Below are 44,685 nucleotides of genomic sequence, written 5' to 3'. Positions count from 1 at the left end.
TACAGGCCTGACGGATGCTCATGTCTTTTTGCTCAATGTTTTTGATAACTTGTGCTCGAAAATCTGCTGAGTAGGTCATCTTTTATATTTCTCTTTGCTTGGTTTAAAAGCATTGTACCTTTTCTATTTTGGACTGACTATAGAGCATTCTCATTATTAGGAATAGAGTTCAAAACTAGTCAACGTTGTTCTTGGGAAAATTACTTTGTTTATTTGCAACTTATTAGCGCTATCAAAATAATGCTAATTGAAGAACTCAAAAATGAGGTTAGTTTGTTAGATGCTCATTCGTTTGCTTGGATGCTTTCTGCACAAATGGAAAGAGAAGATAAGCTTGCTGATGTTAGTGAGTATTTAAGTCGTAGTAGTACAGAAAGAGACTCAATTGTAAAATCACGTATTGGTCAAGGTCAGTTTAGACAAAGTCTTATCGAATATTGGTCTGCTTGTGCTGTCACTGGATGTAAGGAACTAAAACTATTAAGAGCATCTCATATCAAACCTTGGTCTGAATGCGGAGACATAGAACGTCTTAGCCTTTACAACGGCTTACTTCTATCACCAAATTTGGATGTGTGTTTTGATGCAGGTTTTATAAGTTTCGATGATTTAGGTCACATACTAATCTCAAATAAAATCAGTGCCAATGACCTTCAGGCCTTATCTATCAACAAAGAAATGAAACTATCAAATATTTCTTCTGAGCATAAGAAGTATTTACAATATCATAGGAAACATATTTATAAACAAAGCTGAAAACATCAAATCCTTTATAAAAAGCTCAGTATTTTACTGGGCTTTTTTGTTTTCTATAACATCAAGCCAAGCAATACAAACTATTCAAAACCCATCTAAAATTTGCTACACTACGCGCGCATTAATCAATTCCACAATTGAGATAATGTTATATACCTATCTACTTTTTTATTATCATTGCACTAGGTTTGCGACCTAGCCAGCAGGAGAAAAACATGAGCATCAACAAAGAAACCGCGATAACTGACAACAATTCAGCCCCTGTATACGATAGTGTAACTAACAATATCGTCGTTGCCGCACTATATAAGTTCACACGTTTTGCTGATTTTGAGCAATATCGTGAGCCTATCTTAAACACTATGCTCGATCACGATGTAAAAGGCACGTTGTTACTTGCAAGCGAAGGCATTAATGGTACGATTTCTGGTACGCGTCAAGGTATTGATACCGTACTTGACTACCTGCGTAGTATTGAGGCGATTGGTACGTTTACCTTTAAAGAATCATATACTGACGCACAACCTTTTTATCGCACTAAGGTAAAGCTAAAAAAAGAAATCGTCACTATGGGTGTCGAGAATATCGATCCATTGGAATCCGTTGGTCGCTATGTAAAACCAAGCGAGTGGAATGCGTTAATTTCAGATCCTGAAGTCACCTTGATCGACACGCGTAACGACTATGAAGTGCAAATTGGTACTTTCCAAAATGCAGTCAACCCAAACACTGAAACGTTCCGCGAATTTCCAGAATACGTTTCAAAAGAGCTCGATCCAGCCAAGCATAAAAAAGTGGCGATGTTCTGTACAGGTGGCATCCGCTGCGAGAAGTCGACTGCCTATTTACGCGAGCAAGGGTTTGAAGAGGTCTATCATTTAGAAGGCGGTATCCTAAAATACCTTGAAGAAGTCCCTGCCAGTGACTCTATGTGGCAAGGCGACTGCTTTGTTTTTGACAACCGTGTGTCAGTAAACCACAACTTAGAAAAAGGCAGCTACGAGCAGTGTTTTGCATGCCGTATGCCGATTACCGCTGAGGAGATGCAAAGCCCTGCTTATATCAAAGGTGAATCATGCCCACACTGTATCGACAAGGCAACCGATGAGCAAAAAGCCCGTTTCCGTGAGCGTGAGCACCAAATGCAGCTAGCCAAAAAGCGCGGTGAAGCCCATATCGGTAGTGACGTGATGGACGTAATCGAAAAACGTAAAGCTGCTAAGACGGAAGCGCGTCTACAGGCAGAAGCTGCAAACAATATTAAAGCCAATTAAACTTAGCATTAGTACAATAAAAAAGAAGTGAAATAAAAAAGAGAGGCTCTAATCAATAGAGCCTCTCTTTTTTTATGACAAATCTTCAATGTGTATCAAAACTATTAGCACTGATGTAGTTAATCCAATTTTATAATGGATTGACTACATTAGAATAAGATACGTACGCGGATAGTCTCTTCTACATCTTTTAACTGGTCTAGTGCAGCGGTCGAATCGTTATAATCGACATCCATCACTAGATAACCAACATCACCTTCTGTCATCAGGCTCTGCGCTAGGATGTTAATGCCAGCTTCAGCAAATAGGCGGTTGATCTGAGACAGTACGCCTGGCACGTTTTTGTGAATGTGTAGTAGACGATGCGAGTTTTCTTTGAACGGAATAGAGACTTCTGGGAAGTTCACAGCCGTCGCCGTATCACCTTGGTCAGAGTATCTAACAAACTTATCTGCTACTTCCAGTCCGATGTTGGCCTGTGCTTCTTGTGTTGAACCACCGATATGCGGCGTCAAAATCACATTATCAAACTTACGTAGTGGTGACTCAAACTCTTCGTCAGCTGACTTTGGCTCTTTTGGGAACACATCGATAGCCGCGCCCAAGATTTTACCAGACTCAAGCGCATCTGCCAGATCATCAATCTCGACGCACGTACCGCGAGCCGCATTGATAAAGTAGCTGCCTTCTTTCATCTGAGCGAACTGCTCAGCTTTCATCATATAGCGAGTGCTTGGTACATCAGGTACATGCAATGTCACGATATCAGCCGTTGATAGTAGCTCTTCTAGGCTACCAACTTGTACCGCGTTGCCTAGTGGCAACTTGGTCACGGCATCATGATAGATGACTTTCATACCAAAGCTTTCTGCCAAGACAGACAGCTGTGAGCCGATAGAGCCATAACCGACGATACCGATAGTCTTGCCACGCACTTCGTGTGAGTTAGTCGCAGACTTACCCCAGCCGCCGCGATGTACGGTTGCATTCTTTTCAGGAATACCACGGTACAGCATAATGGCTTCTGCCAATACTAGCTCAGCTACCGAACGAGTGTTCGAGAATGGCGCGTTAAAGACAGGGATACCAAGATCACGAGCGGCGTCTAGATCTACTTGGTTGGTACCAATACAAAAGCAACCAATGCCGATAAGCTTGTGTGCGTGCTCAAGTACTTCACGCGTCAACTGAGTGCGTGAACGAATACCGATAAAGTGAGCATCTTTGATCTTTTCGATCAGCTCGTCTTGATCTAAAGCGTGACTGATATTCTCGATGTTGTGGTAACCAGCTCCTTCCAATACTTTTAGGGCATTGTCATGTAGACCTTCAAGCAATAAAAACCGGATTTTGTCTTTTTGTAGTGATAACGCCATATGAGAACTGTCCTATAATTGTTTTATAAGATTACCTGTTGGATAATCTATGATGGATGAAACGAAAACAGTCCCGATATCTTACACAAAATTTGAGGTCGATGTTAGCAGATTAGATGAATTATTGGTTATCAAGCCTGAAAAATTTTTATGCTATAGTGAATTATTCTGTTTGAAACCGATCGAATCAACTATTTATTACTTACCTCTTCTTAATAGGTAAAAATTATCATCCACTTATTACCTCTACGAGCTGACTCACCACTGAATTTATAGTTATTTCGCTATATAATAAGCAGTCCCAGCATCGTGCTTACGCCAATATTGAGATTTGACCATGACGCCAACTACCGCTCAGCCTACATCTGAAACCAATGCCGTGCAAACCATCTTGAGCACGCTTACTGATACCCATGATTTCGAACCGACCCAAATCAAAACCGACCCTGAGAGTTTAGAACATTGGGGCAAAGATTGGACTAAGCATTTTGCGCCTGCTGCTGCTGCCATCGTCTTTCCGAAGACTACTGAGCAAGTACAAGCCATCGTATTGCTTGCCAATGAGCATAATGTGGTGCTAACGCCAAGTGGCGGTCGTACTGGTCTATCTGCTGGCGCCGTCGCCGCCAATGGCGAGATTGTCGTCAGTATGGATAAGATGAACCGTATCGGACAGTTTTATCCAGCCGATCGAATAGTTGAAGTCGAAGCCGGTGTTATCACGCAGCAGTTGCAACAATTCGCAGAATCGAAAGACCTTTATTATCCTGTTGACTTTGCCTCAGCTGGCTCAAGTCAAATAGGTGGCAATATCGGCACCAATGCGGGCGGTATCAAAGTCATACGCTACGGCATGACTCGTCAATGGATTATGGGGCTAACAGTGGTCACTGGTAAAGGCGATATCTTGCAGCTTAACCGCGGTATGGTGAAAAATGCCACCGGTTATGATTTGCGTCAATTGTTTATCGGTAGCGAAGGCACGCTTGGGCTTGTCACCCATGCGCAAATCAAGCTTGAGCGTCAGCCACAAGACTTAAATGTCATGGTACTTGGCATGGATAGCTTTAATGATGTGATGAATGTGCTATCAGCCTTCCAAGCGAAGATTGATTTGACCGCTTTTGAGTTCTTTGATGATGTGGCGATTGATAAATTGATGGCACATGGTCAAGTACAAGAGCCATTTGAATCGCGCACCAAATTTTATACGCTATTAGAGTTCGAAGCGCCATACGAGCCGATCATGGATAAAGCCATGGCGATATTTGAAGAATGCATGGAGCAAGGTTGGGTCGTCGATGGTGTCATGAGCCAGAGCTTGGCACAGGCTGAAGAGCTGTGGAAGCTGCGTGAATACATCTCTGAGACCATCTCAGTATTTACGCCTTATAAGAACGATGTATCCGTACTAATAAGCTATGTCCCTGAGTTTATCACCGAGATTGATCACATCGTCAGCAGCAACTACCCTGACTTTGAAGTCTGCTGGTTCGGTCATATTGGCGATGGCAACTTGCATCTTAATATTCTAAAGCCTGAAGACATGAGCAAAGATGATTTCTTTGCTGAGTGTCAGGTCGTCAATAAATATGTGTTTGAGACAGTACAGAAATATGGCGGTTCGGTGTCTGCTGAGCATGGGGTTGGTATGACAAAGAAGCCGTACTTGCACTATAGCCGCAGCGAGACAGAGATTGAGTATTTACGAGAGGTAAAAAAAGTATTTGATCCTAACAATATCATGAACCGAGGTAAAATTTTTGATATGTGATTAGCACTCTAAACGCTTATCGCAAATAAAAAGACGCTAACCCGAGAGGCTAGCGTCTTTTTTTGAATTTATAATTCGCAAAAACTACGATTTATAAATATAACAGTATCAATGCGACAACCAGTAATATGCTCAAAAACCCTTGAATAATCAGAAATGCCTGATGCGGTGCCGCGATATGACGCACCATATTACCCAATGCATTATAAGTAATACCTGCCGCCTTAATATGAGGTGGACTATCGAAAGTTTTGATAATTTGCAAAAACTGTTCGGTCCGATCAGATGACCAACCGTGCGGCGCAAATGGTAAAAATGGAGATAATTGTACGGCCTGTTTCTTGGTCGCGGGTGACCATAACCAACGCTCCAAAAACAGCAAGCGCATACGCCAGTCGGCAAAGCTGCGATGATTGATGACTTGTAACAGCAACACTTCTACGTTTTTATGACGACTATCGACAAAGATACGCTCTTGCAGATTAAATACATCTGATTTTTTGCCTTCAATACATTGCAGGAAGTGACCATTGCCGTAGCATAGCGTGCCTGTGATGTTATGCTGCTGATTGTAGTTGCGTGCGTGGCCTTCTACTTCATCAAAAATAGAGGTGCTCAAACGCGAGCCAAGAGTCAGTGTACTGACATAAACCAACTGAACCAAAGCGGAGTCATCTATGTCATCCCACTTCATGATTCTATTGGTATGATTTAAGGGCATAATAAAATAATCCTAAGAAGCCGATGAGATACGGCTAAACGAAACAAGCAACACAATACTATGCCTGAGTTGAACCAAAAAATTGACTCACAAAAACGTAGCAAATATTTACTACGTGAGACTGTTATTACCGTTACAGCTTGCTATGATAACAAGCAAAACAAAAGGTGCTGATTAGATATTATTTAGATTCTATATTGAGATAATAAATAACAAGAAAGTCGCAGGTACAATGATAATGCAGAGTTGTGCGCTTATCGATGTTTACTAACCCTATAGGTATAGAGTGATGTAGATTGTGGCAGTCGCTATCCTTTAGCCCTCTACGTTAATCGAAACAAGCACCAAACATAATGAGTAAAACAGTCTAAGATATCAACATAACCTATTGTAAATACGGCAATAAATTATTGTAACGACAATATCTTCCTATTGGAATGTTTTTATTACTTTTTTGCACAAAAATCGGCACACCAATGTGCTATGACACCATTATTTGATACCACTACATTCAATAGCTATTTAAAACAGGAAACTTATGAGTAAGATGGAAAAACTAGATGACTTTCACCTCACGATTGCTGAGATCAAGAAAAAAGATTATCCACAATTAAAAGCCTTAATGGATCGTGTCTATGTAAACTTGGGTGGCGCGTGGTCAAAGACAACCATTCATACTTTAATCGATGCTTTTCCAGAAGGTCAGATTGCTTTGTTTGATCATGATCAGCTGATTGGTATCGTGCTCTCTATGCGCGTTGACTATGCCAAGTTTTCAAATCCGCACACCTATGACGATTTAATTGGGCAAAAAGAAATCATCAGAGACAACCCAGAAGGTGATGCAATCTATGGTTTAGATGCGCTCATCGACCCTGATTATCGTGGCTATCGCCTCGGTCGTCGTCTGTATGATGCACGCAAGGAGCTATGCCGACAGTTGAACTTCCGCGCTATTTTAGCTGGCGGACGTATACCTAACTATCATAATCACAAAGATCTGACTCCAGGCGAATATATTGATGCCGTTGAAAGCCGTGAAATTCACGATTCAGCTTTGTCGTTCCAGTTGTCTAATGGCTTTATCGTTAAGCGTATCTTGACCGCTTATCTGCCAGATGATAAACAATCAAAGGGCTTTGCTACCTTGCTTGAGTGGGCAAATATTTACTATGAGCCTAAAGACTATAAGCCTAATACTCGCAAGTCTGAGGTGCGTATTGGTGGTATTCAGTGGCAAATGCGTGAAGTCGAATCACCTGAGGAGCTATTGCAACAGGTTGAGTTCTTTGTCGATATCATGGCTGACTACAACTCAGACTTTGCTTGCTTACCTGAATTTTTCAACGCGCCATTGATGGGCCTATGCGAGGAAACCGATCAAAATATTGCCATTCGATTTTTGGCGGGCTATACCGAGTGGTTCAAAAATGAAATCTCGCATTTAGCCGTCAGTTATAACGTCAACGTCATTACCGGTTCGATGCCGTTACTGGACGAAGACGATACCTTATACAACGTCAGCTATCTGTGCCGCCGTGATGGCACGGTTGAAGAGCAACGCAAAATTCATATTACACCGCATGAGCGCAGCGCTTGGGTCATTGAAGGTGGCGATGAAGTCAAAGTATTCGACACGGATGCAGGCCGTATCGGTATCTTGGTCTGCTACGATGTTGAGTTCCCTGAGCTTGCACGTTTGATGGCACTTGATGACATGGATATCTTGTTTGTGCCCTTCTGGACTGATACCAAGAACGGCTATCTACGTGTTCGCCACTGCGCGCAAGCCCGTGCTATCGAAAACGAATGCTATGTGATGATTTGTGGTTCAGTCGGTAACTTACCGCAAGTTGAGAGTTTAGATATTCAGTACGCTCAGTCGTCGATTTTTTCACCGTCAGACTTTGCGTTCCCGCATGATGCGATTATGGCAGAGACCACTGCCAACACGGAGATGGTGTTCTTCTCTGATGTAAACTTAGACAAGCTGACTCACGTTCGTCATGAAGGCTCAGTACATAACTTAATCGACCGCCGTGATGATTTGTTCAGCTTAAAATGGAAGCGCAAAGCCAAAGTGCCAGCGAGCAAGTTGAGTGATGAGCAGCGCCGTGAAAATTCAGGTAGCGTACTGATTGGTGACCCATTACAAAACCGAGCACAAAAGCCATAATAGGTTGACGTCGCACACTTATAGTAGACTTTATAAATAATACGGCTGATTTTCAGCCGTTTATTTTTATCTACTGTCGATTCTTTGTGCAATGATCATTTTGTGCAATGACCATATAGGCAATCACGATAAGATAGGCAGTGACAATAGGCCATCATTTGAAAATAACTGAAAACAATATGCAAACTAAAAAGCGGATGTCATGACGACTGATATTGAACAAACAGAAGTAAAGCCAAAGAAGCAGCCGAAGCGAAAGATCATTTCGATACTTAAAACGATAATGTTATATGGTCTCATGTTTGTCGTGATCTATAGCGTGGTCAATTGGTGGCGAAAGCCTATTATGCCTGCCAACCCTCAATTGCAACTGACCGATTACCAAGGGCAAACTATCGACCTAGCAGCGATGAGTCATGAGCAGCCTACATTGGTATATTTCTGGGGTACGTGGTGTTCAGTCTGCAGCTTTACTTCGCCCACCATTAATAAGTTAGCAGCAGATAATTATCCCGTGGTCACTGTTGCAGTACAGTCAGGCTCAAACCAAGAGCTACGCAGCTACCTCGATCAACATCAGTTTGATTTCACCACCATAAATGACCAACAAGGCAATATCTTTGCAGATTGGCAAGGACAAGTCACACCGTCCTATGTGGTATTAGAGAATGGTAAGATGACACAAGGACTAACAGGGATTCAGCCATTATGGTCATTGAAACTGCGCTTGTGGTTAGCGTCTGTTTTTTAGCACTTGAGTCGTACTTTATGTTTCAATAAATCATTATGTAAGGAGATTATAGCTACGTCTTCGCTGAGGATATATGACGTAGATAAACGATTGATATTGGACAAAATTGGGCTGACCTCGCACAGCTCTTTTTACCCTACCCTTTTTGTCATATAATAGCTGCCGATCTAAATATTTTTTTGAATTATTTTTACTAGCATATTTTATGTTGCAATCGTCTCGTTACCATTTATTATTGACGTAACTATTTACCGACTAATGAGCGACAATTGGTGTTTATTGACATGATGGTTGATAAACCGACTATGATGAGCAATATACCTACTATTAGTAATTGAATAATATCGACACAGCATTAACCTCAGCACTATATTGAAATACATTGAACATCGAGCCTTGTATCCGGTTTTGAACCGACACACAAACCTACCTTTTAAAAAGATACCTTCTATGACTGATAAAAGCACTGACACACCAAGCCAAGATTACAAAGACACGCTGAACCTTGCGGATACGCCATTTGCGATGCGCGCAAACCTTGCCAAGCGCGAGCCAGATTGGCTTGCTGCTTGGGAAGCAGATGACGTGTACGGTAAAATTCGTCAGGCGCGTGCTGGTGCGACCAAATATATTTTGCACGATGGCCCTCCATACGCCAACGGTCAGATTCACCTGGGTCACGCAGTCAATAAAGTACTAAAAGACATTATTGTAAAATCAAAAACATTGTCAGGATTTGATGCACCTTATGTCCCTGGTTGGGATTGTCATGGTCTGCCAATCGAACAAAAAGTCGAAGCCAAGGTTGGTAAAGTCGGTCAAAAAGTGTCTGCGACCGAATTCCGTGGTCTATGCCGCGAATATGCGAGTACTCAAATTGAATTGCAAAAAGCAGACTTCAAGCGTCTAGGTGTATTCGGTGATTGGGACAATCCTTATCTGACCATGAACTTCCATCAAGAAGCCAACATCGTGCGTGCGCTTGCCAAGATCTATGACAATGGTCATGTGACTCGCGGTATGAAGCCGGTCAACTGGTGCTTGGACTGTAGCTCTGCCTTAGCAGAAGCTGAAGTAGAATATCAAGATAAAGTCTCTGATGCGATTTATGTCAGCTTTGATGTACTCGGTACAGATAAAGTAGCCGCATTGGCAGATATCGCAGATAACATCGCTGCTGTTATTTGGACAACTACGCCATGGACACTACCTGCCAACCAAGCTATCTCAGTACATCCTGAACATAACTATAGCGTGGTCGCTACTGAAAAAGGCAACCTACTACTCGCAGCGGATCTTGTCGAAACTGCATTGAGTGAGCTAAAACTAGAAAATAACGGCATCCTAGCAACTGTATCAGGCAGCGAGCTTGAAGGCCTACATGCCCAGCATCCACTGATTGTAGACCGTCAAGTGCCGCTCATCTTGGGCGACCATGTGACTACTGATAGTGGTACTGGTCTGGTACATACCGCACCTGGTCACGGTTTAGACGATTATATCGTTGGTCTAAAATACAACTTACCAGTGGAAAACCCAGTAAGCGGTACAGGCGTTTATTTAGATAGCGCTGCTGTATTTGCAGGCGAGCACATCTATAAAGCCAATCCAAAAATCATCGCTGCACTACATGACAATGGTCATTTAATCAGCCATACTAAAATTGAGCATAGCTATCCGCATTGCTGGCGTCATAAGTCGCCAATTATTTTCCGTGCTACGCCTCAGTGGTTTATCAACATGGAAACCAAAGGCTTACGTGCTCGCGCGCTTGCTGACATTCCATCAGTAAGTTGGACGCCAGCGTGGGGACAAAATCGTATCGAATCAATGATGACGGGTCGTCCTGATTGGTGTATTTCGCGTCAGCGTACGTGGGGCGTGCCGATTACTTTCTTTACGCATAAGGAAACAGGCGAGCTGCATCCAAACACCCTTGAGCTAATGGAAACTGCGGCGCAAAAAATCAATGAAGGCGGCGTAGAAGCGTGGTTTGATGCTAGCTGTGAAGATTTCTTAGGCAGTGAAGCCGCTGACTATGACAAAGCTACCGATACACTAGACGTTTGGTTTGACTCAGGCACAACGCATTTTGCGGTACTTGATCAACGTGATGAGTTGACCAATCCAGCTGATATGTATCTAGAAGGCTCTGACCAGCATCGCGGCTGGTTCCAGACGTCACTACTGACGTCAGAAGCGATGTATGAGCGCCCACCGTTTAAGCAAGTACTGACCCATGGTTTTGTGGTCGATGAAAACGGTCGCAAGATGAGTAAGTCACTTGGCAATATCATCACCCCGCAAGAAGAAATCAATAAAACAGGTGCGGATATGCTGCGTCTGTGGATTGCCTCAAGTGACTATCGTTATGAGATGAGCGCAGGTAAGACGGTCTTTAAAGGTGCGATCGATATGTATCGCCGTATCCGTAATACCCTGCGTTTCTTGCTTGCCAATACTGATGACTTCAATCCAGCGACCGACAGCATTGATATCAATGAATTGGTTAGCCTTGATAAATTCATCATTGAACGCGCACAAACCGTACAAGCGCAAATCATTAGTGCTTACGATGCGATGGATTTTCACCAAGTCACTCAGCACGTGACAGCGTTTTGCTCGCAAGACTTGGGTAGTTTCTATCTAGATATTATCAAGGATCGCCAGTACACTACTCAGGCAGATGGACAGCCTCGTCGTTCTGCACAGACGGCTATCTACCATATCACTCATGCGCTGATTCGCTGGATTACCCCAATCTTGTCATTCACGGCGCAAGAGGCTTGGGAAGTACTGAACCAACGTGATGCGGATAAAGGTGGCTATGTATTCACTCAAGAGTGGTACGAGTTCCCAGCATTTGAGCTAAGCGCCATCAGCAATGACGACTGGCAGCGTATTATGTTTGCCAAAGACATGGTAAACAAACATATCGAAACTGCACGTGGCGAAAAAATCATTAATGCCAACTTGTCTGCCGACGTGAGTCTATATGCTGACGGTGCTATGTATGAGAGCTTAGCCAAGCTTGATGAAGAGCTACGCTTTGTATTGATTACTAGTAACGCTGCACTAAAGCCAATGAGCGAAGCGCCTGCTGATAGCATCGCACAGACAGAAGAAGCGACCGACACTAATACCGAAGAAGCTGTAGATTTAGTAGTCCAAGTAAGCGCGGCTACTGGTACTAAGTGCGTACGCTGCTGGCACATTCGTGATGACATCGGCACAGATAACGCACACCCTGAACTATGCGCGCGCTGCGTGACCAATGTCAGTGGCGATGGCGAGGTACGTCACTATGCCTAACCCAACAGACTCACCTGAAAGCCAGCATGACCAGCCGCCGCAGGTTGAGGTTGACCATTCACCTAAGCCTGCTCATGCAACCACAGGTAGCTCAACTACGCCTAGAAGTCGTCTGACCAAGACCCCGAAAATGGTGGCAAATGGTAGTCGTGCTTTTGTATGGTATATATTGGCATTGGTTATTGTCGTTATCGATCAGTGGACCAAGTGGTTGGCAGAAACCAAACTGACCTTTCATGATCCAGTGCCAGTAATCGAGCCATTCCTCAATTGGACACTCGCTTATAACTATGGCGCGGCATTTAGCTTTTTGGCAGATGCTGGCGGTTGGCAGAAGTGGTTTTTTTCAGGATTGGCACTCGTCATGTCGCTATTTTTAATCATCTATCTGATTAAAGCACCGCGCAAAGCCACGCTGTTATCTTTTGGTCTAGCCTTAGTGTTGGGCGGTGCAGTTGGTAATTTAATCGACCGCTTACTACATGGTCATGTTATTGATTTTATCCATGTGCATTATGCTGATGTCTGGCATTATCCGATTTTTAATATCGCGGATATCGGTATATCCATCGGTGTTGTACTGATTGTCATCGATATGCTGTTTTTGGAAAAGAAGCGTGAAATGCCGCAGTAATAATTCTAAATACTATTATTAATATCGTTCAGCTTATAAATAAAAAGGTGGGTTACGCAGTCGTAATCCACCTTTTTTATTTACTATTTCTGACGATTGAATATGTATGCTAATTTGACCTATCTGCACAATTTCTATTCATGCACCCAAATACCAGCCTCACCGACAAAGTAAGTATGAGTATCTGCTACCTCAATGTTATATACCGTCATAGTAAGAGAACCTTCGCCCTCTTCCCAATCTATAGTATCAGGATCTTTCCATTCGCCTTGGCGGAAGCCAAAGAACTCAGCATGTTCACGTTCGTCTTCAGGTGTTTGTTCTAATAGGCGTTGCTCCCACTCCTCATCATGCTCATATAACTTGTCTGTCACTGCTTGATAAGTGACGCTATTCTGAAGCTCCTCGCCTGTTGTTAAATCAATTAGACTGCCATATTGAGCAGGAACGTCTTCATCGAATTTTGGTACGAAACCAATATTTGATCTATCCGTTCTATAAATTTGTCTTAATGATGTAGTGTCATAGGGATTATTGCCAGACTCAGCCGAATATTTAATCAAGTCTTTGTTAATTAAAATATCTTGAGATTTTACCTCCTTCGCTTGAGTCCACTTTGAGCCTTCAGTCCATAGCGGGTGGTTTTTTGTTATCAATAATCGAGTTGAAGGTTGATCATTGACTAACCTCTGAAGTTCAATTTGTTCCTTCATTGGTAATGAAGAATCAATTGCAATCGATAATTCTAACAAATTCACCAACACGCTTTGAGTAACCATAGTATTCGTTACTGCTTTATAAACTAGCTCACCTAAGCCATCAGCTGCCTTAGACAACACTTTATCGCCAATTTTTAGTTGTTCTATTGGTACTAAACCTTTTTCAGTATGTACTAATGTGCCACCAACGAAGCCTGACGTATTCATAATCACATTATCCATATGTGTGTCTTAGTTCTCATTTATAGCAACTCTGATAGTAAATCAGTGACAGTCTCTAACCCACCACCTGCCAATAAAAACAGTAATCCTGCCATGTTCACAACGACGGTCAAATAATAAGTCACTCGAAACTCAGGCTTTTGTGATTTGTGACGCAGATACGTTTGAGCCAATAGCGCGCCTACCCAACCGCCAAGCGCACTTAGTATATGCAGTGTAGACTCAGGCGTACGCCAGTCGCCACTTTGCGCAGCAGCTTTATCTTTGGCATACATACCATAAGTAATAATCCCTAGCACGACGTACCAGCCGACCACTAGCCAGCTTAGTTTATCTGTCGCTGCTAATAAAGCTAAAACACCATAAAAAGCCAGTCCAAGAAACGAGCGTTTTTTTTGTCCTGCCTCAAACTCCGCTTGCGCGCTACGTTTGGCATTACGTTGACGGATCTGTTTATTTTTTTGTGCCATTTTTTGCTGTACAAACCCAAGCTCTTGTACTTGCGTGGCTCGCTTGCGTCCCTCCGCATCTTGTCCAATGCTAAAGACCACTGCCTCACCGATGTTAGGACGGCGCTGAGCCTTAAACTCACTCACATGAAAGAAGACAGACTCGCCCGCTTCAGTTTCAATAAAGCCAAACCCTTTATCGTCCTGCCATTTTTTGACAGTGCCTTGTTGTTTATTCACTACCGACACCTCATATCTTTTAGAATTGCCAATTATAGTACACCATCTGCGTTACATTATTGACGCTTACATCTGGTCTTAGATGGCTTATTATTTCTTACACTATAATACTGCAATTAAAAACACTTTAATCAAACTCATTATTTTCTATTCTAGCAACCGATGGCTTTTTATTATGACTCAATCTCAATTTATTAACCCAAACGAAGACACTCGTATCGCTTACGGCAGCCTCGTTAAGCTGCACTTTGAAGTTTCACTAGAGAACGGCACCATCATCGACTCAACCTTTAATCGTGATGCACCTGTGTCTTTGACCATTGGTGATGAGAGCTTGTTACCTGGTTTTGAGCAAGTACTGATGAATCTACGCGCCGGTGACACTCGTACCGCACACCTTGAGCCAGAGCAAGCATTTGGTGAGTGGAATCCTGAAAACATCCAACATTTTAGCCGTACTCAATTTGCGCTAGTCGCTGACAATCCAGAAATTGGCATGATGGTTGAGTTCGAAGACAAAGGGAAAAACACGCTGCCCGGTACGATCAGTGCCATCGATGATGATCAAGTCGAAGTCGACTTTAATCATCCGCTTGCTGGACAAGACGTGTTGTTCAAAGTAAAAATCTTCAAAGTCACACCACCCGGTGTCACTGGTATACAACTTATGTAGTTGCCCAAACGCACAATCCACAATAAAAAAACGAGAAAGGACAATCGAATGCAATATACAACGCTACCGCAGCTCGATGAAAAAGTATCTAAGATCTGTCTAGGTACGATGACTTGGGGACAGCAAAATAATAAAGCTCAAGCACATGAGCAAATGGACATGGCACTCTCTGAGGGTGTGAACTTTTGGGATACTGCCGAGATGTACCCATCACCACCAGACAAAGACAAACAGGGTGATACCGAACGATTCATGGGTACTTGGTTTGATAAAACCAAACAGCGTGACAAAGTCATCCTTGCCAGCAAAATATCACCAATGGATTTTTTGCGCGATGGTCAAACACGCTTTAACGCGCAGCATATCAGCAGCGCTATTGACGGCAATCTTGAGCGCTTGCAAAGCGATTATATCGATATTTATCAGCTGCATTGGCCTGAACGTAAAACAAACTTTTTCGGTCAGCGCGGCTATGATGAAGAGATGTCAGCACAGTCATTAGATGATTTAACGCCATTTTTAGAGACTATTCAAGCGTTGAACGATGAAATCAAAAAAGGTCGTATTCGTGCTTATGGTTTATCGAATGATACCGCGTGGGGACTCATGCGCTACCTGTGGGAAGCAGATAAAAACGGTCTAATTCCACCACTTACCGTGCAGAACCCATATAGCCTATTGAACCGTTTATACGAAGTTGGTATGGCTGAGATTGCCCATCGTGAAAACGTTGGTCTACTGGCGTATTCTCCGCTTGGTTTTGGTGTATTGTCTGGTAAATATCTTGATGGTAAACGTCCAACTGGTGCACGTCTGACTATGTATGATCGTTTCGGTCGTTATGTGAATGAGCAAGCCAAATCAGCCACTGAGCAATATGCCAAGATAGCTGCTGATGCAGGTCTGGACATGGCGCAGATGTCATTGGCTTTCGTAAACTCTCGTCACTTTGTCACCAGTAACATCATTGGGGCAACCACGACCGAGCAACTCAAATCAAACATCGATAGTGTCAATGTGGAGCTAACAGCAGATGTCTTAGAAGCGATTGAAGCGGTGCACACACAGCAGCCTAATCCATCGCCATAGTTGGTCTTTTATAAAGACTGGATGTTAATAGAGCCTGCTGAATAAATGACATTATGCTCGCTCTATTAATTTTCCTATAAAAAAGGGCGCAAATCGTTTCGATTTGCGCCCTTTTATTGACTGGCTGAGATTAGCTACACTAGCTCAACTCTAACTAGCTCAACTGTAAGTAATCAGTCTTCAACTGGTGTGCTAAGGACTCTTGAGTGCAACTCAGCCAACCCTTCGTTCATGCGTGCTTGTAATAAATTGGTAAGCTCGCTTTTGTTACGACCTTCTGGATCTATAGGTGCAAGTGGCAATACATAAGCGGTCACGTTTTTGCTATCGAGCACTTTTTTCATGCTTTCTTTCATCGTCAGCTTACCATAGTATGGCAATGCGTCGCTTAGTGTGCCGTCTTTGTTGACATAAGCGATGATGATCGGTCTGATAGGCACATCAGCATCAATGGCTGCTTGCAGTAATGTTCCATGGATGCGCTTTACTTTTTTACCACTAGTGGTCGTCGCCTCAGGGAAGAAAATAATCGAAAAACCTTTGGCTAAAAAGTCAGCAATCTGCGCCGATACTGAGCTTGCATCACCGGAGCCGCGCTCAATGAAAAGCGTCCCTGCGGCATGAGCAAGTTTACCAAATACAGGCCATTCACCAATCTCAGCCTTGGATAAAAAGAACGCTGGGCTCACAGTACCAACGACAGGGATATCCATCCATGACACGTGATTCGATACCCACAAGCCATGGAACTGCTCTACAGGTTCCACTTCTACTACTTTTACACCAAAAGAGCCTGCCATCTTGCGGCAGAATGTCTGGATATAGCGTGGTAGGGTTTCGCGTGGTGGCTGCTTAAAGGCACCGATACGCTTCGCCGCGCGTATGCCGCCGACCATAGTCGTGGTCATACCAGCAACCTGTCTGCCTCGGCTCAACTGTCGTCTGAGTGAAAAGCTTGATTTAGCTTGGCTCATCTTCGCCCTCATGATTAAATAACGGGTGTTTAATAGTCAAAAAACGAGCCCAGTATAACAAAGTTCGCACACTCAGTGATAGCTTGTTCACTCAGTGAGTGCTGACTTTTATACAAACGGGTAATAAAGCAGATTTATAAAAAATTATCCGCAGCAAACGCTGTAACATAAAACCATCGCTAATTATGCTAATACGCTTTAATATCAAGTGATAAGACCATATATAGATAATCATATGAACGCTACGTTGAAGCTTATTGAGCTGATTATAGCGAGACATTTACTTTATTAAATAGGTGATACTCTTTGGATTATTTTGAAAGACATGAAGGTGGCGAACGCGCCATTTTAGTACATTTAGACATCCGCCAAATTCAAGATCCTGATGATCTTAGTGAATTTGAGCTGTTGGCTGATTCAGCAGGTGCCGATCGTTTGGCACTAGTCACTGGATCACGCTCGCGTCCTGACGCCAAATACTTTGTTGGTAGCGGAAAAGCAGAAGAAATCGCAGAGTTGGTACGCGAACACGAAGCCGATATCGTACTGTTTAACCACAGCCTGTCGCCATCACAAGAGCGTAATATCGAAGCGCTAGTGAAGTGCCGCGTGTTGGATCGTACTGGTTTAATTTTGGATATTTTTGCGCAGCGTGCCCGTACCTATGAAGGTAAGCTGCAGGTAGAGCTGGCTCAGCTTAACCATCTATCGACGCGTCTGGTACGTGGTTGGACGCATTTGGAACGTCAAAAAGGTGGTATTGGTCTACGTGGACCGGGTGAGACTCAGCTTGAGACCGATCGCCGTCTACTACAGACGCGCGTCAATCAGCTAAAGAGCAAACTAGAAAAAGTCCGTCAGACCCGTGCGCAAGGTCGTGCCCGTCGCCAAAAATCTGACGTACCGACCATTTCACTGGTCGGCTATACCAATGCGGGCAAATCTACTTTGTTCAATCGTTTGGTTGATGAAAACATCTATGCTGCTGATAAATTGTTTGCGACGCTAGATCCTACTCTGCGTCGTTTAGACTGGCAGGGAGTTGGTCGTGTCGTCTTAGTCGATACGGTTGGTTTTGTCCGTCATCTGCCGCATGAGCTGGTTGAGTCTTTTCATGCAACCTTAGAGGAAACACTAGAAGCAGACTTGTTATTGCACGTCATCGACTCCTCTAGCGAAGATATGCACGAGCAGATTCAGGCGGTCAAAGAGGTATTGGCAGAAATCGATAACGACGTACCTGTGCTCAATGTCTACAACAAGATTGATTTGACTGATGAACCTGCACATATCGGCTATGCTAGCGAAGGTCAGCCAAACCGCGTCTATGTTTCTTCTAGACAGAACCTAGGCATGGAAGAGCTAACGCTTGCCGTACAGCAACTGCTGACAGGTAAACTGACGACGTTTGATCTGACCTTGCCGTATGATGCTGGACAGTTCAAAAACACCTTATATGAACTGGGTGTTATTGAAGAAGAAAGCTATGACGATACGGGTCGTGAATGTCTGACGATTCGGTTGCCAAGTGACCGTCTAAGACAGTTACTGGGTCAAGCCAACTTGAAACCTATCGATGTGTTGCCGCTTGCACAAGCAACACTACTGATGCCGGTACTTGAAGAGTTTGAAAAGGTTGATGACGTTGAAGAGCCAACCATGACAGAGGCTGAAGAAAAAGCGTTTGACGAGTTTGATGCATTAAACTCAGAAGCAGCTGATTCAGAAAAATAATAGTTGTTTCTGTAAAATAAGAACTATGGTTAAAGTGAGTCATTTGCGGCAGTAACTGAATGAACGTTTGATTCATACTGTTAGACCATAGGCCCTTATATATTACGTTAAAATAGAATAGACGATATCCATTGATATCGTCTATTTTTTTTGGATATGACGAGTCACAGTGCATAGGCTTTATTAGTTGCCCCACTCTCTATATAATCGCCTGTTATATATTCAACAAATATTGATAGATAGCGTTAATACTTTAAAAGTGAATCATTGCTACTATCAGTATTTATAGCATCATTTTCTACGTTGCGTTCTTGGTGTGATCACATACTTTGCTTGGTACACCATCCATTTATATCTGACTTGGCCAGAATTGCTTATGAAGCCTGCTCACTCTCCCCATCTCCCACTATGGCTTGCGTTAATTCTAACGTTGACCATGGTTATCGTTGTCCGAGAAACGGCGGTTGTTCTCTGTCAAATGGCAGGCATCGAAAAAGCGGCCAATATTGTCGGTTTGGTTGCGATGTTTGTTATTTTGATGGCGTGGCGATTGCTTAAGGGATTACCGAGCTGGCTCACACAGGCCAGTAATACTTTACTAGTCGATAGTGGTTTTGCCTTCTTACCAGTTTCTGCTGGTGCAGGCCTGTTGCTATTTGCTCTAGGAGATGAGCTATTGGGTGTGATGATAACGATGATTGTTAGTACGCTCATCCCATTGTGGGGACTGGCATTACTGGCCAATCGCTGGCTCAACCACGCTGCAAACATTGATAGTACGACTACCACTGAGCAAAAGGGACAGCCGTGAGCTGCGGAGAGATATTATGACTTTTGACAGCGTATTTATGGCAACCCTAGCCGCAATATTATTGACATTAGCAGCACACGTAACTGCACGTGTATTGGCACGTAAGTTGTCATGGCTACCGATGGTCATTACCGCACTTGTCCTAGTACTTGTTTTCCTATTTTTACTGCAGTGGGATTACAACAACTATTACAGCGCGGCGAAACCTGTATTTGACCATCTGTTGGGATATGTCACTGTACTTCTGGCTGTGCCATTGGCGGCGATGAATTTCAAAGGCTTACCAGTCAAAAAACTCACTCTAATTGTCGCTATTGCTAGTGTCGTTGGTGCATTACTGCCTATGTCGTTGGCTTACTTATTTTCACTCAGCCATGAAACCCTATTGGCTTTCGCTACCCGCTCTGTGACGACGCCGATTGGCCTGAGTGTCGCAGATTTAATCAAAGCACCATTAGCAATGGCTAACCTAATTATCATCGTCTCAGGTCTGATAGGTGGTACGGTCGCGCGATTTTTGTTCCGCGGTATCAATGATGACCGTGCTAAAGGTCTAGCACTGGGGCTAGCGGCTCACGCGTTTGGTACTGTAGAAGCATGGCAAATCAGTCATACGGCAGGACGTTATGCAGCATTTGGCTTGGCAGTGAACGGGTTAGTTACCGCGGTTTGGGTGCCTATCTTTATCAGCGCTATTGGTATCTAGTCATCACTAAAACCCTACCTAAACTATTCTTATATTTTTAAAAATTTAACCATTAATAGGCTTATTTACTGTTGATTTCAGATTAAAGATTACCTCAACTATTCAAATGTCATCATTATTTCTTAAAAAATTGAGACACTTTATTTATATGAATTCATAAGCGCAAAAAGCCCACTACAAATGGCTCATTAATTAACTTAGAAAAGTTAATATATTGATTTATCTAAGGTTATTTAATAATAGAAATCTGATTTTACAACTTAGTTTGTCAATCTGATGCGCCAAAAAGTTATTATATGTTATAGTAAGCAACTATTATTTTTTGTATCTATTGCAAGTGGTTCCTTATTGAAAGTGATAATTGCTAAGCTGCTGTCCTCACAGTGGGCTAAATAATTCTGCAAAATCAGTAACCGCTTAAGCGCCTAAATCAATGCATATGTAGGCAAAACAATTTGCTGTTATTCGATAAAAAGTGATTTTACTATGATAAATACGGCTACTTTGATGACTCGCTGCTTATCTCCCCTTTTACTAAGTGCCATTGCTCTTTCGAGCTTTTCTGTCGCTGCCAATGCAGGCAATATGTATATTTACAAAGACAAAGGTGGACAAGTACTGTTGACCAACGTCAATCCTAGTGGAAATTTTGATAAGTTTACCAAAAAAGTAAAAGTAACTTATTATAAAGACTCTAAGATGTATGACGGAAGTAGCGATAGCTATGGTAGCAGTGCCGCTAGCAACAGCGGAAGTCGCAACTCTTACGACAGCTACATTCGTGCGTCCGCTGAGCGCAACGGTGTGGACCCTGCCCTAATGAAAGCGATGATGCACACTGAATCAGCTTTCAATCCAAACGCACGCTCACCAGTGGGGGCGCAAGGCCTGATGCAGTTAATGCCAGCGACTGCGCGCCGTTTCAATGTCAGCAATCCTTGGAACCCTGCAGATAATATCGAAGGATCAGCCAAATATATCGCGTGGCTTATGCGCCGCTTCAATAATAATGTCGAACATGCTGTCGCAGGTTACAATGCAGGTGAAGGCAATGTCGATAAATACGGTGGCATCCCTCCGTTCAAAGAAACACGTAACTATGTTCAAAGAGTGATGAGCCGTTATCATAGCCTGTATAAAAACGATGCCGGACTGTTTGGTGCAAGTATCAGTGCTAACAATCAAACCAGTAGCACCAGTACAAGTAATGGCTTACAAAATGTCAGTTATGCTACTAGCAGCAATGTGAATAGTGCTAGCTATGCCAACTCAGCCTACGCGGCTTTACGCTAAGCCAGTTATCTAAAAGCCAGACATAAAAAAGCCCATTAACGAATTAATGGGCCTTTTTATGTCTGGACGCTTTATGTCATGATGCTTTATATCTTGATACATTAAGAGTGATAAAGCCAAACTGTAAGCCACAATTAAGGACTCACAGCCTGATCCAATACTATTTGGTGCTTACTTGTTAGCAGCCTGAGTTGCAGCAACTTCAGCAGCGAAGTCTTCTTGCTTCTTCTCGATGCCTTCACCAACTTCTAGACGTTTAAAGCCAAGTACTTTTACGCCTTCAGCTTTTAGGACTTCGCCAACTTTCTTGTCGTTGTCCATAACGTATGGCTGACGTAGTAAAGTTACTTCGTCTAGGTACTTACGTAGGCCACCTTCGATCATTTTTTCAACGATGTTGTCAGGCTTGCCAGACTCACGAGCTTTCGCTTCGATGATGTCTTTTTCGCGTGCCAATACGTCAGCAGCAACATCTTCGTCATCTACAGCAACAGGGTTGAATGCAGCGATATGCATAGCAAGGTTTTTACCAGTGTCAGCGTCGCCACCTTCATAAGATACCACTACACCGATACGCAGACCATGACGGTATGCAGCGATGTTAGCACCTTCAAGTGTTTCAACGCGGCGAATCTGGATGTTTTCACCGATTTTCTGTACTAGAGATACACGTGCTTCTTCAACAGTCTGACCTTCGCCATAAGACAATTCAGAGATAGCAGCAACGTCAGTTACGTTGTTTTCTAATGCAAGGTTAGCAACTTTTTCTGCAAATGCAGTGAAGCTGTCATCTTTTGCAACGAAATCAGTCTGGCAGTTAACTTCTAGCAAGAATGCTTTGTTCTCGCCTTGAGCGATGATGATAGCGCCGTCAGCTGCGATGTTACCCGCTTTTTTAGCTGCTTTAGCTTGACCAGATTTACGTAGGTTATCAATGGCAACTTCAACATCACCGTTTGATTCTTCTAACGCTTTTTTACATTCCATCATGCCAAGACCAGTACGGTCACGCAATTCTTTTACCATTTTGGCAGATACTTTTACTTCTGTCATAAGAGTCACCTTAGTATAGTTATGTATAGGAGTGCTGTATTTCTAAATGCTGTATTTCTATTCGATATTTTGGTATTACTTAAAGTCTAGCAGACAGCTCGTCTTGAACGATTACTAATATAGCCATAAATGATGTCAAACAAATAACATCTCTACAATATAGCGATATAACCAGTAGGAGCGATAATACTCGCTCAACAGCTGCTAGCTTATATGCATGGCGTTATTAATAAGGCTTTATTCAATAACAAGGCATGACGAGTAAAACTACATCATGCCTATTATGAGCTTATACGCTGTTCAAAACATTATATGGATGCTGATAGATACACTATCAAGGCATCCTTACAAAGTTAAACTTTTTAAGTCAGCTACTTATTCTGCTGGAGTTGCAGCAGCTTCTTCTGCAGCTGGCGCTTCTTCAGTTGCAGCAGGTGCTTGCTCAGCTTTACCACCAGCTTGAGTTTGTGCGTATTCTTTACCAGCGATGATAGCATCAGCCATAGAAGTTACGTACAAAGTCACAGCACGGATAGCATCATCGTTAGCTGGGATGATGTAATCAACGTTGTCTGGGCTAGAGTTAGTATCAACGATACCGATAACTGGGATACCCAAGTTCTTGGCTTCTTTAATAGCGATCGCTTCGTGATCTACGTCTACTACGAAGATAGCGTCAGGTAGGCCGCCCATGTCTTTGATACCACCTAGTGAACGCTCAAGTTTTTCCATATCGCGAGTACGCTCTAGCGCTTCACGCTTAGTTAGCTTAGCGAAAGTACCGTCTTCTGCTTGCTTTTCTAGCTCTTTTAGACGGTTGATTGACTGGCGTAGAGTTTTCCAGTTAGTCAACATACCACCTAACCAGCGATGGTCAACGTATGGCATACCAGCGCGAGCTGCTTGCTCACGTACGATACCGCTTGCAGCGCGTTTAGTACCAACAAATAATACTTTGTTTTTCTTAGCAGCTAGGCCGTTTACGTAAGTCAACGCTTCGTTGAACGCTTTTACGGTGTGCTCTAGGTTGATGATATGGATCTTGTTACGTGCGCCAAAGATGTATGGACCCATTTTTGGGTTCCAAAAACGTGTTTGGTGACCAAAGTGAGCGCCTGCTTGTAGTAAGTCGCGCATTTCGATTTTGGTTGGATTCTTTGTAGCCATGAGAATATATCCTATTGGTTGGGTTATGCCTCCACATCACAAAAACAGCCTATTTAGCGACACGCATCTGCTACCAGTTAGTTTTCATTAGTAATGCACTAACAGATCACAAATTAATCAAGTCGCCAAACACCCAGCAATTTTTTGCCATGATGTGTGTGTCATTGGTTGGTTTAAAAAAGAAGCTATCGCTAGATTAAAGCAAATGCCCAAATCTAAACTATAAAGTGAATTATAAAAAATAGCTGCGCTGTATTTTATCACATAACGTCTTAGAATCTCCAGCAGTTTATTCGTAGCGTATCAATAAGATAAAAACAAACTATGGCGATAATAAAACAAAAAAAGCGACACATTTGCATCGCTTTTTTCATGATTGTCTTTTTAATAGCTGTTTTTCAAGCAAGGTCAACACTGTCACTCTTTTATAGTTATCACTCGTTTACAGAGTGATTGACTATAACTTATGCAATGCAAATACCAATGACCGCCTTGTAACCACGCCACGTAAATGGTGTGATGTAGCTTTGACGGTCTTTAGGTAAATAAGACACGCTTGGCGCACTCTCTACAATGTGCGGCGGAGAGATAATAAACTCTGAACCAAACTCTGTACGAGCGTTACCTGAGATTGTATTGGCCATTTCACCCAACAAATCTTTCATCATCGTGATTGAAGAGTCAGGCTCGCCCATCACTTTGATGACTTCTCGCAACATCGCGCTTGGTGCACTGACATAGACGCAACCTTCTAAAGGCCCTGATATCTTAATGACACCGCTATAATCAAAGCCAATCGCGCTTTTGTTGTTATTCAAGTAAGGGGTATCAATTGACACTTCCGAGCCATCGATTTGCGCAAAAAACGCATTGATCGAGCTTAGAAACACACCCAATTTTTCTACTTTAACCATAATATATTAATATCCATCTGTATTACGTGGCAGCATTAATCTTGCAAGCAAACCACAATCTCGCCTACTTGAGAATGCCAAGTGATGGGGATGATAAAAGAACGCTCATCGTTCGGCAACACAATACTTTGCGGCGCACCTTTAAACACAAATGGTACAGAGATATGAAACTCTGAGCCAAACTCTTTGCGTGCATTGCCTGCGATGGTATTGGCCACTTCCCCAGCCAGATCTACATAGTTCTCTTCACTTTTATCGGTTTCGCCCATACTGTCTAAGATTGAAGACAGCAAGTCACGCGTCGCCGAAAAATATACCACGCCTTTTTGGCCACCAGATATACCAATCACGCCTGTATAGTCATGGACTTTTGGCTGTTTGTTTTCTAGTAAGTAAGGGGTATCAGCAATAAGCTCCTCTCCCCCAAACTGGTCAAAATAATTACTAATAATACTTAAAAAAATCTGTAGCTTTTGCTCTTTCATAATGACATCTGCTTTGGTCGATGAATAGTATTAGTCTTGCATCAGCTCATACAAAGACTCGACAAGCTCCTCTTCTGAGAAGGGCTTGCACAAAAAGCCGCTAGCACCTAGTGACAATGCTTCAATGCCGGTGGCTTTATCCGATAACGCTGATACCACTAAAATGCGTACTTCAGGATCAATCGCGATGATTTTTTCAATACATTCTAGCCCATCCATTTGTGGCATGGTTAGGTCCATGGTGATCACATCAGGACGATGAACATTGAACTTTTCGATGGCTTGAACACCGCTAGTCGCTGTCGCCACCAACATGAACTTTCCTGAATCGTATGCGCGCTGAATACGGTTTCTAATAATATTTGAATCATCAACAATCATTAACTTATGCATAACTTATCTACTACCTTTAATGAAGTGCTTGTCGTCCCTGACAATATAATTACTATTTTGATTAAGCTTTAGGTAAAGTAATGACAAACCGTGTCATCTGACCTAGCTCGCTATTTACATTAAGCTTGCCATCATACTCTTTTACTTTTGCTTTGATGATATCAAGTCCGACACCGCGGCCACCGTCTTCATCTGCGTGCTCTTTGGTAGAGAATCCAGAAGAGAACAGCTGTTTGAGCAAGTCACCTTTGCTAAGCTGATTTGCCTCTTCCGTACCGAAACGACCTTCTTCAATCAGCTTATTACGGATGCTGTCATAGTTGATGCCTTGTCCGTCATCTTGCACAACCAGCATAAAGTTTGAACCGTTGTCTTGCACTTCCAAATCTATGGTCCCAATGTCAGTTTTGCCAGTAGTATGACGCACACTTGGCGACTCGATACCATGTACCACCGCATTACGTAGCAATTGAATACTGATTTCTTTGATTGGCTTTGCAAGATGTGCTGGAATGCTGGTTTGGGTCAGCGTCGTACTTTTTAGCTGTACTCGCTTGCCTTGTCTTGCAGCAATCTCTTTTGTAAATTCATTATAAAAAGACAATAAATCGTCATCTGCTTCATTGTCTAAGTCGATATCTAGCCCACCATCAAAGTCAGCATTGCTAGCTGCATGGTCTGCTACTGGATTTTGAGTAGCGACTGGTGCTTGTACGGTTGACGACTTAGCTGCTGTCGGTGCTGAGCGGTTGATACGCTCACCCAACGTCGCAATCGTGTTCGATAAGCTGAGCAAGTCATCCAAATGTACTGCCAATGGTAAGAAGTCATTACCAGACAACTGACCTTGGTTTTGTAATGCATGTAACTTGTCTTCAGCATCAGAAGCAATCTTTGTAAAGCTATGTAGTTTTAGTGCTGATGCTTCACCTTTTAAGCTATGCATTTCACGATAAATAGCTTTCAATTTGCCTTCAAGCTCGTATTGTGAGCTACCAGGATTTTTTAAGATATTATTCATCTTCTCGATATGCGCTTGGGTATTACCAATAAACTCATTAATAATCTTTGGATTCACATTCAAGATAGTCGTTAACATCTCAATCTGCATATCGTTTTGCGAACGCTCTTTTTCTAGGCGCTGTTCTAAGTAGACTGCATCTGATACATCGTTAACGTTGACCAAGATACGAGCAATGTCTTTATTGTCATAAACACGTGAGAATTTAAAATCTAAGAAGCGATTATCAAGACTCTTGTCTTCAGATAGGTTATGTAGCATGACCTTGTTTAACGGGTTAAGTGAATCTACCAGTTTTTCTTTCACTCGAGGGTTATAGAGCTGTTCAATAAACTGCTGGGTGGTCTTGAGGTCTTTATCAGAGATACGACCACGTAAGACATTGGTAAAGTTCTCCCCTGACAAGCTATCAGAGCCGATGATATTGTTCAGCGCGCGAGAATGCTGTTGACCAATATTCAAGTCCTTATCAAGTAGGAAAAGACCTGTATTTACCGTTTCCATAATCTCTTGCGTTTCTTGGCGAGCGGCAAGTGCTTCAGCATCCGTCTCACGTAGACGACGTACAAAGAAGAATACGAAGATTAGGAAGTAGGTAAAAATAGCGGCAACACCAAGCACCTGAATAAGACGAATGGTAGTTGCTTGACGTTGTGCACTATCGAACACGTCTTTTGTCAAATTATCCAAAGAATCGTTAATAAACAAACTTGATGTTTTCGCCTGTTCAACGGCCTGCGTCAATTCATCAGCAGACGTTACCATGATATTATCAGCATCTTTTAGATATGTTTGAATCTTAGGCTCTAGCGCTTTCCATTGCTCATTGGCCGCAGCAATATTGGTTTGTGCTTGACTATCAATTTTTGGCAAGTCATAGCTATTACCTTCTGCATCTGTGATCGTACTGCCTTGTTCAATGGCAGTGATAGAGCTAGTAATCAACGCAGTATTTTGCTCTAAACGGCTTAGCACTCGTTGTATGTGCGGAGAGTTAGTATCCTCACCATAACTACTGTCTAAATCGAAAAGATCTTTAATTACTGCCTGTGCACTGTTTGCCACTTGGTTAGTTTGGTCAATTAAAGCCGTGTTTCGTTCTAATAAATTTGAGGTATAAAACGTAAACGCCAGCAAAGCACCGATTAGAGATAAAAATAGTGCAATTGAAATAATCAGACCTTGATAGCGCTTATTGTCGACATTAGGTACGGTTGCCATCTTCAGAATTCCTTAGTTCAATTGCTTAGTATTGGTGTCAGAGTCGCTCTTTTCATCAGGGTCAGCTTCACCCAACCAGCGCGCCTCAATTTCTTTAAATGTCCCTTTTTCTTTTAGTTTGGCAATACCTTCATTAACCGTTTTGATAAGCTGGGTATTTTCTTTTGCCATGAGCACCACTTGCTGGGCTGAAGGTGCATCTGCAGCTTCATAGGGTACAATTTTCACTTTATGCTCAGGATAGCCTTTGACGATATATTGCAAGACTGGCATATCGTACAAGAAGACATCCGTATTACCTTGAACCAAATCCTGATACGCCAAAAATGCTGTAGGTCTTGAAATTAGCTCCACCGAACTACCCATCTCTTTTAGCGTGTCTTCTTCTTTAGAGCCTTCTAACGTACCTGCTTTTAGACCTTTTATATCGTTTAAGCCTTTTATATCAAACTTACCTTCCAAATACATGATAGTAGCTGGGTTGAAAAAGTATGGTGTTGATAGACCATATCTCACTGCACGATCGTCTTTGTAAGAAATACCAGAAATCGCTAGATCACGCTTTCCTGATTCAACGCTATCGAACATATCTTGCCAAGTTTCTTTGTAAAACTCGACTTTGAATCCCTGCTCTTCACCAATAGCACGAATTGAATCAACATCAGTGCCTTGCATATTGCCATAGTCATCTTGGAATGAAAAAGGCGGCAAATCACCAGTCATGGCAACTTTCAATGTTGGCGCTGTATCAGGTAGCTTACTCACAAAGCTATCTGTGTTTTCCTTTACTGGTGTATTTGCACTTTCTTGAGTAGCAGAATTACCACAGCCAAATAGGCCAACACTCAACAAAATCGGTAACGCTCGATATAACTGCTTCATAATCTATCCTTGAAACCTAACGTTGTTTTACATTTTAATTAATTGACAATCTAGCAAGGTTAAGTAATGTCTATACATATTTGCTTACAGAAAGTTACGTTAGATAATACTTGTCTAATTTTATGATTGCAATAATTATGTTTGGTCATTATCTACGATTAGTTATATATAGCAAAGTCTGCATATAATTCAGAACAACTTATGTTTACTAAAACCTGACAAACGTTGCTACTTAAAGTCTCTATAAGACTTGATCCTTAACTGAATAAGTATTCAACGCAAAAAAAAGCACTCATACGCTGTGAACGTATGAGTGCTTTTCAAAATACAGTTAACTTAAAATAGAGACGCTGTTACTCTGCATCGTCCAAATTTAGATTACGATCAATTTTCCAAATCAGGAAAGAACCGAAACTCATTAGTGAGAACAGGGCAATACCAACTTTGAGAACTGGGTTGACTGGAAACAGGTTCAATAATAAACCGCCAAAGATACCGACTGAAAACATCAGCGAGCCTTGTAGCGCACTTGCCATACCAGCACGGCGTTTCTGAAAAGCGAGCGCAATTGCAGAAGCATTAGGCTGAGTCAGACCCAGTCCTGCGATACAAAAGAAAATACAAGCTAGTACCAGTGGCAACCAAGCATCCGTCCCTAAAAGCAAGCCAATCACGAATAGCACACCCGCAGAGATAACCTGCATCATCGCCCCAAATCGCAAAATACTTAGTATTCGAAAGCGATTGGTAAGCCATTGGTTCAGCTGAGTCAAACCTACAAAACCTGCCGCATTCATTCCAAATAACCAACCAAAATGTGTCGCTGAGACGCCATAGGTATCCATAATTAACTCTGAAGCCGAGCTGATATAGACAAACATCGCTCCCATTAACAATCCACCACCAATTGCTGGATAGTTAAAAGTCGGGTCTTTTAATAAGTCCCAATATTGACTGACCACTTCTCTTGCAGGGCGTACGTTGCGATTTTCTTCTGTCAAAGTTTCAAAAAAGAAAAACTTAGTAAGTAGCAAGTTTAGAGCGCCAAATGCAGCTAAGAACCAAAAGATAGAGTGCCAATCAAAAAACTGTAAGAATAGCGCGCCAAGCGATGGTGCCAATATGGGTGCTAAGCCCATTACTAAAATCATGATGGAAAAAGCTTTCGCCGTTTGTTTGGCAGTGAGGCGATCTCGAATCGCAGCGCGAGTAACTACTGCACCTACACACGCGCCCAATGCTTGTAAAGTACGGCCTGCAAACAGTACGTACTCATTATCAGTAGTCGCACAAAGGATAGAAGCGATAACATACAGCGTCATACCTATATATAAGGGTTTGACACGGCCAACACGGTCACTGAATGGTCCGTAAAATAGCTGCCCAAATACCAAACCTAAAAAGTATGCAGGGACAGAGTTGGCCATAAAGGCCGTTGAAACACCGAAATCATCGGCCATCGATGGCAATGCTGGCAGATACATATCAATCGATAATGGGCCCACCGCAACCATCAGCCCAAGCATCATAATCCATGCAACAGGCAAATCAGCAGAGCGCACTCGCTCAGAAGCGATAGGTTTGTTTGGAAGGGAGGGTTTTGAAGCAGACATATTTAGACCGTTTTATATAGTGGCTATTATTTTTGATATTTTATTTTTCGACGTTTAATTGCTTGCACGTGTTGTTAGGTAGGCTTTCGTCATTTTACTGGCTTATCCAGTAATCAAAATAGATACCTTTAACAACAATAGTGCATCTTTACCCACATCGGTGCAAGCAGACAATGCTATATCGTGCTATCTGCTTGCATTTCAATGGCTATAAGATAATGGCGAAACAACCGCTAACAATTAAAGATCGTCAAAATAATTTATCAAAATATGTCTAGTTTTCTTAGGTAGCAATTTCTTTTATCAGAATGAATCAAACGAAAATAACACTAGAAAATTTACTGATAGCAAAAATTTAGCGGAATTGACGTTTGCCAAATAAGGTGCTGGTCTGCTTTGCTTTTCTAAGGGCAAGCTTACGATTGCGACCAAGCATCATTTTAAGCTGCCATGCTTTTTCTTTATATAAAGTCTTAGCAGGTTGATCATACATCGCATTTATCACACGTTTACTTGCTAGAACCGCATCAGGAGAGCGCTCTGCAAACTCGGCAGCAAGTTTTTGTGCCTGTTCAAGAGGTGCTTCACTACAATGGCTAATCAAGCCTAACTCTTTGCCTTCATTAGCATCGATGATACGGGCGCTCATGGCGAGCTCTTTTAGAGTATCTTCTCGTAGGACCCCAAATGCTGATTGGGTCAGCCCCATGTCTGGCACTAAACCCCACTTAGCTTCCATAATAGATAATTGACAATCAGGATGGCTGATACGTACGTCACAAGCCAACGCCAACTGCAACCCAGCGCCGATACAATACCCTTCCAATACTGCTATGACAGGTACTGGCAGATCACGCCATACCAAGCACACTCGTTGGAACGCACTTTGCCATGGTTTAATCAATTCCCAAAGCGCAAATGCTGTGTTTTTTGGATGATTTAAGTCTCCTAAATCAATACCTGCACAAAACGTCCCCTCTGCCCCATTTAGAATGACTGCGCGTATGGTTCTGTCTTTGCTAATACGACCTGCCAGCTTAATCAGCTCATTGATTACCTGAAAACTCATGGCATTTTTTTTATGTGGACGATTTAAGGTAACCGTCAGTATGTTGTCTGTAATACTAACTTGTAAGGTCTCATACTGGTAACTTGCAATCGCGTTCATAACAATCCTTATTAATGAATAAAATAAATATGGTGCTGATATTCACAATATTAGCAGGCTTGTCTTTGTTGTACCGTAGTAATAACTGACTGCCACGATACTATAGTCAGTTTCATATACAGCAGATATAGAGTGTTTAGTTGATAACGATAAGCAAACCTAACAAGACTACCTATCGCTTTCTGAACCTGAATGATTTTATCTGCTTTACCTTACCCTCAACTTATATCATTTTCCACGTCATATCATTTTCGCTCAAGCGATGATAGTTAAGCTGAGGATAAGAAGATAAATCCACCTTTTGCAAGTTGTCTAGCGCCGTTAACAATGCCTCATAATAAGGCTCAATCATTGCAAACTGCACAGGTGTCGTATGCTGTACATTCAGCAAGCACTTATCTTCCAAATCTTGGCTAGCCTGACGCAGTTGCGGTACACCTGTATATCGACTACCACCCAGTATACGATGGGCAATTTGTGCCAGCATATTGCGGTCATGCGCTTCCCATGCCTGAATAAGCGCCTGCTTTTCATCATTGATAGTATCGATCATCATGATAATAAGCTTGGCCGCCAATTCAGGTTTGTTCGCTGAACGAGTGAGCGCATCTTGCCAATCTAAAATGTTTGAGGTATCACTTTTGCTTATATTGTTGTTACTAAGGTCATTATTGATTTGCTCGTGTAAAGTCGTATTATCGTGAGCTGTTCTATCTTGAAAGCTTTGGTCTTGAGGGCTTTTATCTTGAGAGTTGTCGATAGACCTTATTTGTGATTGTAGTAGTGGCGATTGACCTTGTTTTTGTAGACGTAAGCTCTCATAGCGCGGCTGAATATCACGCGCAGTATCTCGTCTATAGCCTTCACGAGGCTGGCTATCACGCAAATAATCATCACGGATTTTTTTCAGGGATAGTGGACGGGTAATTTTCGGCTCGCTACTGACAGAAGTACTATTACGATTTACCCCGTCTCCTCTTATTATTGGATAAGTAGCGGTTAATGTATCTGAAGACATATCTGAACTGGCTTGAGTCTCCTGACCATTTACATTGTTAGAGCGTAAATCGTTCGATAAATCATTATCATTGATTGAGTAACCACGCAACGAGTCAATAGGAGTTAACTCAGCCCCTGTTGGGTCGATACTCTGTACATTAGCACCTTGTACATTAGCATCTTGTAAATTATCACTCTGCAAATCAGAATGCTGTAAGCCAAAGCTCTGCAAATCTGTATCAGGCAACGCGGTCAATTGTGGTGTGGTACTCTTACGACCAAGCCATTTCTGTAGCACCTGTAATAACTGAGGTTGGCTAATCGGTTTGCCGACATAGTCATTGATACCGCTGGCTATAAGTTTGTCACGTTCATCTGCCAACCCATGAGCTGTCAGAGCGATAATAGGGATACGACTATCCGCATTTTCGATATTTCGAATCTGCTTAGCCGCCTCATGACCTGACATACGCGGCATTTGAATATCCATAAATATCAAATCAATATTATCTTTGTCTTGCATAGCTGCTTTATCGTCAGCGCTCGTATCCTCATGATAGAACGCGCTATTTGTTTTCTTATTTATCTCATCACGCGTTTCCGCTTTAGAAAGTTGCGTTTTATTCGATAGGCTTTGCTTATCGCTCTTGGCAGTTTTGATGTTTTTGGTTTGCTGTTTACTGATAATCTCGATAGCATCAAACCCACTGCTCGCAGTAACTACCTGAATCCCTAGCTCGCTCAATAGAGCATCAAGCACTAGTAAATTAGGCAAATGGTCATCAACTGCCAGTACAGTGACCCCTTTCCAGCGTGGTTCCTGAAGGCTTTGCGGCGTACTACGGCTTTGAGTATCGAGCATCGCATACAGCTGTCTTTTGTCTAATGGTTCATACAGTATGTTGGCATGATAGCGGTTGAGTAGCGCTTGATCGGCCGCCACTTGGTAGCCAAACACAGCAAGCTTGCCTTGATAATGCAGACGAATTTGCTTGAGGAGTGCCATCATATCGTCTTGGGTATCATCATCAACAATGACCCAATCCCAATAATTACCGTGCTCTTTTAATGACTCAAGCACACCCGGTAATGAGTTGGCCTGAGTTAGCTTAATTGGCAAATACTGCAAGCTAGCCTTGAGCACTTGTATCGAAGCGGTATGATTGATCCAAACCAACACGTTAAACTCGTCAGTCTCACTCGCTAGTGGTGCTAATACTGGTAATTCAATTGTCTGCCCTGTGGCCGCCTCTAGCACATCGACATGGGCTGGCATGCGAAACCAAAATGTCGCGCCTTGATTGGCAATATTCTCTTGCGCATTATCATGAAACCCAATATCACCGCCCATCAAGCGCGTTAACTGTTTGGAGATGACTAGACCCAACCCTGTACCACCATACTGACGAGTGATTGATGGATCGCCTTGGCTAAAGCTTTGGAACAGCATTTTTTGATCTGCAAGGGAAATGCCTTTGCCGCTATCTTGCACACTAATCATCAGATAATTATCACGGTGGTCATCTAAGCTCACACGCACCACCACATCACCACTATCCGTAAATTTAATGGCATTACCAACGATATTGGTCAATACTTGCTTAAGACGTAACGCATCACCATTGATACGCATCGGCACATCATTGTAAAACAGTACTGCCATGCGCAAACCCTTCTCCGCAGAGACCGGAGATAGCATATCGACCACATCGTAAATGGTGTCATAGAGATCAAATTCATGGCGATCCAGTACTAGCTTGCCTGCTTCGATTTTAGAAAAATCTAAGACATCATTTACCAAAGCGAGCAAATGTGCTGAGGACTTCCGTATGGTCTGTACATACAAGTCCTGCTCAGGATTGAGCTCACCATGGCGTGCCAGCAAATTAATAAAACCATCGATACTGTTCAATGGTGTACGCAGTTCATGACTGATATTGGCTAAAAATGCAGATTTTGCTTGGCTGGTTGAAATCGCTGCATCACGTGCATTTCGAATAGAGATGTTTTGCATTTCCATCTCATCAAATGCCAACCGTAAATCATCCTCAGTCTGCTCGGCATGGTCTTTGAGCTCTTGAAAGCTTCTATGTAAGCGGCGTAATGTTCTGACTAGATCTTGCTGTAATAAATTCAGCTCACCATCTGACTCTACTGGTACAGGTTGGTATAAATTATCAACATGGGTACGTTGCAACTGCAACCGCAGCTCATAAATGGGGGCAATCCAACGTTTCGAATAGATATTTAGGCTCAGTAGTAGAATCAAAATAGTAAACAAGCCGGTAATCACTAACGCCATCGCAATACGGTAGCGTGCAATATAGAGCGGCTCATTATCCATATCGACGAGCAACCACAATGTCTGCCCTTCAAATTCTCCCAACACACTGCCATACGCTGTGCCTACAGGCGTTGGTCGTTGTGACAAAAAGCTTGCGGAATCACTGATTAGCGGCCACTCTTCATTGAGGCCATAACCGACTGTTGCCAGTATTTGATTGCCTTCATTAATAATAGCAATACGCTGTACATGCTGCTCGGACTGCATACGTCCAAGCTTATCTTGGATACCTTCTAGCGTCGTCATCGCCGCTCGCTGAGTACCTTCAGCACTACTCCCTACTTGCTGGCGCTCTTGTTCTAGCAGCTCAGGAATCAGTTCAGCTATGACTGGTGTATAGCGAATAAGTACCGCTTCGGCCAATACTTCTTGCTCCGAGTCACTTGCACGCATGGTTTCGTGAAATACCAAGATGCCGCCTACTGCTGCCAACACACAGATAGGCAAAAACACCAGTATGATCAGCTGACCATAAGCACTACTGGTATCGAAACGTTTTTTATATGCCATGCTAGGTCTACTCTCTACTAAGGTTCTTGCCGTGAATTTTTGTGATAACGTCAGTATTCGTGATACTTGTAGCATGTCGTATCAGAGTATTTGGGTAAGGGGCTACTCTTAATGAACCCACTAATCGTTAATAAGGTCACTGGTTCTGATAAGACAATTAATATACAACTCAAGATTATCTTAACAGGATTCTATAAGTTCTGGTTAAGCATTCCATGGGATGAACAACGTTATAATTAAAGTGCCAACCACTCTGTGTTAAAGAGAATATGGCTTTAAGCTATCAACTCTACTTTTGCAACCCTCAACATAACATTGACATTGACCTGATACAGTGACTATTAATCCTTGATGCGATAAGCGCAGCTGAAAACAAAATGATATAATAAAGCCACTTTTTATTTACCACAATATATCGCTCATAGTCATAACATATGAGAGCGCACTCTAATGCCTTTCGTTTTTAGCTCGCTTATCACTGCAAACCTATAACCCAAGCGACTGTCTAAAATTATGATCAAACAATAAAAACAGCGCTTCTATCAAAAACAAGCCATTAAAAACATATTTAAAAAATAGAAAAGGATACTTTATGTCCACTACGGCCATGTCAAATGCTAACTTTATTACTCAAATCACTACCCTTGCTGATTGCGTTGGTCAAACGCCATTGGTGAAACTTCAACGTCTGCCTGAGCAAGAGCACATTGCCAATGGCGCCACAGTATTAGCTAAGCTTGAAGGTAACAATCCAGCGGGCTCTGTAAAGGATCGTCCTGCTTTTAATATGATTTATCAAGCAGAACAGCGCGGTGATATCAAGCCTGGCGATATGTTGATTGAAGCCACTAGTGGCAATACTGGTATTGCATTGGCCATGGTCGCTGCGATGCGTGGCTACCCGATAACGTTGCTGATGCCGACCAACTCTACCCAAGAGCGTAAAGATGCCATGATTGCTTATGGCGCAACGCTGATTGAAGTAGACGAAGGCATGGAAGCTGCGCGCGATTTGGCATTACAGATGCAAGCAGATGGCAAAGGGGTGGTATTGGATCAGTTTAATAATCCTGACAATAGCCAAGCTCATTACCTGACTACAGGCCCTGAGCTATGGGCACAGACAGAAGGTAAGATTACGCATTTTATTAGTTCGATGGGCACGACAGGTACGATTACCGGTGTGTCACGCTACCTAAAAGAGCAAAATCCAGACGTCAAAATCATCGGCCTACAGCCTGACGAAGAAGCTTCGATTGCTGGTATTCGCCGTTGGCCGGCGGCTTATATGCCTGGTATTTTTGATGCAGACTTGATTGATGAAGTGATGGATATCGATCAGCGTATTGCTGAAGTCTATATGCGTAAATTGGCGAAGACTGAAGGTATCTTTGCTGGGGTATCTTCGGGCGCAGCTGCATGGGCAGCGACCCAAGTGGCAAAAGCAAACCCTAATGCTGTCATTGCTTTTATTGTCTGCGATCGTGGCGATCGTTATTTATCAACGGGTTTATATAACGTTGACGATAGCAATACGGACAATGACGCAGAAGTTAATTAATGCATAAGAAATACCATTTAGTATCGTTAATTTAAAAGAAGTGCAAAGCGGCCAAGTGCAGATATAAACGTAATACTTCAAGCAAGGTTAATGTTTTCATTCTTTATAATGAATTAACTATAAGCTCATAAATAGTCAGGATTATCTATGTCACAAGCGCTACCATCCGACCCTATATTGGTTTTTGATATCGAGACTGTCGCCGATGTCGATGCAGCACGCCGTATCTATCCGCAATTGGCCGATCTTAACGATGCGGATGTGTTAAGCGCGCTGACAGCCATACGTACACAAGAAGCAGGGCACGACTTTATGCGCTTGCCACTACAGCGTATTGTCTGTATCTCAGCTCTGTATATCAAGGATGGTAAGTTATCGCTATTTTCTTTGACTGCCGATAAATTTAGTGAAAAAGAAATCCTAGCCAAATTCTTTAGAGCATTTAACGACATTGAGACATTGCCGCAACTTATTAGTTGGAATGGCTCAGGCTTTGACATACCTGTACTGATATATCGTGCCATGCAATATGATTTGTCAGCACCATGGCTATTCGAAGAAGGCGAGCGTATTAAAAACATGCGCTTTGATAACTATGTTAATCGTTTTCATACACGTCATCTAGACTTGATGGATCGGTTTAGCCAGTATGGTGCTAGTCGCCGCGAAGCCATGGATATCGTCGCAAGTCTGTACGGATTACCCGGTAAAACTGACGTGGATGGCAGTATGGTTGGCGCGCTTGTTAGTAGCGGTGACTGGCAGACCCTATCTATATACTGTGAGTCTGATGTTATGAATACTTGGCTGATTTATTTACGCTGGTTACGTCTAACAGGACAGTTGTCTTCACAAGATTTTGATGCTTGGCAGCAGCAGAGCTATGACTATCTGGCAAAGTATACCCAAGCTGACGGTAGTCCGCGACATCAAGAGTTTATCGCTGACTGGTCATCGGCACCCGAATTATAGAATTCGCATTATTAGTAGTTTTTATTCCCCTCTTCTAGTTATTTATTATTAAGGCAGGTTTATGCAACCCACCGATTCAAAAACATCTACAGCATCTGATATGGCAGCGCAAAGCAGTAACGCTCAAACGAATGAAGCTCAAACCAACGACACCCAAACGATTGTCATTCCGCCTAGTAAGAAAAAATCAAAGCCATCATCAAAGACACGTCGTCGTCTAAAAGATGCAGAGCCAATTCCATTTAATATTGATGGTTTGTCACATGATGGTCGCGGTGTTGCTGTGTATGGTAATGGTTTTGATGTTGCGGAAGGTCATGCTGAAGACAAGCATGGCAAAAAGATCTTTGTTAGCTTTGCTCTACCAGGTGAAAGCGCCTTAGTAAAAATAACCAACAGCCGTGCTAGCTTTGAAGAAGGTGATGCCATTAGTATCACTGCCAACCCAAACCCTGAACGTGCTGTACCACCCTGCCCGCATTTCGGTACTTGCGGTGGTTGTAACTTGCAACATTGGCAACCAGATGGACAAATAAATTTTAAACAATCAGTACTGGCTGAAATGCTAATGCACCAAGCCAACGCGGAACCTGACAATTGGCTCCCTCCTGTGGTCGGTGATCGTCTTGGTTATCGTACCAAAGCACGTTTGGGCGTACGCTATGTCGTCAAAAAAGAAACCGCGCTTGTCGGCTTCCGTGAGCGTTCAAGTAACTTCTTGGCAGAGCTAAATGAGTGTCATATCTTAGATCCACGTATTGGGTTTGAGATTGAAAACCTAAAAACGCTTATTAGCACTTTAGAGAGCCGTGACAAGATTGCTCAGCTTGAGCTTGCAATGGGTGAGCAACTGCCAGAACTACCTGATGGTAATCAGCCAGTTGCGCTCATCGTACGTAATTTAGAACCGTTGTCAGACGCTGATATAGACAAACTAAAAGTCTTTTTTGCAGCGCGTAATTGGCAGCTGTATTTGCAGTCGAAAGGCGTTGATAGTATCCAACGTATTGCGTTGACAGACGCTGATGATTTGAGCGAGCAATTTGGGCGTCTATATTATCAATTGCCAGAGTATGATCTGACTTTTGAATTTATCCCTACTGACTTTACTCAAGTAAATTTATCGGTTAACCGTCAGATGACCAGGCTTGCCTGTGACTTATTGGACTTAAAAGCAGGCGAACGCGTACTAGACTTATTCAGTGGTTTGGGTAACTTTAGCTTGCCACTAGCGCGCCTCGTTGGCGAGACAGGCTCAGTAGTCGGTGTCGAAGGCAGTGAAGCCATGACCGAACGTGCTGCTGACAACGCTCGTCGCAACGGTATCAACAATACTGAGTTTTATAGTCAAGATTTGACTCAAGACTGTACTGATAAGCCATGGGCCAACCAAGGTTTTGATGCACTGTTGATTGATCCACCGCGCTCTGGTGCTTGGGAGATTATGCAATATTTGCCAAAATTTAATGCTGAGCGCATTGTTTATGTCTCTTGTAATCCAGCGACCCTTGCTCGTGATACAAAAGCATTGTTAGAACAAGGCTATCGTCTGACTCATGCTGGCGTGATGGATATGTTCTGCCATACGGGTCATGTTGAATCTATCGCTCGCTTTGAAAAAGTAGCAGTTTAACGTTATTAATTTTCAAAAACGATTAATGGCTGAAAATGACTGATAGTTGAACCTGATTAAAGAGACAATTAAGCGTTATTACAATTATCTAAGTTAACCCAAAGCTTTGATAAGTTTGTGCTAATAAATAGCCATTATTTAGCGTAATTGACCACAGCCATACAGAGGCTCGCTTGATTTGTCACTTTAAAATGAGATAATAGTAAACAATCTTCCTATGTTTTTGATGATGTTTCCAATCGCTACATAGCAAGCATTTGCACTCATAGCTTTATATATTTTACGCGCATTTTATAGCTGCTAAAAATAACATTTTTAGCAGTTGTATTGGTTTATAGCTGACACTTTATGGATCGTTAATTCAGAGTGTGTGCATAGTAGATGAGGTTATAATCAATTCAAAATAGCTAAGAGGAGTCGGCTATGGTAAAAATTCGTGAAGGATTACCGCTGGTGGATGGACAGACCACGCAGGCCGATAGTGCAACACTTGCGGCGCAACTGGTGGCGAGCCAACGCTCTCACCAGTCAGCCAATAGTTATGCTCAAATTCCCCTCGACATCAAATACCAGTTGGCAACCCACAAGCTACATACTACTTTTGATCGCTCAGCCGCACACACTTATCATTTACATGACCCTCACACTAAAGACGAGTATTTGGATGATACCAATGCGCTATCAAACAAAGAGCTTGAGGCGGTCGACTTGGACCAAGCCAACATCGACGTACCTACTTGGCTAGATAATGTGGCCAAGCGTATTGGACAAGAGTCAGTACCCAACCTAAGTGCAGCTTGCGAGTTTATTCGCAGTCACATGAATACCAGTGAATCTGAGCGTTCAGGCGCTTACGTGACCGGTATTGGTATGACCGATATTCTGACCTATCTTTATCAAGATGAAGACTCATTGGTCGCGGCCATGCTGTATCGCAGTGCCCGCAAATCAATCATTAGTCTCGCTGAAGTTGAAAAAAACTTTGGTCCAGATATTTTGACCCTTGTTAAAGATACCCTTGCAATGGGTAAGCTATCGGAGATTATCGAGAGCAACAAGCGCTTAGAAGACCATTTCGTCAACAACCAGCGAGATCAGCTATCAAATATTTATAGCATGCTCATCTCTGTCACCAACGACGTGCGTGTGGTACTCATCAAATTGGCAGAGCGTACCTTTGCCATGCGTGAGTTGACGTTTTCTAGGCCAGAGCGTCAAACGCGTGTCGCACGTGAAGTCATGACTATTTATGCGCCATTAGCCCATCGTTTAGGTATTGCGCAGCTAAAATGGGAGCTCGAAGATTTAGCTTTCCGTTATCTTGCGCCTGATCGCTATAAAGAAATTGCTAAGCTGCTGTCAGAAAAACGTAGCGAACGCGAGTCCTATATTCAGCGCGTACAAGACAAATTAAATGAATCATTAGCAGATGCCAGTATTGAAGGCGAAGTATCTGGGCGCGTCAAACATATCTACTCTATTTATCGAAAAATGAAGCTTAAAGGTCTATCCTTTGATCAGCTTTATGACATTCGTGCCTTGCGCGTCTTGGTTAATAGCCCTTCTGACTGTTATCACGTTTTAGGCCTAGTACATGGCTTATGGCGTTATATTCCTGAGCAGTTTGATGACTATATTACTAACCCTAAGTCCAATGGCTATCGCTCACTACATACTGCTGTAATCGCGGAAAATAAATCACTGGAAGTCCAGATTCGTACTCATGAGATGCACTTTGAGGCCGAACTTGGCATGTGTGCGCACGTTAATTACAAAGAAGGGCTAAAGAATAAGAAAGACAATTATCTGAATCAAAGAATCAGCTCACTACGCCAATTATTATCTATCAATAATGAAACACGCAATCAGCCACGCTCAGCTGTTGTAGCGGGCGAAGAAATAGATGATATCGAGTTTGACGAAGAAGAGCAACTCGTTGATTTTGATGAGCTAGAACGTATTTATATCTTTAGTCGTGACGGTGATATTACTGAGCTACCAAAAGGCGCGACCGTTCTTGATTTTGCCTACTATGTGCATACTCAAGTTGGCAACCGTGCACAGGCTGCTCGTGTCAATCAACGCTATGTGCCACTGACGTATCAGTTGAAAACAGGTGAGCAAGTTGAGATTATCACTAAGGCATCACGTGAGCCCAATCGTGATTGGTTGGTAGCCTCGTTAGGTTATATTCATACCAACCGTGCCCGTTCAAAACTGCGCCAGTGGTTTAATAAGCAAGACCGTGATAAGAATATTGAAATAGGTCGCCAAATGCTTAGCAAAGAGCTTGAGCGCCTATCTGTTCATCCTAATAGTATTGATCTGAACGACTATATTCAGCATTTTCATGTCAATACGACCGATGACATCATTGTAGGGCTGGTGACAGGTGATATTGGCCTTAATCAGTTAACCAGTCATATCTCTCGTCAGCTACATCTAGAGCCTGAAATACCACCAGAGAGCTTTGTACCTCATGTAGATAACAGAGATACAGGTAAGCTCGATGCGTATAAAATCCATATCGATGGTTTGGATAATATCGAAATCAATTTGGCAGGTTGTTGTCATCCTGTGCATGGCGAACCGATAGCTGGCTACATCACTTTATCGCGTGGCGTTAGCGTGCATAATCGAGGCTGCCCAGAGTACTTACGTCTGGTTGAGCGTGATCCTGAGCGCAAGATAGAAGCCGCTTGGCAAGTACAGATTGGTCGTTATCAGCCTGTTGATATTCATGTCGAAGCATATGACAGACGCGGTTTGCTACGTGATTTGACACAGATAATTGATAAAGAAAACGTCAATATTCGCCAAGTTCAAACGTTAAGTAATGACGACAATATTGCTTTTTTAAAGTTCCATATTGAAGTCTCAGGCTTAGCACATCTATCTAAGTTGCTCGCAAAATTAGAGCAGCAACATGGTATTTTGCACGCACGCCGTGCAGTCGTGTAAATAAAACCTTAAGCCAGTCGTTGTTTATTCCACAATAGAGTTGTCAAAAAATACTATGCCTGAATTACCTGAAGTAGAAACCACTAAAGCCAGTCTTGCTCCATTGTTGGGGCAACAGGTAGTTGATGTTAAAGTATTTCAACCAAAGCTGCGATGGATGATGCCAGATAACTTGGACGAGCTAGCTAATTACACATTAGAGAGTGTCGAGCGCCGAGCAAAGTATCTGATTCTTAATTTTCTGCCAGTAGATTCACAGAATAACGCTCCCATATCAGCCAGCAAAGTTGAACCACGTCAGCTTCTTATTCACTTAGGAATGTCAGGTAGCTTACAGCAACATAGCTATGGTACTGATAAGCGTAAACATGATCATCTGGTTGTCATCTTTAATGATGCTGATAATGAAAAGTCTCAGCTACACTACTATGATCCGAGACGTTTTGGTTCAGTACTATGGCATGAAGATTACGGCAATAAACTACTAGATCATCTAGGTCCTGAGCCGCTTTCAAAAGATTTTACCGCAGACTATTTGTACAATTTAATCCAGCGTATAGATTTATCTAGCCAAGATGGCAATGGGTCATCGACAGATAATACTAAAGCAAACAAACGACTAAAACCCATCTCCCGAGCGATTAAATCTGTCATCATGGAACAAGAAGTCGTGGTTGGGGTTGGCAATATCTATGCGACTGAAAGTCTGTACTTGTCCGGCATCCACCCTGCTACACCAGCCAATCAACTTTCATACGATCAGATTGTCATTTTAGTGAGTCATATTAAAGAAATTTTAAAGAAAGCGATAAAATTAGGCGGTTCGACACTACGGGATTTCACAGTAGCAAGTGGTCAAACTGGTTACTTTCAGCAAACCTTAAACGTGTACGGTAGACAAGGAGAAAGCTGTCTGCATTGCAGCACAACATTAGAAAACATCAAACTTACTGGTAGAGCCAGTGTTTATTGTCCAAATTGCCAGCCGTTAAAATAGCTAATAACTGACATCTGTTTGCTTGAGGTATATTTAGATTAAATGAGGCTAATATCTAGACAGAGTATTTATTTTTGAAAGTATCAAATACTGCCAAAGCTATAGCTAGATTATTCTCATTTTTGTTGCTTATTAGCGCACATCTTGCTTTAATAGTGCTAGCGCTTACATAAATAGTGCGTATCATTTATTTTTCTGTAATATTTAGCCTACCTATTGTTGCCGCAAGATTCCTGTGTGGAAATAGCAGCAGCCATTAATCATACTATTATGAGTTTCAGGATATCGTTATGACTGTTAAAGCAAAAACTCAACGCACAGTTAAGCAGAGATTTTTTACTGTATTGGCAACTTTAGGATTGGTAGCTGCGACTATTCAACCTACTTTTGCAGCTATAGAAATTGATGAAACTGATTTCGGTCCTTCATATGAAACGATGGTAGTCGATACGATTGTCGGTAAACCACTTCAACTCGTTAATGCGGTAGCTGGAACAGCAGCTTATATCGTAAGCCTACCTTTCTCACTTATTGGTGGTAATGCAGATCAAGCACAGCAGAAGCTATTTGTTGAACCTTGGAATGCGATGGGACGTTGTTTAGGCTGCACAGTTGCAGAAGACAACTATTATAAATCTCAAGTTGTTGATAATAACGTAGTACGTATCGTTGTCGATCAACCATCAGAAATTCTGATTAACACCAATGACTATGTAGTGGTTACTCCATAACAATTTGCTTTTAGTAGGCACACCAAATAGTTTACAAAAATAACTGTGACTATTTCATAGAAAAAAAGGCTAACTCGAGAAGTTAGCCTTTTTTATTGTCAACGATTTGATAATTTATTTCGTAATACTAGTATTACTTAATTTGGCACTGATTTCGCGCAGCAACTTCACTTCCTCTGATGGCTCTTCTACTGCTTCTTCTATAACTTCCTCTACCTCTTCAGCACGGCGCATTTTATTGACACCTCTCACCATCATAAAGATGATGAAAGCTAAGATTAGAAAGTTAATAAGTACGGTAATAAAACTACCGTAAGCCAATACAGGTACACCTGCCTCCTTGAGCGCATCATAAGTCATAGCAATACCATCAGGT

35 protein-coding genes (1 of these 35 only partly in view) are annotated in these 44,685 nt (G+C 42.5%); 19 read left to right on the top strand and 16 right to left on the bottom strand.

Features of this window, described 5'->3' with window-relative positions; genetic code table 11:
* Positions 1-51: 51 nt before the first annotated feature.
* Together JMY00_RS02365 and JMY00_RS02360 are read left to right on the top strand one after the other, a co-directional pair.
* Positions 52-756, top strand: coding sequence for an HNH endonuclease (locus JMY00_RS02365; protein ID WP_201578976.1), 705 nt, complete (start codon positions 52-54; stop codon positions 754-756).
* 215 nt (positions 757-971) lie between these two features.
* Positions 972-2,030 (top strand): rhodanese-related sulfurtransferase, encoded by a 1,059-nt coding sequence (locus JMY00_RS02360; RefSeq protein ID WP_201578975.1) that lies wholly within the window; start codon positions 972-974, stop codon positions 2,028-2,030.
* A 149-nt stretch (positions 2,031-2,179) separates the two neighbouring features.
* Here the strand turns inward: JMY00_RS02360 and serA are convergent, their stop codons facing one another.
* On the bottom strand, positions 2,180-3,406 hold the full coding sequence (gene serA, locus JMY00_RS02355; protein WP_057758460.1) for a phosphoglycerate dehydrogenase: 1,227 nt from the start codon (positions 3,404-3,406) through the stop codon (positions 2,180-2,182).
* A gap of 337 nt (positions 3,407-3,743) precedes the next feature.
* On the opposite strand from serA, the gene JMY00_RS02350 reads away from it, so the two are divergent.
* The gene (locus JMY00_RS02350; protein ID WP_201578974.1) at positions 3,744-5,180 is read left to right on the top strand and encodes an FAD-binding oxidoreductase; all 1,437 of its coding nucleotides are present in this window, start codon (positions 3,744-3,746) and stop codon (positions 5,178-5,180) included.
* Positions 5,181-5,271: 91 nt separating this feature from the next.
* Here the strand turns inward: JMY00_RS02350 and JMY00_RS02345 are convergent, their stop codons facing one another.
* A complete protein-coding gene (locus JMY00_RS02345; RefSeq protein WP_114701153.1) occupies positions 5,272-5,901 on the bottom strand; it encodes a BLUF domain-containing protein in 630 nt (209 codons plus the stop codon).
* Positions 5,902-6,439: 538 nt separating this feature from the next.
* Here JMY00_RS02345 and JMY00_RS02340 point away from each other — a divergent pair.
* From JMY00_RS02340 to lspA, 4 genes are all read left to right on the top strand, one after another.
* The gene (locus tag JMY00_RS02340; protein ID WP_102094613.1) at positions 6,440-8,077 is read left to right on the top strand and encodes a carbon-nitrogen hydrolase family protein; all 1,638 of its coding nucleotides are present in this window, start codon (positions 6,440-6,442) and stop codon (positions 8,075-8,077) included.
* A gap of 202 nt (positions 8,078-8,279) precedes the next feature.
* Complete coding sequence (locus JMY00_RS02335) at positions 8,280-8,828, top strand: protein disulfide oxidoreductase (RefSeq protein ID WP_201578973.1); 549 nt, start codon at positions 8,280-8,282, stop codon at positions 8,826-8,828.
* Between the two features lie 450 nt (positions 8,829-9,278).
* A complete protein-coding gene (gene ileS / locus JMY00_RS02330) occupies positions 9,279-12,140 on the top strand; it encodes an isoleucine--tRNA ligase (RefSeq protein ID WP_201578972.1) in 2,862 nt (953 codons plus the stop codon).
* Positions 12,133-12,774: a signal peptidase II gene (gene lspA, locus JMY00_RS02325; RefSeq protein WP_201578971.1), complete on the top strand. Its 642-nt coding sequence runs from the start codon at positions 12,133-12,135 to the stop codon at positions 12,772-12,774. The genes ileS and lspA overlap by 8 nt, the downstream gene beginning before the upstream one ends.
* Positions 12,775-12,908: 134 nt before the next feature.
* On the opposite strand, the gene JMY00_RS02320 is transcribed toward lspA, so the two are convergent.
* Positions 12,909-13,715: a Hint domain-containing protein gene (locus JMY00_RS02320; RefSeq protein WP_240990623.1), complete on the bottom strand. Its 807-nt coding sequence runs from the start codon at positions 13,713-13,715 to the stop codon at positions 12,909-12,911.
* A gap of 20 nt (positions 13,716-13,735) precedes the next feature.
* Positions 13,736-14,404, bottom strand: a complete 669-nt coding sequence (locus tag JMY00_RS02315) for a cold shock and DUF1294 domain-containing protein (RefSeq protein WP_240990622.1) — start codon at positions 14,402-14,404, stop codon at positions 13,736-13,738.
* A 175-nt stretch (positions 14,405-14,579) separates the two neighbouring features.
* Here JMY00_RS02315 and JMY00_RS02310 point away from each other — a divergent pair, with 175 nt between their 5' ends.
* Together JMY00_RS02310 and JMY00_RS02305 are read left to right on the top strand one after the other, a co-directional pair.
* The gene (locus JMY00_RS02310) at positions 14,580-15,077 is read left to right on the top strand and encodes a peptidylprolyl isomerase (protein WP_201578969.1); all 498 of its coding nucleotides are present in this window, start codon (positions 14,580-14,582) and stop codon (positions 15,075-15,077) included.
* 48 nt (positions 15,078-15,125) lie between these two features.
* Positions 15,126-16,166: an aldo/keto reductase gene (locus JMY00_RS02305; protein WP_201578968.1), complete on the top strand. Its 1,041-nt coding sequence runs from the start codon at positions 15,126-15,128 to the stop codon at positions 16,164-16,166.
* 173 nt (positions 16,167-16,339) lie between these two features.
* Here JMY00_RS02305 and JMY00_RS02300 read toward each other — a convergent pair whose 3' ends face one another.
* Positions 16,340-17,140 carry a lysophospholipid acyltransferase family protein gene (locus tag JMY00_RS02300; RefSeq protein WP_201578967.1) on the bottom strand — a complete coding sequence of 267 codons (801 nt, stop codon included), beginning with the start codon at positions 17,138-17,140 and terminating at the stop codon, positions 16,340-16,342.
* A gap of 306 nt (positions 17,141-17,446) precedes the next feature.
* On the opposite strand from JMY00_RS02300, the gene hflX reads away from it, so the two are divergent.
* The 4 genes from hflX (at position 17,447) to JMY00_RS02280 (ending at position 21,684) form a co-directional block, all read left to right on the top strand.
* Complete coding sequence (hflX, locus tag JMY00_RS02295) at positions 17,447-18,874, top strand: ribosome rescue GTPase HflX (RefSeq protein ID WP_201578966.1); 1,428 nt, start codon at positions 17,447-17,449, stop codon at positions 18,872-18,874.
* 376 nt (positions 18,875-19,250) lie between these two features.
* Positions 19,251-19,685 (top strand): CidA/LrgA family protein, encoded by a 435-nt coding sequence (locus tag JMY00_RS02290; RefSeq protein ID WP_201578965.1) that lies wholly within the window; start codon positions 19,251-19,253, stop codon positions 19,683-19,685.
* 16 nt (positions 19,686-19,701) lie between these two features.
* Positions 19,702-20,391 (top strand): LrgB family protein, encoded by a 690-nt coding sequence (locus tag JMY00_RS02285; protein WP_201578964.1) that lies wholly within the window; start codon positions 19,702-19,704, stop codon positions 20,389-20,391.
* A 486-nt stretch (positions 20,392-20,877) separates the two neighbouring features.
* The gene (locus tag JMY00_RS02280) at positions 20,878-21,684 is read left to right on the top strand and encodes a lytic transglycosylase domain-containing protein (protein ID WP_201578963.1); all 807 of its coding nucleotides are present in this window, start codon (positions 20,878-20,880) and stop codon (positions 21,682-21,684) included.
* Between the two features lie 171 nt (positions 21,685-21,855).
* Here the strand turns inward: JMY00_RS02280 and tsf are convergent, their stop codons facing one another.
* The 10 genes from tsf to JMY00_RS02230 form a co-directional block, all read right to left on the bottom strand.
* Positions 21,856-22,737, bottom strand: a complete 882-nt coding sequence (gene tsf / locus JMY00_RS02275; RefSeq protein ID WP_114701165.1) for a translation elongation factor Ts — start codon at positions 22,735-22,737, stop codon at positions 21,856-21,858.
* A gap of 375 nt (positions 22,738-23,112) precedes the next feature.
* Positions 23,113-23,904, bottom strand: a complete 792-nt coding sequence (rpsB, locus tag JMY00_RS02270) for a 30S ribosomal protein S2 (RefSeq protein WP_057758431.1) — start codon at positions 23,902-23,904, stop codon at positions 23,113-23,115.
* 464 nt (positions 23,905-24,368) lie between these two features.
* Positions 24,369-24,818 (bottom strand): chemotaxis protein CheX, encoded by a 450-nt coding sequence (locus JMY00_RS02265; protein WP_102091536.1) that lies wholly within the window; start codon positions 24,816-24,818, stop codon positions 24,369-24,371.
* A gap of 35 nt (positions 24,819-24,853) precedes the next feature.
* Positions 24,854-25,303 (bottom strand): chemotaxis protein CheX, encoded by a 450-nt coding sequence (locus JMY00_RS02260; RefSeq protein ID WP_057758427.1) that lies wholly within the window; start codon positions 25,301-25,303, stop codon positions 24,854-24,856.
* Between the two features lie 30 nt (positions 25,304-25,333).
* Positions 25,334-25,696 (bottom strand): response regulator, encoded by a 363-nt coding sequence (locus tag JMY00_RS02255; protein ID WP_057758425.1) that lies wholly within the window; start codon positions 25,694-25,696, stop codon positions 25,334-25,336.
* Between the two features lie 61 nt (positions 25,697-25,757).
* The gene (locus JMY00_RS02250; protein WP_201578962.1) at positions 25,758-27,938 is read right to left on the bottom strand and encodes an ATP-binding protein; all 2,181 of its coding nucleotides are present in this window, start codon (positions 27,936-27,938) and stop codon (positions 25,758-25,760) included.
* Between the two features lie 12 nt (positions 27,939-27,950).
* A complete protein-coding gene (locus tag JMY00_RS02245; protein WP_201578961.1) occupies positions 27,951-28,820 on the bottom strand; it encodes a transporter substrate-binding domain-containing protein in 870 nt (289 codons plus the stop codon).
* A gap of 353 nt (positions 28,821-29,173) precedes the next feature.
* The gene (locus tag JMY00_RS02240; RefSeq protein ID WP_201578960.1) at positions 29,174-30,433 is read right to left on the bottom strand and encodes a multidrug effflux MFS transporter; all 1,260 of its coding nucleotides are present in this window, start codon (positions 30,431-30,433) and stop codon (positions 29,174-29,176) included.
* 355 nt (positions 30,434-30,788) lie between these two features.
* A complete protein-coding gene (locus JMY00_RS02235; protein ID WP_201578959.1) occupies positions 30,789-31,601 on the bottom strand; it encodes a crotonase/enoyl-CoA hydratase family protein in 813 nt (270 codons plus the stop codon).
* A 223-nt stretch (positions 31,602-31,824) separates the two neighbouring features.
* Positions 31,825-35,454 carry an ATP-binding protein gene (locus JMY00_RS02230; protein ID WP_201578958.1) on the bottom strand — a complete coding sequence of 1,210 codons (3,630 nt, stop codon included), beginning with the start codon at positions 35,452-35,454 and terminating at the stop codon, positions 31,825-31,827.
* Between the two features lie 607 nt (positions 35,455-36,061).
* Between JMY00_RS02230 and cysM the strand changes: the two genes are divergently transcribed.
* From cysM to JMY00_RS02200, 6 genes are all read left to right on the top strand, one after another.
* The gene (gene cysM, locus JMY00_RS02225) at positions 36,062-37,015 is read left to right on the top strand and encodes a cysteine synthase CysM (RefSeq protein WP_201578993.1); all 954 of its coding nucleotides are present in this window, start codon (positions 36,062-36,064) and stop codon (positions 37,013-37,015) included.
* 147 nt (positions 37,016-37,162) lie between these two features.
* Positions 37,163-37,987: a 3'-5' exonuclease gene (locus JMY00_RS02220; RefSeq protein ID WP_201578957.1), complete on the top strand. Its 825-nt coding sequence runs from the start codon at positions 37,163-37,165 to the stop codon at positions 37,985-37,987.
* A 100-nt stretch (positions 37,988-38,087) separates the two neighbouring features.
* Complete coding sequence (rlmD, locus tag JMY00_RS02215; RefSeq protein ID WP_201578992.1) at positions 38,088-39,620, top strand: 23S rRNA (uracil(1939)-C(5))-methyltransferase RlmD; 1,533 nt, start codon at positions 38,088-38,090, stop codon at positions 39,618-39,620.
* A 423-nt stretch (positions 39,621-40,043) separates the two neighbouring features.
* Positions 40,044-42,581 carry a bifunctional (p)ppGpp synthetase/guanosine-3',5'-bis(diphosphate) 3'-pyrophosphohydrolase gene (locus JMY00_RS02210; RefSeq protein WP_201578956.1) on the top strand — a complete coding sequence of 846 codons (2,538 nt, stop codon included), beginning with the start codon at positions 40,044-40,046 and terminating at the stop codon, positions 42,579-42,581.
* A 55-nt stretch (positions 42,582-42,636) separates the two neighbouring features.
* On the top strand, positions 42,637-43,578 hold the full coding sequence (gene mutM / locus JMY00_RS02205; RefSeq protein ID WP_201578955.1) for a bifunctional DNA-formamidopyrimidine glycosylase/DNA-(apurinic or apyrimidinic site) lyase: 942 nt from the start codon (positions 42,637-42,639) through the stop codon (positions 43,576-43,578).
* 290 nt (positions 43,579-43,868) lie between these two features.
* Entirely contained in the window at positions 43,869-44,309 is a 441-nt protein-coding gene (locus tag JMY00_RS02200) for a hypothetical protein (protein ID WP_101204261.1), read from the top strand.
* Positions 44,310-44,423: 114 nt separating this feature from the next.
* On the opposite strand, the gene mscL is transcribed toward JMY00_RS02200, so the two are convergent.
* On the bottom strand, positions 44,424-44,685 hold the 3' portion of the coding sequence (gene mscL, locus JMY00_RS02195; RefSeq protein ID WP_057758404.1) for a large conductance mechanosensitive channel protein MscL. It continues 194 nt past the right edge of the window; 262 of the gene's 456 nt are visible here — the last part of the coding sequence; its start codon lies off the right edge, out of view; the stop codon is at positions 44,424-44,426.

It is taken from the genome of Psychrobacter sp. Pi2-52 (genome assembly GCF_904846705.1).
Classification (GTDB): Bacteria; Pseudomonadota; Gammaproteobacteria; order Pseudomonadales; family Moraxellaceae; genus Psychrobacter.
Note: the sequence above shows the minus strand (reverse complement) of the source record. Positions and strands in the feature narration are given on the sequence as shown.

What these genes read in the sequence shown, in the direction of transcription:
- JMY00_RS02340 (WP_102094613.1), top strand. Translation starts at nt 6,440, where the DNA reads ATGAGTAAGATGGAAAAACTAGATGACTTTCACCTCACGATTGCTGAG.
- JMY00_RS02300 (WP_201578967.1), bottom strand. Translation starts at nt 17,140, where the DNA reads ATGAGCCAAGCTAAATCAAGCTTTTCACTCAGACGACAGTTGAGCCGA.
- tsf (WP_114701165.1), bottom strand. Translation starts at nt 22,737, where the DNA reads ATGACAGAAGTAAAAGTATCTGCCAAAATGGTAAAAGAATTGCGTGAC.
- rlmD (WP_201578992.1), top strand. Translation starts at nt 38,088, where the DNA reads ATGGCAGCGCAAAGCAGTAACGCTCAAACGAATGAAGCTCAAACCAAC.
- cysM (WP_201578993.1), top strand. Translation starts at nt 36,062, where the DNA reads ATGTCAAATGCTAACTTTATTACTCAAATCACTACCCTTGCTGATTGC.
- JMY00_RS02260 (WP_057758427.1), bottom strand. Translation starts at nt 25,303, where the DNA reads ATGAAAGAGCAAAAGCTACAGATTTTTTTAAGTATTATTAGTAATTAT.
- JMY00_RS02290 (WP_201578965.1), top strand. Translation starts at nt 19,251, where the DNA reads ATGAAGCCTGCTCACTCTCCCCATCTCCCACTATGGCTTGCGTTAATT.
- JMY00_RS02240 (WP_201578960.1), bottom strand. Translation starts at nt 30,433, where the DNA reads ATGTCTGCTTCAAAACCCTCCCTTCCAAACAAACCTATCGCTTCTGAG.
- JMY00_RS02265 (WP_102091536.1), bottom strand. Translation starts at nt 24,818, where the DNA reads ATGGTTAAAGTAGAAAAATTGGGTGTGTTTCTAAGCTCGATCAATGCG.
- JMY00_RS02285 (WP_201578964.1), top strand. Translation starts at nt 19,702, where the DNA reads ATGACTTTTGACAGCGTATTTATGGCAACCCTAGCCGCAATATTATTG.
- JMY00_RS02280 (WP_201578963.1), top strand. Translation starts at nt 20,878, where the DNA reads ATGATAAATACGGCTACTTTGATGACTCGCTGCTTATCTCCCCTTTTA.
- JMY00_RS02305 (WP_201578968.1), top strand. Translation starts at nt 15,126, where the DNA reads ATGCAATATACAACGCTACCGCAGCTCGATGAAAAAGTATCTAAGATC.
- JMY00_RS02320 (WP_240990623.1), bottom strand. Translation starts at nt 13,715, where the DNA reads ATGGATAATGTGATTATGAATACGTCAGGCTTCGTTGGTGGCACATTA.
- JMY00_RS02310 (WP_201578969.1), top strand. Translation starts at nt 14,580, where the DNA reads ATGACTCAATCTCAATTTATTAACCCAAACGAAGACACTCGTATCGCT.
- ileS (WP_201578972.1), top strand. Translation starts at nt 9,279, where the DNA reads ATGACTGATAAAAGCACTGACACACCAAGCCAAGATTACAAAGACACG.
- JMY00_RS02350 (WP_201578974.1), top strand. Translation starts at nt 3,744, where the DNA reads ATGACGCCAACTACCGCTCAGCCTACATCTGAAACCAATGCCGTGCAA.
- JMY00_RS02335 (WP_201578973.1), top strand. Translation starts at nt 8,280, where the DNA reads ATGACGACTGATATTGAACAAACAGAAGTAAAGCCAAAGAAGCAGCCG.
- JMY00_RS02360 (WP_201578975.1), top strand. Translation starts at nt 972, where the DNA reads ATGAGCATCAACAAAGAAACCGCGATAACTGACAACAATTCAGCCCCT.
- JMY00_RS02235 (WP_201578959.1), bottom strand. Translation starts at nt 31,601, where the DNA reads ATGAACGCGATTGCAAGTTACCAGTATGAGACCTTACAAGTTAGTATT.
- JMY00_RS02230 (WP_201578958.1), bottom strand. Translation starts at nt 35,454, where the DNA reads ATGGCATATAAAAAACGTTTCGATACCAGTAGTGCTTATGGTCAGCTG.
- JMY00_RS02245 (WP_201578961.1), bottom strand. Translation starts at nt 28,820, where the DNA reads ATGAAGCAGTTATATCGAGCGTTACCGATTTTGTTGAGTGTTGGCCTA.
- JMY00_RS02200 (WP_101204261.1), top strand. Translation starts at nt 43,869, where the DNA reads ATGACTGTTAAAGCAAAAACTCAACGCACAGTTAAGCAGAGATTTTTT.
- JMY00_RS02345 (WP_114701153.1), bottom strand. Translation starts at nt 5,901, where the DNA reads ATGCCCTTAAATCATACCAATAGAATCATGAAGTGGGATGACATAGAT.
- serA (WP_057758460.1), bottom strand. Translation starts at nt 3,406, where the DNA reads ATGGCGTTATCACTACAAAAAGACAAAATCCGGTTTTTATTGCTTGAA.
- JMY00_RS02210 (WP_201578956.1), top strand. Translation starts at nt 40,044, where the DNA reads ATGGTAAAAATTCGTGAAGGATTACCGCTGGTGGATGGACAGACCACG.
- mutM (WP_201578955.1), top strand. Translation starts at nt 42,637, where the DNA reads ATGCCTGAATTACCTGAAGTAGAAACCACTAAAGCCAGTCTTGCTCCA.
- JMY00_RS02255 (WP_057758425.1), bottom strand. Translation starts at nt 25,696, where the DNA reads ATGCATAAGTTAATGATTGTTGATGATTCAAATATTATTAGAAACCGT.
- rpsB (WP_057758431.1), bottom strand. Translation starts at nt 23,904, where the DNA reads ATGGCTACAAAGAATCCAACCAAAATCGAAATGCGCGACTTACTACAA.
- lspA (WP_201578971.1), top strand. Translation starts at nt 12,133, where the DNA reads ATGCCTAACCCAACAGACTCACCTGAAAGCCAGCATGACCAGCCGCCG.
- JMY00_RS02250 (WP_201578962.1), bottom strand. Translation starts at nt 27,938, where the DNA reads ATGGCAACCGTACCTAATGTCGACAATAAGCGCTATCAAGGTCTGATT.
- JMY00_RS02220 (WP_201578957.1), top strand. Translation starts at nt 37,163, where the DNA reads ATGTCACAAGCGCTACCATCCGACCCTATATTGGTTTTTGATATCGAG.